At 62.6% G+C, this 57,671-nt stretch carries 53 protein-coding genes and 5 tRNA genes (1 of these 58 only partly in view); 38 read left to right on the top strand and 20 right to left on the bottom strand.

Annotated elements, in window-relative coordinates:
* Positions 1-3,409: the 3' portion of a cell envelope integrity TolA family protein gene (locus NTU39_RS11555; RefSeq protein WP_257959857.1), read on the top strand. It extends 107 nt beyond the left edge of the window; only the last 3,409 of its 3,516 coding nucleotides appear in the window; its start codon lies off the left edge, out of view; the stop codon is at positions 3,407-3,409.
* Between the two features lie 57 nt (positions 3,410-3,466).
* On the opposite strand, the gene rlmB is transcribed toward NTU39_RS11555, so the two are convergent.
* Positions 3,467-4,237 (bottom strand): 23S rRNA (guanosine(2251)-2'-O)-methyltransferase RlmB, encoded by a 771-nt coding sequence (gene rlmB / locus NTU39_RS11550; RefSeq protein ID WP_046291687.1) that lies wholly within the window; start codon positions 4,235-4,237, stop codon positions 3,467-3,469.
* Positions 4,238-4,500: 263 nt separating this feature from the next.
* Positions 4,501-7,080, bottom strand: a complete 2,580-nt coding sequence (rnr, locus tag NTU39_RS11545; RefSeq protein ID WP_257959856.1) for a ribonuclease R — start codon at positions 7,078-7,080, stop codon at positions 4,501-4,503.
* Between the two features lie 279 nt (positions 7,081-7,359).
* On the opposite strand from rnr, the gene NTU39_RS11540 reads away from it, so the two are divergent.
* A tRNA-Leu gene (locus NTU39_RS11540) sits at positions 7,360-7,444 on the top strand.
* Positions 7,445-7,488: 44 nt separating this feature from the next.
* Here NTU39_RS11540 and NTU39_RS11535 read toward each other — a convergent pair.
* Positions 7,489-8,463 (bottom strand): LysR family transcriptional regulator, encoded by a 975-nt coding sequence (locus NTU39_RS11535; RefSeq protein ID WP_257959855.1) that lies wholly within the window; start codon positions 8,461-8,463, stop codon positions 7,489-7,491.
* A 98-nt stretch (positions 8,464-8,561) separates the two neighbouring features.
* On the opposite strand from NTU39_RS11535, the gene NTU39_RS11530 reads away from it, so the two are divergent.
* The 10 genes from NTU39_RS11530 to NTU39_RS11485 all read left to right on the top strand — a co-directional run bounded on the left by NTU39_RS11530 (position 8,562) and on the right by NTU39_RS11485 (position 17,774).
* A complete protein-coding gene (locus tag NTU39_RS11530) occupies positions 8,562-9,170 on the top strand; it encodes a short chain dehydrogenase (protein ID WP_257959854.1) in 609 nt (202 codons plus the stop codon).
* A 301-nt stretch (positions 9,171-9,471) separates the two neighbouring features.
* The gene (locus NTU39_RS11525) at positions 9,472-10,386 is read left to right on the top strand and encodes a LysR substrate-binding domain-containing protein (RefSeq protein WP_150666429.1); all 915 of its coding nucleotides are present in this window, start codon (positions 9,472-9,474) and stop codon (positions 10,384-10,386) included.
* 131 nt (positions 10,387-10,517) lie between these two features.
* Positions 10,518-10,602, top strand: a tRNA-Leu gene (locus NTU39_RS11520).
* 449 nt (positions 10,603-11,051) lie between these two features.
* Positions 11,052-12,071: an AraC family transcriptional regulator gene (locus tag NTU39_RS11515; RefSeq protein WP_257959853.1), complete on the top strand. Its 1,020-nt coding sequence runs from the start codon at positions 11,052-11,054 to the stop codon at positions 12,069-12,071.
* Positions 12,072-12,298: 227 nt separating this feature from the next.
* On the top strand, positions 12,299-12,865 hold the full coding sequence (locus NTU39_RS11510) for a carboxymuconolactone decarboxylase family protein (protein WP_046291682.1): 567 nt from the start codon (positions 12,299-12,301) through the stop codon (positions 12,863-12,865).
* A complete protein-coding gene (locus tag NTU39_RS11505; protein ID WP_257959852.1) occupies positions 12,862-14,013 on the top strand; it encodes an acyl-CoA dehydrogenase family protein in 1,152 nt (383 codons plus the stop codon). Before NTU39_RS11510 ends, NTU39_RS11505 begins: the two co-directional genes overlap by 4 nt.
* Complete coding sequence (locus NTU39_RS11500; RefSeq protein ID WP_257959851.1) at positions 14,010-14,897, top strand: ABC transporter ATP-binding protein; 888 nt, start codon at positions 14,010-14,012, stop codon at positions 14,895-14,897. The genes NTU39_RS11505 and NTU39_RS11500 overlap by 4 nt, the downstream gene beginning before the upstream one ends.
* Positions 14,898-14,924: 27 nt before the next feature.
* A complete protein-coding gene (locus tag NTU39_RS11495) occupies positions 14,925-16,109 on the top strand; it encodes an ABC transporter substrate-binding protein (protein WP_257959850.1) in 1,185 nt (394 codons plus the stop codon).
* Positions 16,102-16,971: an ABC transporter permease gene (locus tag NTU39_RS11490; protein WP_373275376.1), complete on the top strand. Its 870-nt coding sequence runs from the start codon at positions 16,102-16,104 to the stop codon at positions 16,969-16,971. Before NTU39_RS11495 ends, NTU39_RS11490 begins: the two co-directional genes overlap by 8 nt.
* 131 nt (positions 16,972-17,102) lie before the next feature.
* A complete protein-coding gene (locus tag NTU39_RS11485; RefSeq protein WP_257959849.1) occupies positions 17,103-17,774 on the top strand; it encodes a 16S rRNA pseudouridine(516) synthase in 672 nt (223 codons plus the stop codon).
* A gap of 135 nt (positions 17,775-17,909) precedes the next feature.
* Here the strand turns inward: NTU39_RS11485 and NTU39_RS11480 are convergent, their stop codons facing one another.
* From NTU39_RS11480 to NTU39_RS11455, 6 genes are all read right to left on the bottom strand, one after another.
* Entirely contained in the window at positions 17,910-18,782 is an 873-nt protein-coding gene (locus NTU39_RS11480; RefSeq protein WP_150666841.1) for a 23S rRNA (adenine(2030)-N(6))-methyltransferase RlmJ, read from the bottom strand.
* Positions 18,782-19,444 carry a DNA-3-methyladenine glycosylase I gene (locus NTU39_RS11475; RefSeq protein ID WP_257959848.1) on the bottom strand — a complete coding sequence of 221 codons (663 nt, stop codon included), beginning with the start codon at positions 19,442-19,444 and terminating at the stop codon, positions 18,782-18,784. The genes NTU39_RS11480 and NTU39_RS11475 overlap by 1 nt, the downstream gene beginning before the upstream one ends.
* 180 nt (positions 19,445-19,624) lie before the next feature.
* On the bottom strand, positions 19,625-20,386 hold the full coding sequence (locus NTU39_RS11470) for an SDR family NAD(P)-dependent oxidoreductase (protein ID WP_150666839.1): 762 nt from the start codon (positions 20,384-20,386) through the stop codon (positions 19,625-19,627).
* Between the two features lie 49 nt (positions 20,387-20,435).
* Positions 20,436-21,296, bottom strand: coding sequence for a fumarylacetoacetate hydrolase family protein (locus NTU39_RS11465; RefSeq protein ID WP_257959847.1), 861 nt, complete (start codon positions 21,294-21,296; stop codon positions 20,436-20,438).
* 19 nt (positions 21,297-21,315) lie between these two features.
* Complete coding sequence (locus tag NTU39_RS11460; RefSeq protein WP_257959846.1) at positions 21,316-22,071, bottom strand: SDR family oxidoreductase; 756 nt, start codon at positions 22,069-22,071, stop codon at positions 21,316-21,318.
* A 61-nt stretch (positions 22,072-22,132) separates the two neighbouring features.
* A complete protein-coding gene (locus NTU39_RS11455; RefSeq protein WP_257959845.1) occupies positions 22,133-22,906 on the bottom strand; it encodes a FadR/GntR family transcriptional regulator in 774 nt (257 codons plus the stop codon).
* Positions 22,907-23,283: 377 nt separating this feature from the next.
* Here NTU39_RS11455 and NTU39_RS11450 point away from each other — a divergent pair, with 377 nt between their 5' ends.
* The gene (locus tag NTU39_RS11450) at positions 23,284-24,366 is read left to right on the top strand and encodes a calcium:cation antiporter (RefSeq protein WP_150666835.1); all 1,083 of its coding nucleotides are present in this window, start codon (positions 23,284-23,286) and stop codon (positions 24,364-24,366) included.
* A 59-nt stretch (positions 24,367-24,425) separates the two neighbouring features.
* Here NTU39_RS11450 and NTU39_RS11445 read toward each other — a convergent pair whose 3' ends face one another.
* Positions 24,426-24,659: a hypothetical protein gene (locus NTU39_RS11445; RefSeq protein WP_257959844.1), complete on the bottom strand. Its 234-nt coding sequence runs from the start codon at positions 24,657-24,659 to the stop codon at positions 24,426-24,428.
* A gap of 27 nt (positions 24,660-24,686) precedes the next feature.
* Positions 24,687-24,941, bottom strand: coding sequence for a hypothetical protein (locus NTU39_RS11440; RefSeq protein ID WP_039398948.1), 255 nt, complete (start codon positions 24,939-24,941; stop codon positions 24,687-24,689).
* A gap of 124 nt (positions 24,942-25,065) precedes the next feature.
* On the opposite strand from NTU39_RS11440, the gene NTU39_RS11435 reads away from it, so the two are divergent.
* Together NTU39_RS11435 and xth are read left to right on the top strand one after the other, a co-directional pair.
* A complete protein-coding gene (locus NTU39_RS11435; RefSeq protein WP_257959843.1) occupies positions 25,066-25,779 on the top strand; it encodes a riboflavin synthase subunit alpha in 714 nt (237 codons plus the stop codon).
* Positions 25,780-25,831: 52 nt separating this feature from the next.
* Positions 25,832-26,611 carry an exodeoxyribonuclease III gene (gene xth, locus NTU39_RS11430; protein WP_150666832.1) on the top strand — a complete coding sequence of 260 codons (780 nt, stop codon included), beginning with the start codon at positions 25,832-25,834 and terminating at the stop codon, positions 26,609-26,611.
* A gap of 139 nt (positions 26,612-26,750) precedes the next feature.
* On the opposite strand, the gene NTU39_RS11425 is transcribed toward xth, so the two are convergent.
* From NTU39_RS11425 to glnA, 6 genes are all read right to left on the bottom strand, one after another.
* Positions 26,751-27,734, bottom strand: a complete 984-nt coding sequence (locus tag NTU39_RS11425; protein ID WP_150666831.1) for a flagellar brake protein — start codon at positions 27,732-27,734, stop codon at positions 26,751-26,753.
* Positions 27,735-27,934: 200 nt separating this feature from the next.
* Complete coding sequence (locus NTU39_RS11420) at positions 27,935-30,799, bottom strand: pentapeptide repeat-containing protein (RefSeq protein WP_257959842.1); 2,865 nt, start codon at positions 30,797-30,799, stop codon at positions 27,935-27,937.
* A 128-nt stretch (positions 30,800-30,927) separates the two neighbouring features.
* Positions 30,928-31,818, bottom strand: a complete 891-nt coding sequence (rfbD, locus tag NTU39_RS11415) for a dTDP-4-dehydrorhamnose reductase (RefSeq protein ID WP_150666828.1) — start codon at positions 31,816-31,818, stop codon at positions 30,928-30,930.
* Between the two features lie 55 nt (positions 31,819-31,873).
* Entirely contained in the window at positions 31,874-33,442 is a 1,569-nt protein-coding gene (gene ntrC / locus NTU39_RS11410) for a nitrogen regulation protein NR(I) (RefSeq protein ID WP_150666827.1), read from the bottom strand.
* A gap of 62 nt (positions 33,443-33,504) precedes the next feature.
* Complete coding sequence (gene glnL, locus NTU39_RS11405) at positions 33,505-34,725, bottom strand: nitrogen regulation protein NR(II) (protein WP_257959841.1); 1,221 nt, start codon at positions 34,723-34,725, stop codon at positions 33,505-33,507.
* 178 nt (positions 34,726-34,903) lie between these two features.
* Positions 34,904-36,319, bottom strand: coding sequence for a type I glutamate--ammonia ligase (glnA, locus tag NTU39_RS11400; protein ID WP_150666826.1), 1,416 nt, complete (start codon positions 36,317-36,319; stop codon positions 34,904-34,906).
* 471 nt (positions 36,320-36,790) lie between these two features.
* Here glnA and NTU39_RS11395 point away from each other — a divergent pair, with 471 nt between their 5' ends.
* The 10 genes from NTU39_RS11395 (at position 36,791) to NTU39_RS11350 (ending at position 41,233) form a co-directional block, all read left to right on the top strand.
* Complete coding sequence (locus NTU39_RS11395; protein ID WP_150577750.1) at positions 36,791-37,258, top strand: rhodanese-like domain-containing protein; 468 nt, start codon at positions 36,791-36,793, stop codon at positions 37,256-37,258.
* A gap of 141 nt (positions 37,259-37,399) precedes the next feature.
* The gene (locus tag NTU39_RS11390; protein WP_039398964.1) at positions 37,400-38,017 is read left to right on the top strand and encodes a LysE family translocator; all 618 of its coding nucleotides are present in this window, start codon (positions 37,400-37,402) and stop codon (positions 38,015-38,017) included.
* A gap of 285 nt (positions 38,018-38,302) precedes the next feature.
* A complete protein-coding gene (locus tag NTU39_RS11385; protein WP_257959840.1) occupies positions 38,303-38,647 on the top strand; it encodes a DUF4148 domain-containing protein in 345 nt (114 codons plus the stop codon).
* A 397-nt stretch (positions 38,648-39,044) separates the two neighbouring features.
* Positions 39,045-39,284 (top strand): hypothetical protein, encoded by a 240-nt coding sequence (locus NTU39_RS11380; protein WP_039398969.1) that lies wholly within the window; start codon positions 39,045-39,047, stop codon positions 39,282-39,284.
* A 216-nt stretch (positions 39,285-39,500) separates the two neighbouring features.
* The gene (locus NTU39_RS11375) at positions 39,501-39,686 is read left to right on the top strand and encodes a hypothetical protein (protein ID WP_150666825.1); all 186 of its coding nucleotides are present in this window, start codon (positions 39,501-39,503) and stop codon (positions 39,684-39,686) included.
* A 72-nt stretch (positions 39,687-39,758) separates the two neighbouring features.
* Positions 39,759-39,834, top strand: a tRNA-Lys gene (locus tag NTU39_RS11370).
* 58 nt (positions 39,835-39,892) lie between these two features.
* A tRNA-Lys gene (locus NTU39_RS11365) sits at positions 39,893-39,968 on the top strand.
* Between the two features lie 54 nt (positions 39,969-40,022).
* Positions 40,023-40,098: transfer RNA gene (locus tag NTU39_RS11360), tRNA-Lys, on the top strand.
* Between the two features lie 227 nt (positions 40,099-40,325).
* Positions 40,326-40,913, top strand: coding sequence for a 2OG-Fe(II) oxygenase (locus NTU39_RS11355; RefSeq protein ID WP_150664973.1), 588 nt, complete (start codon positions 40,326-40,328; stop codon positions 40,911-40,913).
* Between the two features lie 131 nt (positions 40,914-41,044).
* The gene (locus tag NTU39_RS11350; RefSeq protein WP_044455446.1) at positions 41,045-41,233 is read left to right on the top strand and encodes a glycine zipper 2TM domain-containing protein; all 189 of its coding nucleotides are present in this window, start codon (positions 41,045-41,047) and stop codon (positions 41,231-41,233) included.
* A gap of 70 nt (positions 41,234-41,303) precedes the next feature.
* On the opposite strand, the gene NTU39_RS11345 is transcribed toward NTU39_RS11350, so the two are convergent.
* Positions 41,304-41,702: a hypothetical protein gene (locus NTU39_RS11345; RefSeq protein WP_150664972.1), complete on the bottom strand. Its 399-nt coding sequence runs from the start codon at positions 41,700-41,702 to the stop codon at positions 41,304-41,306.
* 410 nt (positions 41,703-42,112) lie between these two features.
* On the opposite strand from NTU39_RS11345, the gene NTU39_RS11340 reads away from it, so the two are divergent.
* From NTU39_RS11340 to pdxY, 5 genes are all read left to right on the top strand, one after another.
* Positions 42,113-42,382, top strand: a complete 270-nt coding sequence (locus NTU39_RS11340; RefSeq protein WP_150664971.1) for a MoaD/ThiS family protein — start codon at positions 42,113-42,115, stop codon at positions 42,380-42,382.
* A gap of 14 nt (positions 42,383-42,396) precedes the next feature.
* The gene (locus tag NTU39_RS11335) at positions 42,397-43,542 is read left to right on the top strand and encodes a VPS10 domain-containing protein (RefSeq protein WP_373275375.1); all 1,146 of its coding nucleotides are present in this window, start codon (positions 42,397-42,399) and stop codon (positions 43,540-43,542) included.
* Between the two features lie 405 nt (positions 43,543-43,947).
* Positions 43,948-45,594, top strand: a complete 1,647-nt coding sequence (locus tag NTU39_RS11330; protein WP_257959839.1) for a methyl-accepting chemotaxis protein — start codon at positions 43,948-43,950, stop codon at positions 45,592-45,594.
* A gap of 261 nt (positions 45,595-45,855) precedes the next feature.
* Complete coding sequence (gene fusA, locus NTU39_RS11325; protein WP_257959838.1) at positions 45,856-47,952, top strand: elongation factor G; 2,097 nt, start codon at positions 45,856-45,858, stop codon at positions 47,950-47,952.
* Between the two features lie 58 nt (positions 47,953-48,010).
* Positions 48,011-48,868, top strand: a complete 858-nt coding sequence (gene pdxY / locus NTU39_RS11320; protein ID WP_257960072.1) for a pyridoxal kinase PdxY — start codon at positions 48,011-48,013, stop codon at positions 48,866-48,868.
* Positions 48,869-48,896: 28 nt separating this feature from the next.
* Here the strand turns inward: pdxY and fghA are convergent, their stop codons facing one another.
* Positions 48,897-49,751, bottom strand: a complete 855-nt coding sequence (gene fghA, locus NTU39_RS11315; protein ID WP_257959837.1) for an S-formylglutathione hydrolase — start codon at positions 49,749-49,751, stop codon at positions 48,897-48,899.
* 200 nt (positions 49,752-49,951) lie between these two features.
* Between fghA and NTU39_RS11310 the strand changes: the two genes are divergently transcribed.
* From NTU39_RS11310 to NTU39_RS11275, 8 genes are all read left to right on the top strand, one after another.
* Positions 49,952-50,833, top strand: a complete 882-nt coding sequence (locus NTU39_RS11310; RefSeq protein WP_257959836.1) for a winged helix-turn-helix domain-containing protein — start codon at positions 49,952-49,954, stop codon at positions 50,831-50,833.
* A 94-nt stretch (positions 50,834-50,927) separates the two neighbouring features.
* Complete coding sequence (locus NTU39_RS11305) at positions 50,928-52,517, top strand: glycoside hydrolase family 18 protein (protein WP_150664966.1); 1,590 nt, start codon at positions 50,928-50,930, stop codon at positions 52,515-52,517.
* A 2-nt stretch (positions 52,518-52,519) separates the two neighbouring features.
* Complete coding sequence (locus tag NTU39_RS11300; protein ID WP_150664965.1) at positions 52,520-52,720, top strand: hypothetical protein; 201 nt, start codon at positions 52,520-52,522, stop codon at positions 52,718-52,720.
* 412 nt (positions 52,721-53,132) lie between these two features.
* Positions 53,133-53,339: a hypothetical protein gene (locus tag NTU39_RS11295; RefSeq protein ID WP_150664964.1), complete on the top strand. Its 207-nt coding sequence runs from the start codon at positions 53,133-53,135 to the stop codon at positions 53,337-53,339.
* A 93-nt stretch (positions 53,340-53,432) separates the two neighbouring features.
* Positions 53,433-53,621, top strand: coding sequence for a hypothetical protein (locus NTU39_RS11290; RefSeq protein WP_150664963.1), 189 nt, complete (start codon positions 53,433-53,435; stop codon positions 53,619-53,621).
* A 393-nt stretch (positions 53,622-54,014) separates the two neighbouring features.
* Complete coding sequence (locus tag NTU39_RS11285) at positions 54,015-54,308, top strand: hypothetical protein (RefSeq protein WP_039398995.1); 294 nt, start codon at positions 54,015-54,017, stop codon at positions 54,306-54,308.
* 129 nt (positions 54,309-54,437) lie between these two features.
* A complete protein-coding gene (locus tag NTU39_RS11280; RefSeq protein WP_257959835.1) occupies positions 54,438-55,214 on the top strand; it encodes a GntR family transcriptional regulator in 777 nt (258 codons plus the stop codon).
* 19 nt (positions 55,215-55,233) lie between these two features.
* The gene (locus NTU39_RS11275) at positions 55,234-56,181 is read left to right on the top strand and encodes an AEC family transporter (protein WP_039398997.1); all 948 of its coding nucleotides are present in this window, start codon (positions 55,234-55,236) and stop codon (positions 56,179-56,181) included.
* 50 nt (positions 56,182-56,231) lie between these two features.
* Here the strand turns inward: NTU39_RS11275 and NTU39_RS11270 are convergent, their stop codons facing one another.
* A complete protein-coding gene (locus tag NTU39_RS11270; RefSeq protein ID WP_246184614.1) occupies positions 56,232-57,314 on the bottom strand; it encodes a GGDEF domain-containing protein in 1,083 nt (360 codons plus the stop codon).
* Between the last annotated feature and the right edge of the window lie 357 nt (positions 57,315-57,671).

The following is a 57,671-nucleotide window of genomic DNA, read 5'->3' as shown; positions in this document are numbered from 1 at the left end:
CGCGCAGCAAGCGGCTTTCGAGCGAGGTTCGAAGCCAATCTGCCGCAGGGCGCTAAGCGCCAAGCCATTCATGCGCCCAGGTTCGATCGACACCCCCCCTCCAACGCCCTTGCGCGGACCGTCAGATGAACTCGACGCCACCTCGCTCCGGACTCGCCCGAGCAGCGACTTCATCGCCTCCACCGACACGTCGAACAGCGTGCCCGCCTCCGCACGGACCTGGCCGAGTTTGAAGGCAAGCAACTCTCTCACTCGCGTCACCGACCTTATGCACACGTGGGAAACACCCACCGCCCCCGATGTGGCCACCAGCAACGACGACCTTCCCAAGCGACTGTCCCGTACACCATCATCGATCTCGGAAATCAGCGTTGTTCCGGCCTCTTTACCCGAGCGGAGGCGTCATGTCTCGGAGAGCGCAGTACCGACAGACAAAAGGCATGAAGCGCGCGCCTTCTTTGCCATCGGGGGACTGTTCGCCACGGTGTCGAAGAACGACTTACGGCCGAGTGCGTTATCCGCACGCGGTGCGCGATATTTTGGGTTGCCCCCCAAGCCCCAATACCGCCCCTACATCTCTGGCGTGGTCTCGCAGAACAAAGTCGAATCCGGTGAAGGGCAGGCCGATGCGAAGCTCGTTAGCGTAGAACTGTCGAATATCGTCGACGGCGTGCCGTTTGAAAAATCGGTGGTCGGGGTACATCTCATGAACATCGGAAATATCGTCGTTCGTGTCGATGCGGAGGTCTTCTACGCCACGAGTACCCTTTCTCCCGGCGCCACCCAGGTGCGCCTTCGACGACTCGACTCGGACAACCGGAACGATCAGCAAAAAATCGAGAAATACCTGGCGTTTAAGCGTCGGCTCAAAACCGACGCCATGATGAAGAACCCGCCGATCACAGCAGTGAACGTGGCGCGCGGTTTTACGCAACGCGCAGGCTCCCCCGAAATGGAGGCGGTCCGCGCAGCGTTAGAAACACTCACGTCCCCCGTCGATCTGACGAGCTATGTCGAGGACTGCCGTGCGGACTTGCGCAGTCGTCAACGCTTTGACCCCTATTTCCACAAACGCGATCTGGATATCTACAGGACCCTGTTGGGGGACGATCTGGTATTCAAGGAGAACGGCCAATGGAACCTTTCTCACGATGCGGGCGTTGCCGACATACGAACGCATTTAATGAATGGCAACCTCGCGTTTGCGGTGGTCGGCGCCGAGTCCGGCGTCAATGTCTACTTTGCCACTTCGGACAGCGAACGCCTCGAAGGCTTGCGGCTGCACATCCATGAGGCCATAGGCGACGAGGATGCCGTCACTATTGGCGACATCACTTACATCGATGCGAAACGGCGACTCGAGCGGATCACGAAAATCTCCAACGCGCCGGGCCCCTCACGGGCACGAATCAATCTGCCCACCCTAACCACGCCCAGCGCCCGGCAACCCGAGCGATTTCGCGACGCCGAGCAGATTATCGCGGCGGTCATCGAGCACGACATGCGAGATGACCCGATCATCACGAGCATTCATTTCAACAGCCTTCTCGATACTTGCGACTCTTGTGCAGTGGCCCTCCGCTTAATCGGAAAGTTCGCGGGCCAGGACATCAGCTTTGTCTATCACCGCGACTACGGTGTCATGAGTCGGAACAGCGAAGATCGTCGAATTCGTATGCTCAAACAGCTGGCCACCTCCGCCAACCGGATGCGCGATGCGCTCATCAACGACGATTACGCGACGCTGCACGAAGTGTCGAGGACACTACTGGCACCGGAGATGCTCGGCGTGATTGCTAGCACACTTCGCATCTCGTCAATGTCTCCAGCACGCCCGAACATTTACCCCGTTGCCAACGCGCTGTATCTGCACTTACTAGCGTCGCTCATCCGTGAGGAAGCCACATTCGCCCACGATACCGTTGCCATGCTTCGTTCCGACGAAGGCAAGATCTACGTCGCCCTGGTCGGCTATCGAATACGTAACGACCAATACCTGGCACGCGCCTGGTGCACGTTGATGCGAGAACTCACGCTTTCGGGCATCTCGGCCGAAGCGTTGCAATCGATTCTGCTCGCCAGGGCGAACCAACACCTTCGCAGCTTCTGGCAGGAGCTGTTGAGTGCACGCTCGACCACGCGTGGGAATCATTTGGATCAGGTGTATTACCTTTTGAAGCAAGATGACCTGAACCCGTCGCTCACGAATGCGCGTCGCGTGAGCGGCCTTCTGAAGGCAGTGCACCTTCGGGTGCTGCGTTATTTCAAAGTCTCTCGTCACGCTCCCGCCAAAATGGATCGTTCCTATAGGGCACGAAAACCGATCCCCGAAGTGCTCGAGGCGATCCGCAGGGTGATCTCCGAAGAAAGCGTGATCGAGTTGGAACGGGAACGTCTGCGAAGCGCGCTGAGTGAGGCGATGCCGACGATGACAGTCGGCGAACAGCGCAAATTGAGAGACATGGTCACGACGACAGTCAACGAAGCCTGGCGAAAGGAGCTTCCCGGAGAATCGCCACCCTCCGAAATTACGCAAAGCGTGCTTGCGAGCGTTGGGCCGAGACTCGGCAGACATCTGACCGAACTCAGAGGGCCCGCCATTCGTGAAATCATCGATGAGACGATTCGGCGCTACGGAGAGCATTTGTACCGACACCCCAATGCGACGGAAGAACAGATGGCTGCGACGTACCGTGAGCACCTGACATCGGCTAGCACCCGATATGCGGCGTTGCTCGCTGACGACGTGCCTCGCGGGACACCAAGCCCCAGTGGTGAACAGCCTGAAATTGAGTCTAAGCTCAGCACCGAGGCCCGAATCGTCAGCGACAGGGAGGCCCGCAAAGCAGCGCGAGCCGCCGAACATGCTGCCGCCTGGGCGCGTGCAGAGGCGGCCACCAAGGCGCGTACAGAGGCGCAGCAGGCGGTAGCTTCCACATCGAATTACGCCAGAGTACAGGCACAAGATCGCGCCAAAGAGGAAGCTCGCCAAGCCGCAATACGGGCGACGACGCACGCAAATCGCAAAGCGATGGAGGACGCCAAAAAGGCGGCGATCATCAAAAGTCAGCGCGAAGCCCGGGAGGCTGCAGAAAGAATTGCGAGAGACAGGATCCGGGCGGCAACAGACGACGCTAAACGACAAGCCCGCATGCGCGCGGTGGCGATTGTCAAAGAGCGAATCGCCGCAAGGAAGCAGGCTAACACCAGCGCCGGGGGGAGAAGCGGTCGCCCTTCGGACGATGTGTGCACCGAGTCGCATTTTGAAACCAAGCTTTCCATCTTGCGATACGGCGAGATCGGTGCCCTTGAGCGACTCAAAGTCGAATCCGGTCCTATCGGTGACGCGAAAAAGACTGGCGAGGCCTCCGGGTCGCACGCCAAAGTGGCGCTGACGTCAAAACAATGACCTCATCGCAGGATCGCCCTCGGCAGCCTCAATGCCTGCCAGAGGGCGGTGCAATGTTTACTTGCCCTTGACCGCGACCTTGCGCTGACGCACGGCCTCGTAAAGGCACACGGCGCTTGCCACCGACACGTTAAGGCTTTCGCAGCCGCCAGCCATCGGAATACTCATCAGTTCGTCGCACGTCTCGCCCACGAGGCGGCGCATGCCCTCGCCTTCCGCGCCCATGACGATCGCCATCGGGCCGGTGAGCTTCGTGCCGTAGATATCGGCGGGCGCGTCGTCGGAGGTGCCGACCACCCAGATGCCGCGGTCCTTGAGTTCGCGCAACGTGCGCGCGAGGTTCGTCACCATGATGTACGGGACCGTCTCCGCCGCACCGCTGGCGACCTTGGCCACCGTCGCATTCAGACCGACTGCACGGTCCTTCGGGGCGATCACGGCGTGCGCGCCCGCACCATCGGCCACGCGCAGGCAGGCGCCGAGGTTGTGCGGATCGGTCACGCCGTCGAGGATCAGCAGCAGCGGGTCGCCCGAGATGCCGTCGAGCAACTCGTCGAGATTGAGGGCCAGCGAGATTTCCTCTGCCTGCGCCACAACGCCCTGATGGCGCGACGTGCCGGTCATGCCGTCGAGACGCTTGCCATCCGCCTGAACCAGCTTGATCTTGACGCCAGGTGCGTTCTTGTACGACTCCACGGCCTTGAGGAAATCCGTCATACGACGGTCGCGACGGGTCGGGTCGTAGTAGATCTCTTTGACGCTGGTGGCGTCGTGACGCAGGCGTGCGGTCACGGCATGGAAGCCGAACAGCATTTTCAATTTACTCATTTCATTTCCTCAAAATAGCGTGTGCCGTGGCGTCTGTTGCCGTGACGGGGGATGCTGCCGCTTGCCTCACGCACAACTGTCGTCGCCTAAAGCACGACGGCGGCGGGAGCCACATGGGCCGCCGCCGCCGCAATCCATCGCGGGTACCGGATGCCGGTGATTTCCGGCAAAGGCGCCCATCTTACTGCAAACCGCTCACTGCACCGTCGTTCGATGCATCGTGCCATGCGCAGCGCAGGGGCTGTGCACGGCACGCGCATCGATTAGCGACGCGGCTTCTTCGTCTGACCACCGGGGCCGCCCTGACCGCCCTGACCACCTTGTCCACCCTGTCGCTTTGCCGGTGCCTTGCCGCTACCGCTGTGCTTCGCGGGGGCTGCGCCGCGCTCGGCACGCGCGGCTTTCACCTTCGCGGACTTGGGCTTGGCGGGCCGCTTGCCGGCCGGTGCGGGCTGCACGCCGTTGAGCAGTGCGCCGCCCTTGGGCAGTTGACGGATGGTCGGGCCGGCGCTGGCGGAGCCTGCGATGCCGGGCGTGCCGGCGGCGGGCGTCGGCACCGGGGCACCGCCGCGTTCGCTGCGGCCGGACGTCTTCGCGAGCGAGCGGGCGTTCGGTTCGCGCACGAGGCGGAAGTCGATCTTGCGGGCGTCCAGATCCACGCGACTGACTTGCACGCGCACGCGGTCGGTGAGTCGATAGCGGATACCGGTGCGTTCGCCGCGCAGTTCGTGGCGGACTTCGTCGAACTGGAAATAATCGCTGCCCAGTTCCGTGACGTGCACGAGGCCTTCGATAAAGAGATCGTCGAGTTGCACGAAGATGCCGAACGACGTGACGGCGCTGACCGTGCCGCCGTACTCCTCGCCGAGCTTGTCGCGCATGAAGTAGCACTTGAGCCAGGCTTCGACGTCGCGGGACGCTTCGTCTGCGCGGCGTTCGTTGGCGGAACAATGCAGGCCGAGTTCGTCCCAGATGGCGTCGCGCTTCTTCGCGCTCGGCGACTTCTTGTTCTTGTCGTCGTCCTTTTGCAGCTTGCGTGCGTGGGGCGAGAGGCCCGTCGTCAGTTCGACACCGGCGGGGATTTCCGGCTCGTACTTCTTGCCCGCGAGAATGGCCTTGATGGCGCGGTGCGTGAGCAAGTCCGGATAACGACGAATCGGGCTGGTGAAGTGGGTATAAGCCGGGTACGCGAGACCGAAGTGGCCGATGTTGTCCGGGCTGTAGACGGCCTGCTGCATCGAGCGCAGGAGCATCGTCTGGAGCATGGGCGCATCGGGCCGGGACTCGATTTGCGTCATCAGTTCCGAGTAGTCGGACGTGGCCGGTTCGTCCCCACCACCGAGCGAGAGCCCGAGCGTCTTGAGGAAGGTGCGCAGCACCTGGAGGCGTTCGCCCGAGGGGCCTGCGTGAATACGATACAGGCCGGGTTGTTTGTGACGCTTGAGGAAGTCGGCTGCACAGACGTTGGCTGTGAGCATGCATTCCTCGATGAGGCGGTGGGCATCGTTGCGCGTACGCGGGAGGATCTGCTCAATCTTGCCTTGCGCGTTGCAGACGATATACGTCTCCGTCGAATCGAACTCGATCGCGCCGCGCGACTTGCGTGCCTTGGCAAGCACCTTGTAGAGGTCGTACAGGTTTTGCAGGTGCGGCAGCAGCGTTGCGCGGCGTTGTGCTTCGGCGCCCTTCGTGTTGCCGAGGACGGCGGCGACTTCCGTGTAGGTCAGGCGTGCGGCGGAATGGATGACGGCCGGATAGAACTGATAGGCCTTCACTTCGCCGTTCGGTGCGACGAGTGCGTCGCAGACGAGTACGCAGCGGTCGACGTCCGGGTTAAGGGAGCACAGGCCGTTCGAGAGCTTTTCCGGGAGCATCGGGATGACGCGTCGCGGGAAGTAGACGGAGGTGCTACGCGTGAGGGCGTCGGCGTCGAGCGGGCCACCTGCGGCGACGTAATGCGAGACGTCGGCGATGGCGACGAGCAGGCGGAAGCCGTTGGTACGGCCGATCTTCGCGGGTTCGCAGTAGACGGCGTCGTCGAAGTCGCGGGCGTCTTCACCGTCGATGGTGACGAGGGGGACGTCGCGCAGGTCGATGCGGTGGCGCAGATCGGGGGCACGGACTTCGTCGGGGAGTGCACCGGCGGCGGCGAGGGCTTCGGCGGAGAACTGGTGAGGCACGCCGTACTTGCGCACGGCGATTTCGATTTCCATGCCGGGGTCGTCGATATCGCCGAGGACTTCCGAGACGCGGCCGATGGGCTGGCTATAGCGGCTGGGGTAATCGGTGAGTTCGACGGAGACGACCTGTCCGACCTTCGCTTTGCCTTGGGCGCGGGGTGGGATCAGGATGTCATGGCTGATGCGTTTGTCTTCGGGCGCGACGACCATGACGCCGTTCTCATTGAGGAGACGGCCTATGACATGGGTGTTGGCGCGGCTGACGACTTCGACGATATGGCCTTCCGGGCGACCGCGGCGGTCATAGCCGGCGACGCGCAGGAGGACGCGATCGTTGTGCATGACCTTCTTCATTTCCTCGGTGGGGAGGAAGAGGTCGTCGCCGTCATCGTCGCGTACGGCGAAGCCGTAGCCATCGCGGTGGCCGATGACACGGCCTGCGATGAAATTGGACGGGTGGGTCAACTGATAGTAGCCGCGGCGGTCGAGACGAATTTGGTCGTCACGTTCCATGGCGGCGAGGCGCTTGAAGAAGCCTTCGCGTTCTTGCTTCTTGATGGCGAGGGCTTCGGCGATATCGTTGGCGGACAGCGCGGAGTCTGCGGTGCGCAGGACACCGAGGATCTCTTCGCGACTCGGGATCGGATAGGGATATTTGCTCAAAGGTCGGTAGCGTTACTGTGCCGGTTGAGTCCGGCCGAGTGGCGCACCATGCGCCCGACGGTCCGTGGGTTGTAAGGATGCGCGAATAGCGGCGTCTTACAGTCAGGGACAATCATACGGCAAACCTCATGAAAACTGCCACCTGTGCGGAATTTGAGCGTGGGGGTTGAGGTGGGTGAGAGAAACGAAAATTTATTGAGCGAAAGTGTTGACACTCCCGCGTCGCATCCGCATAATCTCACTTCTTCGCAGCGAGCAAGCAGTAAGCGAGCTGACGGGGCCCAGATGGCGGAATTGGTAGACGCACTAGTTTCAGGTACTAGCGGGTAACACCGTGGAGGTTCGAGTCCTCTTCTGGGCACCAAAAAAATACAGAAAAGCCGATGATCGAAAGATCATCGGCTTTTTTCATACTTGCCCAGAAAGCAATGTGCCAGTGCACATTGCGTGGGGACTCGAAAGGCATCGCTTGCAAGCGATGCCGGGGTCGCGGAACGTGACCGAGTCCTCCAAAGCTTCCTTCAGCATTCCCCTCAGCCAGACCCCCAGCGGATTCCCTGAGCGTTTGCGGTGCCATCCAACGGCGGTGGCAAACGTCTCTGGCATCGAATCCAGTTGCAGCTTCGTCAACTGAAATGCATCGGCGATGGCTGAGGGTACGAACGCGACCACGTCATTAAATTCGAGAAACGGTTTAAGTGAGGTATAGCAAGCGAGCGTTGCTACGGGGGGGATGAGTGCGTCATGCGCGGCAAGAAATTGTGAGACTGCGTCATGGGAATAGCTGGCGCTGTCTGTGAAATCGACGCGAGGAAACATCGCGACATCGGAGAGATTACGAAGACCACGGACAATTCCGGACTGTTCCCCCACCACGCAGCAGTACCGTTCCTCAGCGAGAGAAACCCGCGCTAGCGAATCATCAAAAAACTTAGCAAACCCAACTGCAATATCCGCATCCCCGCGCTCAAGTTGTTCCGCGTGGGTCTCCCGATAAAAGTCCATCACCCGCACCGAAACCTTCGGCGCTGCCTCCCGAACCTTCGCAATAAACCTCGGCAATATCGAGAGCTGCGCGTACTCATTCGCAACAATCCCAACACTCCGCTCCAGCGCTGCCGGATCAAAATCCGCGAGCACCACGTCATCCACATCCGAAAGAATCCGCTCGAACTTGCGCGCAATATCCAGCGCGAAGTCCGTCGGCTCAATCCCAGTGCTATGCCGAACGAAGATCTCATGCGGCAGCGCGTCGCGAAGTCTTTTCAAATACCCACTAATTGCCTGCTGCGACATGCCCATTTCCGCAGCAACTCGGGAAGCGCTTCTTTCGCGCACCAGCCGCAAGAAAACGCGCATGTGTTTGAGGTCGATACTGTGCACAACGAGTCCTTGTAACGGATACAACCGGCGCTTGATTTACGCGGGTGTCTGCCATTTTTAAGATGCCACCTCATCTTCAAAAAACGAGGTAAGCAGAAATGAAAACTGTCATCGTCATAGGCGCCAGCGGCAAGATCGGTCAGGCGGCGATGAAGGGGCTCGGGAATCATCGGGTGATCACGGCCAGCCGTTCCGGTGAGGGTTGCGATTATCGCGTCGACACGACGGACAAGGCATCGTTGCGCGCCCTGTTCAAGTCGGTGGGCAAATTCGATGCCGTGGTGAGTGCCGCAGGGCATTGCGAATATGCGCCGTTCGTATCGATGACCGATGAGCAGTGGGAAGCCACCATTCAGGGCAAGTTTGTCGGACAGATGAACATCGTAAAAGTCGGTCTCGACCATATTAAAGACGGCGGTTCGTTCACCTTGATTTCGGGCATTTTGAACGTCAAGCCGATGCCGGAGGGCATTGCGGACGCCACGACGAGCGGCGCGATCGATACGTTCGTGAAATGTGTCGCGTACGAATTACCGCGTGGCATTCGCATTAACGCTGTCAATCCGACGGTCATCGAAGAAGCCTGGTCGGTATATGGCGAGATGATGCCGGGTTATCAGCCGGTGCCTGGTGCGCTGGTTGGCAAGGCATTCGAGCGATGCGTCGACAGCTTCATCACGGGACAGGTCATTTTCGTGGACGCTTGATCCGTCGTCCATTCCGCGTGAAAAAACAAGGGCGATTCCCAGCGGATCGCCCTTTTTGCGTGCCTGACCCCCACTGATCGACGGCGTACGCATCGGCGGTGCTGCAGACCGAAACACCCGAGCCAACGCGTAGTGAGAATGTGTAGCGTTTCCGTCACGACGACTATGGCGTCGTTCCAGAGCATAGGGAAATCTGTAGAATTTACCTCATAAAAAATTGAATATTGTTCAACGGACACTTAATTCGTTGAGCTTGTCGGGTGTTTTTGGTTTTTGTTGCTTGATACTTGTTGGGAAATACATGCCTGCCTTCACTCGCGGCGAGCTTGCCGATTTGAACGTGTTTGTCACTATCTGCCGCCGGCAGAGTTTCCGGGAGGCCGCCACTGAGTTGGGCGTGACGACCTCTGCCTTGAGTCATGCGATGCGCAATCTTGAGGCGCGTCTGGGCGTGAAGTTATTGAATCGCACGAGTCGTTCCGTGTCGCCGACGGCGGCGGGATCGGCATTGGCGAAGGAATTGGAGCAGGGCCTTGAGCAGATCGCATCGGCGATTGGCGCATTGGACCGATATCGTGCGTCGCCGGCGGGCCGGTTGCGTCTGAACGTACCGCGCGATGCGGCGCGATTGTTGCTGGACCCTATCCTGCCCCGCTTTGTCGCGTCTTATCCGGACATCGAGCTAGATGTCACGGTGGATGACCGGATGCTGGACATTGTGGCCGAGGGTTTCGACGCGGGTATGCGTTACGGCGACACGGTGCCTGGCGACATGATTGCGACGCCGTTGACGCCTGCGTTGAAGTGGATCGTGGTGGGTTCACCTGCGTACATTGCGCGTCATGGCCGACCGAAAGTGCCGCAGGATTTGATGTCACACAATTGCATCCGGATGCGGCTGGGTGATAACACGTTGTACAAGTGGGAGTTGGGCAATGGGTCGACGGCAGTGGAGTTGGACGTGCCGGGGGCATTGAGCATCAACGAGAGTGACGGCGTGATTGCGGCGGCGTTGGGTGGTTTGGGTTTGGGATATGTGTTGGAGCGCAACGTGGCGGCCGAGTTGGCGAATGGCACGTTGGAGGCGGTGTTGACGGAGTGGGCCGTGGATGGGCCGCCGTTGTCGATGTATTACCCGAGTCGGCGTCAGACGTTGCCGGGGTTACGGCATCTGATCGACATGATTCGTGCTGAGCATATGGGGCGTGCGGCTTGACGTTTTTGGGTGTGTTGTGGGGATGTGTGAAAGATTTTTGAATTTTTTAGCCCCTTAGTATTGACAGCATGTAACACCCTCGGCATAATCTCACTTCTTCGCAGCGAGCAAGCAGTAAGCGAGCTGACGGGGCCCAGATGGCGGAATTGGTAGACGCACTAGTTTCAGGTACTAGCGGGTAACACCGTGGAGGTTCGAGTCCTCTTCTGGGCACCAAAAAAAATACAAAAAAGCCGATGATCGAAAGATCATCGGCTTTTTTCATACTTGCCCAGAAAGCAATGTGCCAATGCACATTGCGTGGGGACTCGAAAGGCATCGCTTGCAAGCGATGCCGGGGTCGCGGAACGTGACCGAGTCCTCTCGGCGCCGGGGGCGCCGTATGGGAGTAAAGCGGTACCGCTGGGGCAGAGCCGTATCGACGGTTTTAAAAGAGCTTCCGCACCGCTAGAAGCAGAGCCCGACTACCGGTTTGCGTTTTCTCTGGCGCATCCGATCCCCGGCCTTCCGCGCGCCCCACCGCCCCACCGCCCCAGCCCACCATCCCCCATCCCCCATCCCCAACCTCAGTAATAAGCATCCAACGAAAAAATAGTTGTCTGTGGGAATGTCGGTGGGGAGGATGATTGTTTTGCCGTTGAGGGCATGACAGCGTGGAGCGGGTTATGTTGCAAGAGGTGTTGGGTGCGAACGAGGCCGACCGCGTTGCCGACTGGTTGCTGGCGGGGTTGGAATTAAAGAGCACGCTGTTCCACGTGGGCGAATACTGTGGTGTATATCAGGCGTCGACGGGTGGGCATCAGCGGGCGAGTTTCCATGTGGTGTTGGACGGCGGGTGTTATCTGCACGTCGGTACAGATGGGGGCCGCGAGGCGAGCACGACCGAATTGAGCGCCGGGGATGCTGTGTTCTTGCTTTCGGACGTTCCGCACGCGCTGACGCCATCCGCGACACCTCCGGCAGACCTAAGCGTCAGATTGGGCAAGATGACACCGCTGCCGCCGGAGCCTCGCGCAAGCGCGGCGACCACCCAAGCCGCAAAGCCCTCCGTCGCCCTTGCCTGTGGCTTTTTCGAATTCCGCACCGATCTCGACACGCTGGTACTCGGCTTGCTGCCGAACCCGATCATTGCGCGACACGCGAGCGGTCGGCTTGATGGCATGACGCAGGTTTTCGCGTTAATCCAGGCTGAAGCACGCCGCCCTGGCGACACGCCCTCCCCGCTACTCGCCCGCCTCACCGACCTGCTTTTCTACTACGCATTACGCGAAGCGGTACACGCAGAAGACATCGCCCCAGGGATGTGGCGTTTAATGCGTCGCGACGCCTTCGGCCGTCTTGCAGCGGCGATCATCGAGTCTCCGGGCGAGCGTTGGACGACGGATAGCATGGCGGACTTCGTGAACATGTCGCGCGCGCGATTCTGCAAGCAATTTGCGGAGGTTGGCGGACAACCGCCGGCGCACTTCGTGACATTAGTCCGAATGAAGACGGCGGCTGCGTTGTTGCGCGCAGGCGTTTCTCTGCCGGAGGCGGCCGAGCAGGTGGGCTACCAGTCGGAGTCGGCCTTTGCGCAGGCTTTCAAACGTGTGACTGGAATCCAGCCGGGGGCATGGCGTCGTCAAGCGGCCAGCGCGGGCGCTCAGCCTGCTGCAACCCCATTGGCCACGTACCCGGTGCACTAAGACTAGCGAAGTCCATCACCGGCAAACGCTCGCCCACTGTGGCTTTGCGTGCAATGGCCTGCCCACCATCGCATCCGGGACAAGCGTATTCTTCGAGAGCGCTCCCCCTCCTACCTCGGAATTTTCCGTCCCCCGATGAGACGAATCCGCAGAATTTCCAGACGGGCGCGCATTGAGCAAGCGCCCGGCCTTGCGCACAATGGAGGCTCGACTGTAAGGAGCCCGATATGAGCCGACTGCCATTGCACACTGTTGAGACCGCCCCGGAGGCGAGCCGTCCGTTTTTGGAGAAGTCGCTGGCGGCGAATGGTTTCCTGCCGAACCTAGTGGCGTCGCTCGCGAACGCACCGACGGCACTCGAAACGTATCTGACGGTGGGCGCGATCAATGGCCGCGCGAGCCTGACGCTGGCCGAGCGCGAGGTCGTGCAGATCACGGCGGCCGGGATTCATGGCTGTGGCTTTTGCGTTGCCGGTCATACGGCGGTGGCGCTGAAGAAGGCGCAACTTCCCGAAGCCCTCGTGAATGAAATCCGCGATCAGGCCAAACTCTCCGATGCCCGCCTCGACGCAGTCGCCAACTTCACGCGCGCCGTGATCGCAACGCGCGGCGCGGTGTCGGATGCCGAATTCACCGCTTTCAAATCAGCGGGTTTCGACGATGCCGCCGCCCTCGAAGTGGTGCTTGGCGTCTCGCTCGCTACGCTGTGCAACTTCGCGAACAATCTTTCGCAAAACGAACTGAACCCGCAACTGGCGGCTTATCGCTGGGAACCGAAGGCGCAAGCGGCATGAGCACCACCGCCAGCCAGCAGGGTCTCGCCGCCCGCGCACCGGCACTCGCAACGTGGCTCGACGCGCATGCGGAGACGCTCGACACGGACGCCACGCTTTGCGGTGACGTGGTGCCGCAACTCGCCAGCGCTGGATTACTGCGCGTTGGCGTTCCGGTTGAGCTGGGCGGTACTGGCGGCACGATCGGCGATGCGATCGACAGCGTTGCCGACGTTGCCGCGCATTCGTTCGCGGCGGCCTTCGTCCTTTGGGGACAGCGCACGTTCATCGAGTACTTGCTGCAAAGCCCGAATCAGGCGTTGCGCGATCGTCTGCTGCCTGCCTTGCTTTGCGGCGAACTGGCTGGCGCGACCGGCCTGTCGAACGCAATGAAATACTTGTCGGCCATCGAGCCGTTGCAAATCCGGGCGACGGACGTACCCGCCGCATCCTCATCTGGCACGGGTAGCGGCAGCACATCGTCGCGGCGCGTGAACGGTGGCTTGCCGTGGATCACGAACCTGCGCAAGCAAGGCTTCGTTGCCGCTGCCGCCATCGACCACGAGGCTGGGGGTCCGCCGTCGATCTTCGCCATCGCCCACAACGCGCCGGGGGTACATCGCAGCGACGATCTGGATCTGATCGGTCTGCGCGGCACCAATACCGCCGCGCTTCAGATGACCGACACGCCACTGAGCGATGACGACCGCATCGCCGACAACGCGCCGACTTGGCTCGTGCGTGTGCGCCCGGCCTTCCTGGGGCTGCAATGCGGCATGTCGCTGGGCCTTGCGCGACGCAGCCTCGACGCCACGAACGAAGGCGGCCCGGCAGCGCGTGCTGCGGTGGCAGACGACGTGGCCGCGCTGACCGATCAGCTCGCGTCCCTCACGACGCGTCTGAAAGCGGGCGTCCTGCAAGGCGAATTTATCGACACGCCCGCAAGCCTGTTCAAACTGCGCATCTCGCTCGCGGAACTCGTTCACGACGCTGCCACGCTGGAAGTGCAGACTGGAGGCGGACGCGGTTACCTGCGAGGACTCTCGGGTGTCGCGCGACGTCAGCGCGAGGCCGCTTTTGTGCCTATCGTGACGCCGAGTCTCGTGCAACTAAAGAACCAACTGGCGGCGCAACGCGCACAGCAACTCAAGACCGGAACGGTTACATGACCCAACCCACGGCGACGCAACGCGCGCACGCATCCGCACCCGAGCACGCACATTTCGCCGCAGCGCGCGAGGACACATCGCGCGCATCGCCATTCCTGACGCTTCGCAATATCGGCCTGTCCTACGGCGAACGGGCAATCCTTCGCGGCGTCGACCTCTCGGTCGCGCCGGGGGAACTCGTCTCCGTTCTCGGCCCGAGCGGCTCAGGCAAGTCCACGTTGTTGCGCATTGCTGCCGGGCTGCTTGCACCAAGCGACGGCACCATCGATGTGGATGGCACACCGCTTACCGGTCCACGCCCCGACGTGGCTCTCGCCTTTCAGGACCCTTGCCTGCTGCCCTGGCTGTCGGTGGAGCGCAACGTGGCGTTCGGCCTGACGTTCGCGCGCCAGCCCGCACTCTCGCGCGAGACGCGGCGCACGCGCATCGACGCCGCGCTGACCGAAGTCGGCTTATCCCATGCGCATCATCTGCATCCTCGCCAGCTTTCCGGCGGCATGGCGCAGCGGGTGGCACTCGCGCGCTGTCTCGCGCGTCAGCCGCGCGCACTGCTACTCGACGAGCCGTTTGGCGCACTTGACGAAGTCACACGCGCCGACATGCAGCGTCTGCTGGTGACCGTGGTGCGCGACACCGGCGCGGCGACGGTCCTCGTCACACACGATATCGACGAGGCGTTGCTCGTCTCGGACCGGATCGTGCTGCTCGGCAATCAGGGGCGCACGCTTGCACAATGGCAGATCGATGTGCCCTCGCCGCGCGAAGCCCAGGTGCAGGCGCTCGGTGCGTTGCGCATCGAGATTCTGCAAGCGCTGCAACTTGCGATGTCCCGCGATACGACATCCGCTCACGCAGCACTTCACACCACACCTCACACACGTTAAGCACCCACCTTCGGGGATTCTCAGACCATGTGCCAAATTTCCCGCCGCGAATGGCTCAAGCTCGCTTCGATGATGACGGTCGCAGGGGCGGCCCCGTTGCTCGCCTCGGCCGCCGCGCGTGCCGCCGCCGAGCCGGACGCACCGTTGCGCATCGGCTATCTGCCGATTACCGACGCTACGCCGCTGCTCGTCGCGCATAACAACGGCTACTTCGAACAAGCTGGTATCAAGGCGGAAAAGCCGACGTTGTTGCGCAGTTGGGCGCAACTGATCGAAGCGTTTCTATCGGGACAGGTCAACGTCGTTCACCTGCTCTCGCCGATGACGGTCTGGGCTCGATACGGCAGTCAGGCACAGGCCAAGGTCGTCGCATGGAATCACGTCAACGGCAGCGCCATCACGGTGGCCAACGACATCAACAAGATTGGCGATCTGGGCGGCAAGACCTTTGCGGTGCCGTTCTGGTACTCGATTCACAACGTGGTGCTGCAAGGCTTGCTTGCCGCGAACGGCCTGACGCCCGTACTCAAGAAGAGCGGAGCGCCCGCTGCCAACGAGGTCAGCCTGATCGTGATGGCGCCGTCGGACATGCCGCCCGCCCTCGCCGCTAAACAGATCGCGGGCTACATCGTGGCCGAGCCGTTCAATGCAGCGGCCGAGAACCTCAAGGTCGGCAAAATACTGCGATTTACCGGCGACGTCTGGAAGAACCACGCATGCTGTGTCGTGACGATGCACGAGCGTGACCTGACCTCGCGCCCGGAATGGTCGCAGAAGGTCGTCGACGCCATCGTCAAGGCGCAGGCCTGGACGCGCGAGCACCCCGCTGATGCGGCTCGCCTGCTGTCCAAGGAGGGGCAGAACCGCTACACACCGCACCCGTTCCAGGTGTTGCAGCGCGTGCTGGCGCCGGACGCTTCCGAGCAAGGCCGCTATCTCGCCGACAAGGCCATTGTGCATGCCGACTGGCACGAGAAGCGTATCGACTTCCAGCCCTATCCCTATCCGAGCTACACGGAGGCGCTTGTGCGTCACATGCAGAAGACACAGGTCGAAGGGAATGCTCAGTTCCTCGCGAAGCTCGACCCGTCGTTTGTCGCACGCGATCTCGTCGATGACCGCTTCGTGAAAAAGAGCATTGCCGCCGCCGGTGGCATGAAGGCTTTCGGCCTGCCGGAGGGTTTCACCCGTCAGGAGGTGATCGTTGTCTGATCTCGCGTCCAGCCGCGTGCAGCAACCCGTTGGTTCGGTGGAGGCTGCCCCCGGCGCCGCAAACCCCTCCTCGTCAAACGGGGGCACGGCAACGCCACGCCCTGCGCGCCGCGCATGGCTCGGCCTTGCGGGGCTCGCAGGCATCGTGCTGATCTGGTGGCTCGGCATTTCGCTATTCACTACGCCCGGCTCTCTCGCGTCGCAGTTCTCACCGGCGGCCGCACTGAACGCCCTGCCCGACCTGATCCGCGACGAGCAGCTTGGCCTGCACATCCTCGCCAGCTTGCGACGTATCGCGGTCGGGCTGGCGTGGGCCGTTGTGCTGGGCGTACCGCTGGGCTTTCTGATTGGGCGCGTGCGCTGGCTGGACAAGGCACTCACGCCATCGATGCAATTCCTGCGTATGGTGTCGCCGCTGTCGTGGATGCCGATTGCCGTGATGTCGCTCGGCGTGGGCGACCCTGCCGTGTATTTTCTGCTGGCCTTCGCCGCCTTGTGGCCGCTGGTGATGAGCACGGCCGCAGGCGTGACGCACATCGATCGACGCTGGGTGCAACTTGGTGAAAGTCTGGCGGCGACCCGCTGGGAAATGCTCTGGCACGTCTATGTGCCGGGCATCGCAGCGCATGTCCTCACGGGCGTGCGGCTGGCCATCGGCATCTTGTGGATCGTGCTGGTGCCCGCAGAGATGTTGGGTGTGAATGCGGGTCTGGGGTATCTCATCCTCGACACGCGCGACCGGCTGGCGTACTCGGAACTGACCGCTGTGATTCTGGTGATCGGTGTGCTTGGCTTCGCGCTCGACTGGGCGGCACGCTTCATCTACCGGCGCTTCAGTGGCGCGATGCAGGACGACGAGTAAGCACGAACGGGCGCAACGCGGCATATACGCGGACAGGCCGTTACAATAGCGGCCTGAATCCAGATGCCTGACGGAGACGCATCATCGAGCTAGATCGTTTACTGCAATCGCAGGGCTTCGGCAGTCGCAAGATGTGCCGCAAGCTCATCCAATCCGGTGCTTTCGCCATCGACGGCGTCGTGCACGACAACTTCCGAGAGTCGGTCGAACCGAAAGGGCTTCAGTTCACGCTGGACGGCGAGTCCTGGGACTACCGCGAGCATGTCTACATCCTGCTCAACAAACCTGAAGGTTTCGAGTGCTCCACGAGCCCGACACATCACGAGGGCGTGCATTCGCTGTTGCCGCTCCCGCTCGCCGTGCGTGGCGTCCAACCGGCCGGTCGTCTCGATCAGGACACCACCGGCATGCTGCTACTCTCCGACGACGGCCCCTTCCTGCACGCCATGATGTCGCCACGCCGCCACGTACCTAAACGGTATGTCGCGACGACAAAGCACCCGGTGACGGAAGAAATGTTGCAGGCACTGCGCAACGGCGTGCTGTTGCGCGACGAGACCGAGCCGCTCGCTGCAACGGACGTCATGAGCCCGTCATCCCACGAAATTGCACTCACGATCACGCAAGGGAAATACCACCAGGTCAAGCGGATGGTGGCTGCTGCGGGCAATCGCGTGGAAGGTCTGGTAAGAACAGCCATCGGCGGCTTGCCGATGGGCACACTCGAACTCGGCGAATGGCGTTATCTGTCACCGGACGAATTGCTGTCGTTGCCGTACGAGATTCCGCTGACCGCCAAGTAATCGGACTCGGGGGATGCGAACCATCACCCGATCACGTGCAAACGCAAAAAACGCCCAACGCCGGTATTCATGCCAGCGTTGGGCGTTTCCGTTTGGATTCGCCGATACGGGTCAGCCGATATTTGGCAGATCGCCTCAGCTCTGCTTACCTTCCAACAGGAACTGCGCGCCCTTGTCCTGACCGAGCGCCTTGACGAGATACGGCATCGTCGTCTTGAGCGTGTCTTGCAGCATGTACGGCGGGTTCACGATGAACATGCCGCTGCCATGCAGGCCCATGCCACCCGGCACGGGATTGCAGACCGTCAGCGAAACGTGCAGCCAATTCTTGATCGGCTTCTCGTCGATCGTCAGTCGCTTCATGCGCTCCGGCAATTGCGCGGCTTCGCGACGTTGCACGAGCGGATACCACACGGCGTACATGCCGGTCGGGAAGCGGTCGAGCCCTTCCTGCACCGTCTGCGTCGTGCGCGTGTAATCGCGCTTGTCCTCATAGGACGGGTCGATGAGCGTGAACCCCCGGCGCGGTGCCGGCGGCAGAATCGTCTTGAGGCCTGCGAAACCGTCGGCCCCGAAAATCATCGTGCGACGTGCGACCGCGCGCCCCTGCGCTTCGAAGTTCTCGCGCAGCACTTCCTGCTCAGTCGGATGCGCCTCGAACAACCGCAAACGGTCGCGGTCGCCCAGCAGTTGCAGCGCGAAGTACGGCGAGCCGGGGTAGTAGCTCAGCTTGCCGTCCGGGTTGAACTCACGGACCAGCGCAACGTAGTCCGCCAACGCCGGCGGCAAATCGTTACGCGTCCATAGACGGCCGATGCCCGTCTCGTACTCGCCCGTCTTGTCGGCCCACTTGCCGTCGAGCGCGTAGCCGCCCGCGCCGGCGTGCGTGTCGATATACCAGAACGCCGTGTCTTTCTGGCGCATGTAATCGATACATTCAACGGCGATGAAGTGTTTCAGTACGTCGGCATGGTTGCCGGCGTGGAAGGCGTGGCGGTAGCTAAACATTAGGCAGATCCTGATTCGTCAGGCGCGATTGTAGCCGACGACGCCCCTGCCCGGCGTTTCCGGGCCGATGCGCCGCTGTTTTTGGCCTCGTTGACCGCAAGCGTCTTCACCGCTTTATGACGCGGGCACGCGACCAGATGGTCGTTCACCATCCCGGCGGCCTGCATGAACGAATAGCAGATCGTGGAGCCAACGAAGGTGAATCCCGCCTTCTTCAGCGCACGACTCATGGCGTCCGACACGGCGGACGTTGCCGGGACTTCACTGAGGGATGTCCAGCGGTTTTGCAACGTCTCACCGCCCACGAACTGCCAGACGAAGTCGCTGAAACGCGTCCCCGAGGCCTCCATCGCCAGATACGCTCTGGCCCCCTTGATGACGCCATTAACCTTCAGGCGATTGCGCACGATGCCGGGATCGGCCAACAGCCGCGCTTCGTCCTCCGGCCCGTACTTCGCGATGCGCGCCGGGTCGAAATTATCGAAAGCCTCGCGGTAGGTATCGCGCTTCTTGAGGATCGTGGACCACGACAACCCGGCCTGCGCCCCTTCAAGCATCAGCAATTCGAACAACTCGCGCGAGTCGCGCAAAGGCACGCCCCATTCCTGATCGTGATACTGACGATATTGTTCGAAGCCTTCACTCCACGGACAGCGTTCCATTTGCCCCTCGATAGTTGTGCTCGCACCCCGATGTGACCAAGGCATGCGGACGAATGGGGCAAGTGTGCCAGCAATTACCGAAGAAGCGAACCCGCAACCACGTATCCCGCGCGAAATTGGGCCGCAAGGCAATGCCGATGCGGAATTTTCCGAGTCTCCGACATCGGCCGCCCCTGCGTGTTACAGCATCAGTTGTCCGCCGTTGACCTCGATGATCTGGCCGGTCACGTAGCTCGCCAGCGTCTCAGAAGCGAGATACAGGAATGCCCCCGAACACTCGTCGGGTTCGCCAAGGCGTCCCATCGGAATGCTCTGGCGGAAGGCGTCGATCTGAGCCTGCGTGCTGAATTGCTCGTGGAACGGCGTCATGATCACGCCCGGCGAAACGGCATTCACGCGAATGCGGTCGGGCATCAACTCTTTGGCCATACCTCGAGTGAGCGTGCTCACGAAGCCTTTCGCCGCTGCGTAAATCAGCGCGCCGGGGCCACCGCCGTGACGCGCCGCAATCGACGTCACGTTGACGATCGCGCCGCCGCCCTGCTTGCGCATCGCGGGCACCACAGCGCGAGAGAACGCAACGACGGAGCGTGCATTGACGTTGAGGACGTCATCGAAATAGGCGTCCGTCACTTCCGTGAACGGCGTACGTTTGACGAGACTGCCCGCGTTGTTGATCAGTACGTCGATACGGCCAAAGCCGTCGAGCACGTGCGCCACGGCAGCATCGATGGCGCCGGTGTCCTGCACGTCGGCCGCGACAGTCATGGCCTTCACGCCATGCGAGCGCACCGCTTCTGCTACCGCTTCCGCCTTGTCGGCCGAGCGGTTGTAGTGCACCGCTACGTGCGCACCCTGCGCGGCGAACGCCGTCGCCGCTGCTGCACCGATGCCGGTACTCGCGCCCGTGATCAGCACGAACTTGCCCTTCAAATCTTGCATGGTGAATCGCTCCGAAACTGGATGGATGTGAAAAGCATCGGACACGCACTCAGTCGAGCAGGCGTGCGTCGTACGCGTGCACCTGCTGCGCCTGCTCGCCCAGCCCGTCGATGCCCAGTCGCATGACGTCGCCCGGCTTAAGGAAGACCGGCGGCTTCTGACCGAGGCCCACACCCGGGGGCGTGCCGGTGGTCACGAGATCGCCCGGCTTGAGCGTGGTGAACTGGCTGAGGTAGTGCACCAGATAGGCCACGCTGAAAATCATGGTCGACGTGTTGCCCGTCTGGCGGCGAACACCGTTGAGGTCGAGCCACAGGCCGAGTTGTTGCGGGTCGCGGATTTCATCGGTCGTCACCAGCCACGGACCGACCGGACCGAAGGTGTCGAAACCCTTGCCCTTGTCCCACGTGCCGCCGCGCTCGATCTGGTACTCGCGCTCGGAGACATCGTTGACCACGCAATACCCGGCGACGTAATCGAGCGCGCGCTCTAGCGGCACGTAACGCGCCGTCGTGCCGATCACGAAGCCCAGTTCGACTTCCCAGTCGCCTTTGACCGAGTCCTTGGGCAGCACCACGGGGTCGTTCGGCCCCGTCAGGCAGTTGTCCCACTTGGTGAAGAGCACCGGCTCCGACGGCACGGCCAGTCCCGACTCCGCTGCGTGATCGGTGTAGTTCAGGCCGACGGCGAGAAACTTGCCCAGCCCCGAGAACGGCACGCCCAACCGTCCCGGCGACGCCACCACCGGCAACGCCTTAACGTCGAGCGCCCGTAGCGCCGCCAGCCCCTGCGGGCTCAACGTTTGCGGCGTAATGTCGGCCGTCACGCCGGAGAGATCACGCACCTGGCCGTCCGTGTCGAGCAGGCCCGGCTTTTCCTGGCCCTTCGGGCCGTAACGCAGCAGTTTCAAAGCAAATCTCCTTGCGAAATCAGTTGGACCAGCCGCCGTCGATCAGATGGATGGCGCCGGTGGTGAACGAGGATTCGTCCGAACCCAGATAGACGGCGAGTGCCGCAATTTCTTCGGGCGTGCCCACACGCCCCATCGGCTGACGCGCCACGAACTGCTCGCGCACCGCCGTCAGACTCGTGCCCGCAGCATCGGCCTGCGTGGCGATGCGCTGACGCAGCGACGGCGACTCGACAGTGCCCGGGCAGATCGCATTGCAGCGGATGCCACGCGCGACGAAATCGGCCGCCACGGACTTCGTCAGCCCGATCACGGCCGCCTTGCTCGTGCCGTAGACGCAACGATTGGCCACCCCCTTCACACTGGACGCCGCCGACGACATATTGATGATCGCCCCGCCGCCTGCGGCCAGCATCGCGGGCAGGAAAGCCCGCGTGGTGCGGTACATGCTCTTCACGTTCAGGTCGAACGAGAAATCCCAAGCGGCTTCGTCGCACTCGAGAATCGAGCCGTGATGTACGAAACCCGCGCAGTTGAACAGCACATCGAGCGCGCCGAGTTCATTCGCAAGCGCGGCCACGGCCGCGCCGTCGGTCACGTCGAGCGTTCGCCGCGTCAGGTTTGGGTGATCGTCCAGCTGTGCAAGCGCGTCGGCATTCAGATCGGTGGCGATCACGTGCGCGCCTTCGCGCAGATAGGCCTCGACGCACGCGCGTCCGATGCCTTGTGCCGCAGCAGTAATGACGGCGGTTTTGCCCGTCAGTCGGCCAGTCATGAGTGTCTCCTCGTGAGCCTGTGGGTCGTTGGGGATATCGGGAAGTGCCGGGTGAGCCGACTTAGGGGTTCGTGGGGTTCGTGGCAGCGTGCGCGGCTACAGCAGCTGCAGCGACGTCTTCGTCATTCGCAGTCACGGTGGACGTGGCGGACGCGGCATAGGCGTCGCGCACGCGGCACAGATGCTCGCGCATCGCCTGCGCAGCCCGCTCCGGGTCTCGCGACCGCAGCGCTTCGAGAATGTGGCGATGATCCTGCAAGCTGCGTTCGAGCACGCCATCGACTTGCGACGTCACACGGCGGCTCTTCTTGCCCAGCAGATAAAGACTGTTCGCGATGCTTTGCAGGAAAGGGTTCTCGCAGGCGTCGATAATGGTCTCGTGGAAGGCCATATCGGCCGCTGAGAACGTTTCGGGATTGCCCAGCAGCGCCTGTTCGTCATCGACGAGCGCATGCAGACGTGCGATGTCCTCGTCGCTGATGTGCGTGGCCGCCAGCGCGGCGACGCCGGGTTCGATAACCAGACGCGCGTCGAACAGGGATTCCAGCGTGCCAGCGTTAAGCTCGATGACCATCTCCAGCGGTTCGAGCAACTCCCGCATTTCGAGCGAACCGACGAACGTCCCCTCCCCCTGACGGATCCGCAACAATCCGAGCAGCGCCAGACCACGAATCGCCTCGCGTACGGCCGGGCGTCCGACGCCCAGCATGCTGGCGAGGTCGCGCTCAGGCGGCAGTTGCTGGCCGGGCTTGAGCAGCCCGGTGCGGATCATCGTGAGCAAGCGCTGCGCGACCTGCTCCGAGACGGAAACCTGCACGATGGGATCGAATGACATGATGTCGTTCAGTGGTAAGACCAATAAACGAGATGTTGCGCCTGTCACCTATCGGCTGTCAACGCAAAATTTCGCGAGCATCATCGGCGGCACACAGGCTTTAGATTTTTGACAAAGTCATCGGAATTTATCGAGAGCTTCCGACTCGGAGTCAAACACGCGATCTCGCAAGATCGTTTGTTCATGCGGATCTCCGTAAATTTTCATCGCGAGATTGCACTGCGTCGCAAGTCAACGCCTTCTTGTTGTCGGGGTGTCACTTTTCTGCGACCATGATCTGTCGCTCCGAGGTTCTCATCGGGCCAATGTTCCCGCCGTCGCTTGATCTGCCGTACCCCTGGCTGCACCCGTTCCCCGAAATTCTGGAGTCTCCGACGATGTCCTCCTCAAAGACCGCCAAGCTGGGCCACTGGACGATGTACATGCCAATCCTGGCCCTCGTTGCCCTCGGCGTTGCCGCATTTTTGCCGAACGCCGCAGCGCTCGCGTTATGTGCCGCGGCCCTCGCCGGGGCCGTGTTCTCGGCCGTGCATCACGCCGAGACCGTCGCCCACAAGGTCGGCGAGCCGTTCGGCACGCTGGTCCTTGCCGTGGCCGTGACCATCATCGAAGTGGCGCTGATCGTCTCGGTGATGCTCTCCGGCGGACCGGACAAAGCGGGGTTGGCGCGCGACACCGTATTTGCCGCGATCATGATCGTCTCGACGGGGATCGTCGGCTTATGTCTGCTGTTCGGCGGGGTGCGTCACCACACTCAGGGCTTTCACGTGGAAGGCGCGAGCGCCGCGCTCGCCGTGCTGTGCGCGCTGTCCGTGCTCACGCTGGTCCTGCCGAACTACACGAATTCCGTGGTCGGCCCGGGGCTCACGGCGTCACAGCTTGCGTTCGAAGGCGTGATCTCGCTGGTGCTTTATATGGTGTTCGTGTTCGTGCAGACGGTGAGCCATCGCGATTACTTTCTGGCGAAAGCACCGAGCGAAGAAGTCCACGTGCCGCCGCCCTCGCGCCGTACGGCAGTGTTGAGTCTCGGCCTGCTGGTCGTGGCGCTGGTGGCTGTGGTGGGTCTGGCGAAAAAGCTCTCGCCCGCCGTGGAACAGGCGGTGGCGACGGCAGGAGCGCCGAAGGCAGTGGTGGGGATTGTGATTGCTGCGCTGGTGCTGCTGCCCGAAGGGCTGGCCGCGCTGCGCGCCGCGCGTGCCAACAAGCTCCAGACAAGTCTGAATCTGGCGCTCGGTTCGGCGCTGGCCAGTATCGGCCTGACGATTCCGACGGTGGCCGCCGTGTCGCTGTTGCTCGATCAGCAGATCGAACTGGGACTCGCGCCGAAAGAGACGGTGCTGCTCGCCGTCACGCTGCTGGTCAGCGTGCTCACGCTTGGCACCGGACGCACGACCGTGCTGCAAGGGGCCGTCCATCTGGTGCTGTTCGCGGCGTTCCTGTTCCTGGCGATCGTGCCGTGATGCGGTGATGCGTTCGTGCCTGAAGCGTTGGCGCGTTAGCCTGCCAGCGCTTCAGTACTTCAAGCCTTGGACGCTTTCTTATCCGCTGTGGCAGCGTCATCCTTGACGTCATTGACGTCAGCCGATTCCGTTGCGTCCGACGGCGTGCCGAGCAACGCCCCCAGCAGCTTGCTGCCACCGCCGCCGCGCTTGCCCTGTGCGCCCACACCCTTGCCCGTCGGCGGGCCGCGACGCACACCGGCGTCGATCTTCAGGCCGCGACGCTTCTGAATCTCAAATTTAGTCTGTGTCATGGTGTTGTCCGCGTGTTGTCCGTTACTTCAGGGGTCGATGCCCAGGTCGCCCTCGGCCGCCAGCGTCTTGGCCAGCGCGTGCGCGGCTTCCAGCGCGTCGCTTGCCCAGCGGTAGGCGTCAGGTGTGGTGTGGGTGAGCGGCGGATCGAGCGATTCGATGACGTCGTCCACGTCTCGCCATCCGGTAAAGTGCACCACCCCGTAGAACTGTCCTTCCGGCGCGGGCGACGTCTCCGCCCAGTAGTAAAAGTCTTCCGCCAGCAGGCAGCCTTCGAAACCCATAGCGATCTGTCGAGATCCCGTGAAAAGGCGGCATCGTAGCACGACGCATGACGAGCGGCATACCGTCGCTACGCAGTAGAATACTGCGGCATAGCAACCCACGACTCTTTATACCGACATCACGATGTTCACCGGAATTGTTCAAGGCACGGCCACGCTGTCGTCCATCGAAGATCGCGACGGCATGCGCACGCTCGAACTGGCGTTTCCCGAAGGCTTCTGCGAAGACCTGACCCTCGGCGCCAGTGTCTCCGTCGATGGCTGCTGCCTGACGGTCACGCAACTGCTCTCGCCTACCGCCGCGTCGTTCGACGTCATTCTCCAAAGTCTGAACGTGACGACCCTCGGCAGCTTCGGCGCGGGCGCACAGGTCAACGTGGAGCGCGCCGCCAAGGATGGCGCGGAAATCGGCGGCCATCCGCTCTCGGGCCACATCGACTTCTCGACCGAAATCCTCAGCGTGCGCACCTCGGATACGAACCGCGTGCTGCGCATCGCGATTCCCGAAGCGTTCCGCAAGTATGTCTTCGCCAAGGGCTACATCGCCATCAACGGCGCGAGCCTGACGGTCTCGGAAGTGAACCGGCAAGAAGGCTGGTTCGAGGTATGGCTGATTCCGGAAACGCGCCGCATGACGACGTTCGAGGACAAGGGCGCCGGTTCGCGCGTCAATATCGAAATCGAACGTAGCACGCAGGTGGTCGTCGACACGGTCCGCGAAGCGGTGCAGGAAAGCCTCGGCCGCCTGCAACCGGTGCTCGAAGCCTTGCTTAAGGAAAAGGGACTCTCGCTCGACGACTTCGTCGCGGTGCCGAAGCTGCCCACCGACAAGGCATAAGGCGGCACAAGGGTTAAGACCCGAGCCCTGCGTTCACTTTCAAAGGATCTTCATGCAACTCGCCACCTGGAACGTCAACTCGCTCAAGGTTCGTCTCGGACATGTGCAGGATTGGCTGCGCAGCAACCCCGTCGACGTCCTGTGCCTTCAGGAATTGAAGCTCACCGACGAAAACTTCCCGATTACGGAAATTGCCGCGCTCGGCTATACGTCGCACTTCACTGGGCAGAAGACGTATAACGGCGTTGCGCTGCTCGTGAATCACACCAAGGTCGGGGAAGCGACCGACCTCGTCAAGAACCTGCCGAATTTTCCCGATGAACAGCAACGTCTGATCACGGCGACCATCGGCGGCGTGCGCGTCGTCTGCGGCTACTTCCCGAATGGCCAGTCACTCGATTCCGACAAGTTCGTCTACAAACTCAACTGGCTCGACGCCCTCACCCACTGGCTGTCGGACGAATTGCAGCGTCACCCGCAGCTCGCGCTGCTCGGCGATTACAACATCGCGCCGGAAGACCGCGACGTGCACGATCCGGCGAAATGGGAAGGCAGCAATCTGGTGTCGCCTCAGGAGCGTCAGGCATTCGCGCGCCTGCAAGGGCTCGGTTTGCGCGACACCTTCCGTATGTTCGAACAACCGGAAAAGACGTTCAGTTGGTGGGATTACCGCATGGGCGCGTTCCGCCGCAACGCCGGACTGCGCATCGATCACGTGCTCGCCTCCGCCGCACTGGCAGAGCGCTGCACCGGCTGCGAGATCGATCGCGTGCCGCGCACCTGGGAGCAGCCGTCTGACCACACGCCGGTCGTCGCTACATTCAAGGACTGATGCGGCGCTTGCCCGTTATCGGGCAACAGCCGGAAAGCGCCGGCAGCAATGAAAAACGGCACCCGTGGGTGCCGTTTTCTTTGGGACCATGACTTTGCTATGGCGCGCGCTTACCGCGTCACCGTTCGCGGCATGGCGCCTACTGACCCGCACGCGGATCCGTGAGCCGCGACTCATAGACGAAGCAACGAATCGCGGCCTTGTTGCGCGTATCCATCTGCATGAATTCGAGACCGTAAGCCCACGTGCCATCGGCCCTCGGCCCTTCGACGCTGCGCACCGCCCCACGCCCGACGATCGGCACGATATCCGCCCCGATCGGCACACGGAACTGCACCGCGACGTGCAGACATCCCTCCGGCAACGGGGCTTTTGCCACGATACCCGCACCGTCTGCACTGATGTCTCGCACCAGTACGAGCCACTCCGGCGTGTCCTGCGGATCGGCCAGCATGCGCGTAAGCGACGTACGCGACGTCTCGTCGATAGGCGACAGCCGCGCCACGAGCCGGGTGTCGACACGCGGCGTACGACGCACCGGCGTCTCCCGCACTTGCGACGGACGCGAGAGCACCACGTAATCGAATGGGCCGTGGTGCACGCTATGCACGTCGCACGAAAATTCGTACAAGTTGTCGCCCGGGAACGTCCAGAGCGCCAGCCGATCCCCCGCCACCATCGGCATGCGCGCGTCTCCCGCCATGGGAGGCGTGATAATCAGCATGCCGTTGGGTGCCCGACCGATCAGTCGGGCCCGCACGCGCGTCATCTCGGCGTCCGGTGCCACCCGCATCTGAATCCACGCACCGATCGGCAGCGGAACGGGCAAACCGTGCAAATAGACCGTCGAGGCCCCCGCACCGAGCGGCGACGCCGAATTCGCGGCCTCCGTCCGACCGGCGGCCTCACCCGTTGTCGCGCCCTCGGGCAGCGGCCGGTGAGGCGCAAACATCGTGAACAGCCAGTCCAGATCGGCTTCGGACGGCAGACGCTCGCCCGCCGCCAGCAATGGCGTGCCGTCAGCGTCGAACAGTGGCCAGGAGAGTGGGACGTGAGCGTCAAGCTCGCGACGATTGACCGCCACGAACCCCGGATAGCCTGACGCAATACAAGTCGAGTGCATGATGCCTGGAAGGGGTGTGACACCCCAGAAAGTCTCGGATTAAGGAGGCGCGACGTACGTAATGTGGCGTCATGAAGCTCGGTGAGACGTTTCGCGACGTCCTGTGACGCATGTCTGACGTAATGCAACGTAAGGCACGTACGTATTTTTACCACGAAAGTGCCGTCGCGCTGATGGCGGAATATCAGGCAAAACGCCCCTCAATCCGCCGCAACGCTATCCGAGCCTCGCCGGGGTGAAGCGCTGGCGTGGGTCGCTTCCGTGATGACGTGGGCAGGAAGCGGGAATCGGATGGCCCAGAACCACGGGAGCGTCTGACGACAAGCGTCCGCCAGCCCGGGAAGCGCCATGATCTCGGGGCAGGTCAGCCATTGGGTCAATCGCTCGGCCAGATGCCAGGACGCGACGGCGTCGTCAGAAAGACAGGCCTGTAGCGCCATTGCCGGTGGCAACACGCGCCACGTGGCCTCCCCGATCATCGTCTCATTGAGCACCGCGAGCGCGTAGCGGCGGCAGGCAAGGCGCGCGCCGTCCGCGATCGATGTGCTCACATCGATCGACGGCAGCGAGAGATACCACTCCGGCTGGGTCGCCAGCCAGGCCAGACCGGCGGCGACGGAAACCAGCCGGACACGGCGCGACAGGGAGATACCCGATGCCGCGTCGGTGGCGGGCGTCGAGAGGGGATGATCGCGAAACACTTCGTCGATATCGGCGCGGCCCGCAGAGTGCAGTCGGACAAAGGCGAGCGACCGGGACGTGCGAACCGTGGCGTCGAGACGCTCAGGTGGACTCAATTCGGCACGTGGCGACAGCAGCGCCGCCAAAGGCAGTTCACTCACCGCGCTGGCGAGCGTGCTGACAGCGTGCGGCCATCCACTCCCGCATGCGGCACCGGCTCGCACCTCACCCTCATCGCCAAGCCACCGGCGAGTCAGCCGGACAAATGCATCGAGCGGTCGCTCCACCGGCCATAGACCGGCGAGGCACCCGAACTCCCTCAGCAACCCCTGAAGTTGCCGCATGATCCCGGGCACGTAGTCGCCGGGAAGCGCCACGTCGCGCACGACCACCCGTGTGCCCACCCAATGCCAGCCGGGGAGCGGGTGACCCGCGAAGCCCATATCCCCCTCCTTCGGCTGGCTTGCCCCTGCCACGCCCCATACACCCGCCGTCAACGCTTTCGGCAGACGCGCCGCCACCTCGCCGTCGGCCCGAATCCACACAAGGTAGGCTGGGTCCAGCGCGTTGACGCCGTCCGCCGACAGCGCGACGTGCACTTGCGCAGGCAGTGTGTTGACCCACGCCGCGCGCAAGGCCGCCGTGCGCGAATCGCTGACACCGCCCTGTCCCTCTTCAGCCCAGTAAAGCGTCTGGCAGATCGCGCCAGCGCGCGCCCAGACGGTCTCGGGAGGCCCATTCACACACAAGCGGAACAACGTGACCATCAGCGCGTCGGTCGCCCACGAAGCCTCGTCGCGCGTCAGACGCACGTCGTTCAGCATATCGAGCTTGCGCGCCAGCCATTGCGCACGCAGCGTCGCGAAACATTCATGATCCGCCAGGCCGCCCGCCTCCCCCGGCGCAACCAGCAGTCGACCGAGCCAATCGCTGTGTTGAACGTGCTCAGGCAAACGATGCAACAGCGGCGCCATCTCTTCAGGGGCGTCGGTAACGGCCGAAAATGCAGAACGGTGACGCAGCGCATTCAACAATTGCAGGAAGACGCTTGTGCGCATGGCCGGTTGGTCCACGGGAAAGGTCATCCAGGACCGCACCACCGGGTCCAGTTCGGATGGCGTCAAACGGCGCAGCCAATCCGCATCCAGTCGAAGCCGGGCGTCTTGCCATTGCGTCGCGCTCAGATCGCAGTCGCGCCCGATGCGCACCCGCTTGAGACTGGCACCGCAAAAACGCGCGCGGCGCAAATCGCACGACTCGAAGAATGCGCCATTGAGCTGTGCGCCTCGCGCATCCCATGCCACGAGGTCGCACCGACGAAATGCGGCATCTCGTAAGTCTGCACCGGACGCCCGCCCATGGCTCATCGTGACCGATGTCCATCTCGAACGTCGCGCCCGAGTGCCAATGAGCATCGTGCGACGCGCGCTGCCGTTCGTGAAGCACGCCCCGTCCATGCGCGCCAGATGAAAGGACGCGTCATCGAGGCGCACCTTCTCGAACGTCACCCCCTGACAACGCGTCTCACTCAGATCGGCCCCGCTCATCACGGTATGCAGAAATTCTGCGCCACGAAGATTGGCCCCGTTCATGCGGGCACCGCTCAGCACCGCCGCGCGAAAACATGCCTCGCGCAAATCCGTCCGTTCGAATTCGGCGTCCACCTGATTAGCGTACGCGAACCCTGCACGACGCAGCCGCGCACCCGACCAGACCGTTGCGTTGAAATGACCGCCGCAAAACTGCGCGCCCTGTGCGTGAACGCCTCGCAGGTCACCGTTCGACAGCGACAGATCCGGCAGCGCACCGTCCTGTAGATTCGTCAGCGTCAACGCCGCGCTGAGGATGTCCGGTGGCCACTCGCGCAGCGGCCAGTCGGCCATTGCCGCCGGGTCAAAGGCGACGGCATCCCCCGAGGACAGCCAATGCCACTGCGGCGCACGCGCCCTGCCGTCGCGAGACGGCGAACACCACGTCACCATATCTCGCGCGATGTCTGTGGCCCGCGCCCCATGCAACAGATGCGGATAGCGCGTGCTCCACACCCGTGTCAACGCGGCTTTGTCGAAAGGTAAGTCGCCTCGTGCAGCATCGGCGCTCGCACATAAACGTTCGATGCTGCCGCAGCCAGCTCGCCGCGTATCCTGCGCAAGTGCGTGTGTCAGCCACGAGACCAGCAATGCGATCGCACGACGCTCGGCCAGATCGGCCCGCAGAATCGCGCAACGCAGTGCCTCGGCGGGCGCTCCGCTGGAGGATGACGGATAGGAAGACGGCAAGGCACCGTTGCCGTTTGCGCCGCCCCCGACGTGTTCCGAGGGAAGCGAGGCCGTAACACCTGCCTGCGCATGTGCGCCACGAGTGACAGCGGACTGAGACCACATGATGCATCGCTCCTCGGCGCACGCTTGGGCGCGTGCGCAAAAAGCCACCATGTTGCCGAAAGAACTCGGAGCTGCGCGCTAAGGAATTTCCGAATTAATCGCACAGCCCCGAGGGGGACGGTCGTGCCTCAGGCGAGACAGAGTTTGAGGGCGTCGCGCCAGTCGGGCGCACGTACGCCAAAGTTACGCGCGAGCTTGTCGTTGTCGAGCACGGAGAAGGCCGGACGTTTGGCCGGTAACGGATAGGCGGATGTCGGAATCGGCACAACGTTCGGACGCTTGTCCGGTGCCGTCAGATCGAGAATCGCTTCGGTGAATCCGTGCCACGTCGTCTGGCCGGCGGCCGTCAGGTGATAGAGGCCACCGCGCTCGCGCCAAAAGTCTGCGTCAATGCCACCCTCACCTGCATCGCCCAGCCCTTGCACCAGCATCTGCGACGTGAGTTCCGCAATCGTGCGGCACCAGGTCGGCGCGCCATGCTGATCGGCGACGATACGCAGTTCGTCGCGCTCGCGCGCCAGACGCTGAACCGTCAGCAGAAAGTTCGCACCGCGCGAACCGTACACCCAGCTCGTACGCAACACCAGATGGTTGGCGCCGCTGGCGGCAATAGCCGCTTCACCGGCGAGCTTGGTACGTCCGTAAGCGTTTTGCGGATTGGTCGGTTCGTCTTCGCGATACGGCGTGGATGACGTGCCGTCGAATACGTAGTCGGTGGAGTAGTGAACGACGAGCGCACCTAGACGCTTCGCCTCTTCCGCCATGATGCCGGGCACCACGGCGTTCACCTGATAGGCTGCCGCTTCTTCCGTCTCGGCGCGGTCGACGGCCGTGTAAGCGGCCGGATTGATGATCAGGTCGGGTGCGAAGTCGCGCACGGTCCGCACCACGCTGTCGGTGTCCAGCAGATCCATTTCGCTGCGTCCGGGGGCGTGCACGTCTCCCATGCCTTGCAGGCAACGTGCCAATTCCCAGCCCACTTGCCCGGTAGCGCCCGTCAACAGGATGCGTCTTGCCATGATACGGCTCCCTTGTCGCGATATGAGGAAACAAGGGAGCCTACCCGGTTTCGCTTCAGGTTTCCAGCCCGAGCTCCTGGATCTTGCGCGTGATCGTGTTGCGCCCGATACCCAGACGGCTCGCGGCTTCGACCTTGCGCCCGCGCGTGAAGTCCAGCGCTTCATTGATCAGCGCGGTCTCGAAGCGACGCGTGAGTTGGTCCATTACGTCCGGCGAAGCCGAGCGCAGCAATCGCGCGACCTCGCGGCGCAGGATCGGCTCCCAGCTCTCCACGCTCGGTACGCCCGGCATGCCCGCCGCCTCGCCTGCACTCCCGCCCATGCCGCCAACCGGCACCGACGGCACGGCACCCACGCTGCCATATCCCGCCGCGCCCTGTGCCGGGTCAGCGCTACCTGAGGTCACGGCCCCGCCATGCGCCGCACCGTTCGCATACGCAGGCATACCGGCCACCACCGCAGCGGGCGCGGTCGGCGTCTGAAATTCCGGTGGCAGATCCTTGATTTCGACGGTCTGCGCCGGTGCCATCACCGTCAGCCAGTTGCTGAGGTTTTCCAACTGACGCACGTTGCCCGGGAACGGGAAGCGCGTCAGATGCGTGAGCGCCGCCTCGCTGATGCGCTTGGTTTCGACACCCAGTTCGCGTGCGCTCTTCTGCAAGAAGTGACGCACCAGCAGCGGAATGTCTTCGTTACGCTCGCGCAATGACGGCAAGCGCAAGCGGATCACGTTCAGACGGTGATACAAGTCCTCGCGGAACAGGCCCTGACGCACGCGATCTTCCAGATTCTGGTGGGTGGCCGCGATCACACGAACGTTCGCCTTGATCGGGCTGTGGCCGCCGACACGGTAGTAGTTACCGTCGGAGAGCACGCGCAACAGACGCGTCTGCAAATCCAGCGGCATATCGCCGATTTCGTCGAGAAACAGCGTGCCGCTCTCCGCTTGCTCAAAGCGTCCGCGACGCGTTGCCTGCGCCCCGGTGAACGCCCCGCGCTCGTGACCGAACAGCTCGGATTCGAGCAGATCTTTCGGAATGGCCGCCGTGTTGAGTGCAATGAACGGCCCCGAAGCGCGCGGCGAATGTCGGTGCAACGCGCGTGCGACCAGTTCCTTGCCCGAGCCCGATTCACCGGTGATGAGCACCGTCGCGCTCGAATGCGACAGACGCCCGATAGCGCGGAACACGTCCTGCATCGCACTCGCCTGCCCGAGAATCTCAGGCTCTTCGGTAATACGTTCGTCGTCCGTCGCTTCGCGCAGACTTTCTTCGACAGCGCGAAGAATCAGCTCGACCGCGCGATCCACGTCGAACGGCTTGGCCAGATACTCGAACGCACCGCCCTGAAACGCGGCGACGGCGCTATCCAGATCCGAGAACGCCGTCATGATGATGACGGGCAGGCCAGGATGCCGTTGCTTGACCATTTGCAGCAATTCGAGGCCGGAGCCGCCCGCCATGCGGATGTCCGATACCAGCACTTGCGGCGAATCGTGTTCGAGCGCTGCGCTGGCTTCGCGCGGGCCGGTGAAGCTGCGCACCGGCAGGTTGGCTCGCGAGAGTGCTTTCTCCAGCACCCATCGGATGGATTGGTCGTCGTCTACTATCCAGATCGGCTTCATTGTTCACCGTGTAACGTCTATGCCCGGCCGCAGGTGTTACGGCCGACGGCGTGAGGGCCGCATCAGCCCAGGGGCAGCAGGATTCGAAAATCCGTCCGTCCGGGCCGGCTTTCGCATTCGATCAGACCGTCGTGGCGCTGAATAAACGATTGCGCCAGTGTGAGTCCCAGACCGCTTCCGCCCTCTCGCCCGGAGACGAGCGGATAGAAGATGCGATCTCGAATGTCGGCAGGTATGCCTGGCCCGTTGTCGATCACATGCAATTCCAATGCCAGCTTGTGCAATCGCTTGGCAATCGTGATCTTTCGCGCCACTCGCGTGCGCAATACGATGCGTGCGTCGCCGCGCGCGATCTGCTCGCGCAGCGCCTCGGCACCGTTGCGCACGATATTGAGTAGCGCTTGAATGAGTTGCTCTTTGTCGCCGCGAAAATCGGGCAGGCTGACGTCGTAGTCCCGCTCGATCGACAAGCCTTGCGGGAATTCCGCGAGTACCACCGAACGCACGCGCTCACAGACTTCGTGGATGTTCACGTCCGTGGCGATATACGGATGGCGATGCGGCTCCAGCAAGCGATCCACCAGCGTCTGAAGCCTGTCGGATTCCTTAATGATCACCTGCGTGTACTCGCGCAATTCGCGCTGATCCAGCTCGAACTCCAGCAACTGTGCCGCACCGCGAATGCCGCCGAGCGGGTTCTTGATTTCGTGCGCGAGGTTGCGGATAAGCTGCTTGTTCATCAACGCCTGATCGATGATCCGCTCTTCGCGCTCGTTCTTGAGCTTCTGCTCGTTCTCGATCAGCTCGACGATCACGAAATCGGGCGCTGCCTCGGGGGCCGCCACAATCGCGTGTGTGTGCAACGGCTCCTGCGCGGTGCGTTCCAGCACCAGATCGAGGCGTGTGGTCTGGAAGTGATTCGCGATGAGCTCCGTCATCGTCGACGACAGCACCTCGCCGTTCGTGAACACATCGTTCCACGTCATCTGCGAGAGCGAACGACGCGATAAGGCCAATAACGCTTCGGCGGCCGGGTTTGCGAAGACCACGCGCAAGGTGTGCTTTTCCAGCACGAGTAGCACGGTCGGCAACGCTTCCAGCCCCGGCAGAATGCCGGTCGCGGCAAGCTTCGCTTCCCACGGGTCGACCAGGGCATGCACCGCAGACAGGGGCGCGGGGATGCCTGCGGCGTCAGCCGTCAATTCGGCAGCAACATCGGCGGCATCAGCGGAATGCGAGGCCCGCTTCGTCTGCCCTTTCTCACCAGCGCGGACACTTTTCATCAAGGATCTAGGCGTTAGGTTCGTGGCAGGCCGCTGGCACGATGCACGTTGGCGATGCATGGCGCGCGCTGCGGATAAAAAAGGGGGACGGCCGCGGCCATCCCCCCCGTGCTTGTCGAGCATGACGGTCGGCCGCAGGCGTTCCGTCATGCCGGCGCATTGCTGCGCAGCGACCCGATTACAGCGAGTAGTACAGTTCGAACTCGAGCGGGTGCGTGGTCATGGCCACACGGCGAGCTTCGTCCGTCTTCAGCGCGATGTACGAATCGAGCATGCCGTCGGTGAACACACCGCCACGCGTCAGGAACTCGCGGTCTTCGTTCAGGTATTCCAGCGCCTGTTCGAGGCTCGAGCACACGGTCGGGATCTTTGCATCCTCTTCCGGCGGCAGGTCGTACAGGTTCTTGTCGGCAGCTTCGCCCGGGTGGATCTTGTTCTGCACGCCATCCAGACCGGCCATCAGCATGGCCGAGAAGGCCAGATACGGGTTGGCCATCGGATCCGGGAAGCGCGCTTCGATGCGGCGGCCCTTCGGGTTGGCAACGTACGGAATACGGATCGATGCCGAACGGTTACGGGCCGAGTAAGCCAGCTTCACCGGGGCTTCGAAGTGCGGCACGAGACGCTTGTACGAGTTCGTCGACGGGTTCGTGATCGCGTTCAGGGCACGGGCGTGCTTGATGATGCCGCCGATGTAGTACAGCGCGAATTCCGACAGACCGCCGTAGCCGTTGCCTGCGAACAGGTTCTGACCGTCCTTCCAGATCGACTGGTGGATGTGCATGCCCGAACCGTTGTCGCCAACGATCGGCTTCGGCATGAACGTGGCCGTCTTGCCGTAGCTATGTGCCACGTTGTGCACGACGTACTTCAGGATCTGCGTCCAGTCGGCGCGCTCGACCAGCGTCGAGAACTTCGTACCGATTTCGTTCTGGCCCTGGCCAGCGACTTCGTGGTGGTGCACTTCAACCGGCACGCCGAGTTGTTCGAGCAGCAGGCACATTTCCGAGCGCATGTCCTGGAACGTGTCGACCGGTGCGACCGGGAAGTAGCCGCCCTTCGTGCCCGGACGGTGGCCGGTGTTGCCGCCATCGAAGTCCTTCGACGAGGACCACGGGGCTTCTTCGGAGTTGATCTTCACGAAGGTGCCCGACATGTCCGTGTTCCACTGGACCGAGTCGAAAATGAAGAATTCCGGCTCCGGACCGAAGAAGGCGGTGTCGCCCAGGCCCGTGCTCTTCAGGTAGGCTTCAGCGCGCTTGGCGATGGAGCGCGGATCGCGGTCGTAGCCCTTGCCGTCGGCCGGCTCGATCACGTCGCAGGTCAGGACCAGCGTGTTTTCTTCGTAGAACGGGTCGATGTAAGCGGTGTCGGCGTCCGGCACCAGCAGCATGTCCGAGGCTTCGATGCCCTTCCAGCCAGCGATCGACGAACCGTCGAAAGCGTGGCCGCTCTCGAACTTGTCGGCGTCGAAGTGCGACACGGGCACCGAGACGTGCTGCTCTTTGCCGCGCGTGTCCGTAAAGCGGAAGTCGACGAACTTGACGTCTTCTTCCTTAACCAGGTTCATCACATCTGCCACAGATTTGCTCATGCTATCTCCCGAAAGATTCAATCTGGCGCTGCTGGCGCTCATCGCCCGCGTCGCCGCACCCTCTTAACGAACTCCGTGTTCGGATTCGCCAGTGATAAGCAGGAAGCGTGCCAGCGTATCGCTTCACTGTCGTGCCTCACCCTCGCCCACTGATTTCTAAGGAAATATTCGATGCTGGTGCGTCCAGCGCCGAATTCCCGCTCGCGGGCTTCAATTCTCCATTTCGGTGCGTGTCGCACCAAAATATCACTAAATTGGTGCATTTTCCGATTATGCACCTTTTCGGTGCCAACATGCCGCGTCACTGACCCGAAGTTGTGCGCCATATTGCACCGTCGTCGGGCGCGGTGGATTCGGTCCACAAAATATCCAGACGACTCCCAATGCTGCTCGATGTCACTTAAAGCGCATCTTTGCATGTGCTGCACGCTAGAATGAAGGACAACCATCGACTAACGAGATCACAGCAATATGACAAGCGCAAAAGCCATTCTCGACCAAGCAACGCAGCGTCGCGCCACGGGTCAGCTCGCCTACGCAGGCGCAGTCACGCCGGAAGAAGCGCTGGCATTGCTCAACGCTGACGCCAACGTTCGTCTGATCGACGTGCGCACGCGCGCTGAACTCGATTGGGTCGGCCGCCCGCAGGTGCCGGACGGGCAGTACGCCAACGTCGAATGGGTGCGCTATCCCGGTGGCGTGCCCAACGAACACTTCCTCGAACAACTGACGTCGCAGACGACGGACAAGACGACGCCGTTGCTGTTCCTGTGCCGCAGCGCCGCACGCTCGAAGGCCGCCGCGAAAGTCGCATACGAAGCCGGCTTCACGCAATCGTTCGACATCCTCGAAGGCTTCGAAGGCGACAAGGACGGCAACGGTCACCGCAAGAATGTAAGCGGCTGGTGCTTCCGCGGCCTGCCCTGGCTCGGCGCATGACATCCGCGACACCGGATTGCCGGTCACGGCCGCAGGGCTGCGATGGCGATGGCGATGGCGACAGATGACAGGACGACAACGACTGCGCACCGACGACGTATCGACACACACCGAACCACATCAACGCGAGGAGACGCCGAGATGGACTGGACTCACTTGCTGACTTTCGCGCTCGCCCTGTTCGTGGGCGCGGGCACACCGGGCCCCGGCATTGCGGCCATCGTCGCGCGCGTCCTCGGTCGCGGCACGCAAGGCGCGATTGCCTTTACCGCAGGCGTCGCGATTGGCGATGTCGTCTGGCTCACGCTCGCCGTGCTCGGCGTGGCGGCACTGGCGCATACGTTCTCCGGCGTGTTCCTCGCGATCAAGTACGCCGGTGCGGCTTACCTTCTGTATCTCGCCTGGAAGATGTGGCACGCTCCGGCCATCGCGCCGACGGAGCCATTGGCCGCCGCACCGCGCGAGAAGTCCTGGCGTCTGTTTCTGGGCGGTCTGTCGGTCACCATGGGCAACCCGAAGGTCGTTGTGTTCTATTTCGCACTGCTGCCCAACTTGCTCGATCTGCAACGCGTGACGGCACTCGGTTACATCGAAGTCGTCGGCGTCACACTGACGGTGCTCGCCATTGTGTTCGGAAGCTACATCGCGCTGGCGTCCCGCGCACGGCGACTGCTCAGCTCGGCACGTGCCGTGAAACGTCTGAATCGCGCGACGGGCACGGTAATGGCCGGTGCGGCCGTTGCCATCGCGACACGCTGAACGCAGCCGAAACATCTCCGCATCGTCGCCACATGAGAAACGCCACCTTCGGGTGGCGTTTTCATTAATGCCGTTCCAACAACCATCTCTCATCGGGCGAGAACGCACATCGGATTGTTGCGGTTCGCGTAATGATTCATTCGCTTAATTGCCGTTTTTCCTTGATAGCCGGAGGCTTAGACTGGCTTCACCGGTCGCGCACAACGCATACCGCGTCCTACCAAAAGACGCTCGGTACCGATGCATTGCGCGCCCCCGCAACACAGAAGAACAGGAATTAACGTCATGAATCGCATCCTCAATCGCAAGCTCATTGCATCGGCACTGATCTCGGCCACGATGGCCACTGCAACAGGTTCCGTTTTCGCACAATCGCATCTGTCGAGCGACGCTTACCCCGACGGCTCGCCGTTCGGTTGGGTGCCCCAAACGTCTCAGCTCACCCGCGCACAGGTGCGTGAGGAACTGATCGACGCGCGCGCCAAGGGCCTGATTCCGCAGAACGACTACGACTACCCGGCGTTCAACACGATGAACAACGCCAACGTGCCGGGCAAGACGCGCGCACAGGTGTACGACGAACTCGTGCGTGCACGCCAGAACGGCGAGATGAAGTACTCGAATCCGTAAGCGACGAACCGGCCCTCGTCAGTCACGCCTCCCTCGGGCGGCGTGACTGACGCACGCAGGCCGGACGGCATCTTCAGCCTGCGTTGCGTCACCTTATTGCATCACCTGATTAGGTCTTAGTCCCGCCGACAGGCGCGCGCCCCCGCCCAACGACGTTTTGCCGGGCTATCCGTGGTGCGTCGGTCCAGTGCTTCCCCTCTGGCCCGGCAGTCACACACGGCTTCCCACGGGCGCATCTCCTGTCGCCATGCGTTCCCCGTAATCGCATGGGACTTTCGCCCGCGCTCCCGCCCTGGAGCGTGGGCTTTTTTAATGGACGCGTTGGTGGACGGCAGTGGACTGCGCAGGCTGCGTGCTACCATGCAGCCGTTTCAATTTGCATAGACAGGATCATCCGGTGAGTGACATCCAACTAGATATCGAGTGGACCGAGCGCGCAGCGAAGAAGGCCGAACGACTCGTTCCCAAGGACACCCCGCTCGGGTTGCCGCCGCTCGAATGCCTGCCGCAGGAAGGTGACGTGATGTTCCTCGGCAAGGGCGACAAGAAGCAACCGTTCGTTGTGGTGGAACGTCAGTACCACCACGAAGGCGAAGACGCCTGGACGATCATCCTGATCCTGGATCTTCCGGAATAACGACGACGTCCCCTGAGGGGCATGCATGACGTTCGAAGCATCGGCAGCCGAAACGCCTGCCGCTGATTTGGACGGATCGCAGACCTGTCCGGAAAGCTCGGCGCGGCCACTGGGGAAACCCCGGTTGTCGCGCCGCTTTGCTTGAGGGAAGCCGTTTTCTATACTTGAGACGCGACTTACCTCGTGCATCGCCTGGTGGCGACAGGGAGATCCAATATGATCGCGCCCCACCTTTCCAATGCCCAACTGGTCTGCATGTTTGCGATCGCGGTATTCGGCGCGATCGTTGTCGGCGCAATGCCGTGCAAAGGGACCATTCGAATGTGCTGGCGATCGCTGCTCGTGGTCGTGGGCGCGGTGCTCGCGGTACTGGCGTTCGAGATGGTTCCGCTTCTCGCCTGAGACCTTTTTTGCGGATTTTCACCATTAAGGGTTGACCCCATGCGGAAGAGCCGATATTATCTCGGTCTCGTTGGGGCGTTAGCTCAGTTGGTAGAGCAGCGGACTCTTAATCCGTAGGTCGAGTGTTCGAGTCACTCACGCCCCACCAAACGAATTTTTAAGAAAGGCTGCGATGCCGTGCAGCCTTTTTTATTCCCGGTAGCATCGGGGCGTTAGCTCAGTTGGTAGAGCAGCGGACTCTTAATCCGTAGGTCGAGTGTTCGAGTCACTCACGCCCCACCAAAGCATTACAGGAAGGCTGCGACGCTTGCAGCCTTTTTTGTTCCCGGTAGTACCGGGGCGTTAGCTCAGTTGGTAGAGCAGCGGACTCTTAATCCGTAGGTCGAGTGTTCGAGTCACTCACGCCCCACCAAGTCTTGATGTAACGAAAAGGGTCTGCGCTTGCAGGCCCTTTTTCGTTTCCACGCGAAACTTCGCCGGGCTTGAACCAGCTCTTGGGAAGGGTCCATCGGATTCCCCCTAACATCCTCCCGAAAAATGCGTGCGCGTGCGTCGTTGCGCCGGGCGTCCTCATACACTGCGTGGCACGCCTGAGCCCCGTACCGTAGGGTCGCCACCGCACGCTCTCGAGGACCTGGGATGACACCCTCTCCACTCCCCCCCGCGCTCTACCGGGTATGGCCATCGCACCTGCCCGACGAATTCTGTGACCTTTTGTACGACACCGGGCGAACGATCACCCTATCGGACGCCGCTGTCGTATCCGCTACCGCCGGCGTCGTGCACAACGAGAAGGCCAGAAAATCGAAAGTCGGATTCTTCGACAATGCACACTGGATTTCCCGGCTCTGCCTTCATTACGGATGTCTCGCCAACCGTGAACTCTGGCAGTACGACATCGCCGAAATGCAGGGCACACAATTCAGCACTTACGAAGCGGGCGACTTCTTCAACTGGCATCGCGACAGCGCGCCGGACGCCCATCCAATACCCGACCATCCGACGCCATTGCGAAGAGTTGTGACGGTGATCATCATGCTTTCTGATGGGGGAAGTTACGAAGGGGGCGACTTCATGCTCCGGGATGCGAGCCACGCCGAGCTAAAGGATCCAGCGTTTCGGGAAAAAGGGAGCGTCGTGGTTTTTCCTGGCTATGTTCTGCATCAAGTCACTCGCATGGTGTCTGGCCATCGGGCGTCGATCGTCGGTTGGCTTATGGGTCCGTAGCCCGAATCCCATGTCGTCCAATTCCTACAGCCAATTCAGTCGCTGCCGATAGTGCCCAAAACACCCGCGCACTAAGCTGAGGTCATGCTGCCGCGCAATGCGCGCCCGGCAATTGCTACAGGAGACGCATCATGAAAATGGCCAAGTCGATTCTCGTTGTCATCACCGCGCTTGCGATGGGTTCGTCCATCATCGGGTGCACGCTGGGTGGCGCAGCGGCAGGCGGCGTCATCGGTCACGAAGCCACCGGCGGCAGCACCGCCGGGACCATCGGCGGTGCCGTCGTCGGCGGCGTGATCGGCCACGAACTCGGCAAGTAATCCGAAGTAACCGGCCGAATCAATCCGCCACCCCATCCGCCCCGGCCCGAGCACCGGATCGGCTACACCGTCATCGCCCCACGATGTATAGCGGGCCGTTGGCGGCGTAGCCGTACATGATCAGCACGTCGCCCACCAGCGTATCTCCCGCCGCCCTCGCCTGCGCCACGCTTTCGTAGCGCTTCGCGTGCGCCGTACAGGGCGCATAGTGACGCACGCCGCCTTTGAGCAGACCCCGCGAATCGCGCGGTTCACGCGTGTCACGCGCGTCGTCGTCGCGACCAATGAAGGCCGCCTGTCGCACGCTCCAGACGAAATGCCCCTCGCACTTCGCCAGCTCGGGCGGACGCCGTACCGTCGGATCTTCCTTGGCCGACGGCTCACCCTCCTTGTGCAAGCGCCATTGACGCTTGGCCGCGTTATCAGACCAACGTCCTATCCCGATGTCCTTGCCTTTCGCTCTCGCCATTGTGTCCTCCTGGTTTCGGTTACGGCACCGCGCTCGCGGGCACTCCGATAATGGTGAAACATAACGGGGTGAATGGGGTTGGGGAGTGTCCGATATGCGAGGCCGCACCCTAGGATCACGCTTCACACGCCCCCGAAACTCGTCAGCCGTCATGCAAAGGACACCAAATCGCGCCCCGCACGTAGCGCTCGTCCGCAACATGCGTTATTTCCCGGCATACATAGCGCGGCGCACACGCAACACTCGCGCGACGAATCCGGGAGGCTCCCGCCGCAGATGATCCTCATTGTCTACACTGAAAGTCTCACTGCCGACGATGGACGGCCTTGCACGCAAGCCTTTCGAACGCTCTGCGGCAGCAGGACAACGCACAAGCGAGCCACGACTCACACAACACCCACAAGCTCAACATGGCGACCGTCACTTTTGCGCCTGCAATACAGCGTCATGTGCCCGTCGACGAGCAACACGTCGACGGCGCGAGCGTGCAAGAAGCGCTGGCGCAATGCGTGGCGCAAACCCCCGCCCTGCGCGGCTATTTGTTCAACGATCAGGGACGTTTGCGCCCGCACGTCGCCGTCTTTGTGGACGGTCGGCTCATACGCGATCGTCGCACCCTGGGCGATACACTGACCGGCGCGAGCAGCGTCTACGTCGCGCAGGCGCTTTCGGGCGGATGAGGAGGAGACACAACATGGAACACGTCATTGGCGCGACCCTCCTGGTCGCCACTCGCAAGGGATTGTTCACATGGCAGCGTGAAGGCACCGAATGGCGATTGACGTCGAGCACACCGGACTTTCCCGGCGAGCCGGTCAGCATGGTATTGCACGACGCCCGCGACGGCACCGACTACGCGGCGCTCAACCTTGGCCACTTCGGCGTGAAGCTGTGGAGCCGCGCGCGTGACGCGAGCACATGGACGGAACTTGCACCGCCCGCGTTTGCGCAAGCGTCCGATACTGCCGACACGTCCGACACGGAAGCCCCGCCGTCAGAGTCCGCCACATCAACGGCGCAAGCGCCTTCGGTCGAGCTTCTCTGGTCCCTCGAAGCGGCAGGCCCCGACGCGCCCGGCGTGCTGTGGGCGGGCACCATTCCCGGCGGCCTGTTTCGCTCCGGCGATCACGGGCAAAGCTGGCAACTGATCGGGAGTTTGTGGGATCGACCGGAACGTGCCGAATGGATGGGCGGCGGCTACGATCACGCGGGTATCCATTCGATCTGCATCGATCCGCACGACAGCCGACAGGTCATGGTTGCAGTGTCGACCGGCGGCGTCTGGCGCACGCGCGATGATGGCAAGACATGGGCGCTCGCCGCGTCGGGCATGGAGGCCGACTACATGCCGCCCGAGCGACGACTCGATCCGAACGCGCAGGACGTTCACCGTCTCGTGCAGTGTCGCGACGCCCCTAACGCGTTATGGGCCCAGCATCACAACGGCATCTTCCGCACCCTCGACTACGGAGCGACGTGGCGACGCATTCAGGCCGCACCGTCGAGTTTCGGCTTCGCGGTGGTGGTCGATCCGCATGACCCCGATGTCGCGTGGTTTGCCCCGGCGCAGCGCGACGCGTGTCGCATCCCCGTCGACGCGCGTCTCGTCGTCACGCGCACGCGCGATGGCGGCGAGTCGTTCACCGCGCTCTCGCACGGTTTGCCCGAGACGCCCTCCTACGATCTCATCTACCGGCACGGACTCGACATCGACGCCACCGGCCGCACCCTCGCGATGGGGTCGACCACCGGCGCGCTATGGATCAGCGACAACGCGGGCGAGCAATGGCAATCGCTGTCGGCGCACTTGCCGCCGATCTATGCCGTACGTTTTGTCTGATTGCTCTAATACGCACACAGGTGCGCCGAAGCGCGCGAATTAGGCGGCCACATCGCATCAAACCGCCTGAATCGCTGGGCTCGACAACGTCGCGTGCGTCGCGCGCCGCGCGTCCCGATTTATTGCTCAACTCGTCGTTTACCCCCTCGCGCTAAAAGTGGCCTTCAGTTCGCATATTTCCGGTCGTATACGAAATCAGACGGACTGGCTTCATCGAATCCCCCCGTCACGCGTCGCCGGACATGTCACACGTGTCGCTTCCGGCGCGTGAGCTGCGTCGCGTCGCGCCTGATCCGGGTACCGATGCTTATACGCAGCAGACCGGCGACCACTCCTCGAAAACGCCGACAGTTACACGTCACCCGTGTTGTCCTGGCATCCAATCACTACAAGGAGTCACTCCCTATGCGAATCGCCGACCTCAAGATCCGAACCCGACTGGCCATTGGCTTCGGCACCCTGCTGTTGCTGCTGCTGACCATGCTGGTCATTGCGCTGGTGCGCTTCATCGCCATCGAACGCTCCAACGAAGAGTTGCTCACCCGCGCGTGGGCGAAAGCCGACGCAGCACACAGTATCGACGCCATGGTGCGCGGCAACGCCCGGCGCATGCTCGAAGTCGCCACCGCGCAGGATCCTGCGCAACGCAAAGCCTTCAACGAACGCATCGACGCCAATCTCGGGCGCATTGCTGCGGCGCAGGAAGTGCTCGACAAATATGTGACGTCCGGACGCGGCAAGGAGTTGATCGCGAGTCTGCGTAAGCACAACGATGCATTCCAGACGTCGCGCAACAAGATCATCGCAGACCTGAATGCCGACCAGCGCGCAGACGCCATCGGCCTCGTGGAACGCGAAGCGCTGCCCGCGCTCGACACCATGCAGGCCGAAGCCGCCGATCTCGTCAAGTTGCAACAGAAGATCGTGGACGACACAGGTGCCGCCACGGCCGCCGACATCGCCTTCGCCAAATGGCTGCTGGTTGCGCTCGGCGCGGTCGCCGCAGTCGTCGGCATCGGCGCAGCGTACTCGGTCACGCGCAGCATCACGCGTCCGATCGCACGCGCCGTCGAAGTGGCCGAGCGCGTCGCGCAAGGCGATTTGACGAGCCGCATCGAAGTCACCAGCCGCGACGAAACCGGTCAACTGATGGCAGCCCTCAAACACATGAACGAAAGCCTCGATCAGATCGTGCGACGTGTGCGCAGCGGCACCGCCGCCATCGCCTCGGCCTCGGGCGAACTGCTCGCCGGCAACACCGACCTTTCGTCGCGAACGGAGGAGCAAGCCGCGTCGCTCGAAGAAACGGCGTCGTCCATGGAGCAGTTGACGGCCACCGTCAAACAGAATGCCGACAATGCGCGTCAGGCGAGCCAACTCGCCGCGAATGCCTCGGAGATCGCCGGTGAAGGTGGCCGCGTGGTCGAACGCGCCGTCAGCTCGATGCAGGAAATCGCGGCCAGTTCGACAAAGATCAACGACATCATCGGCGTAATCGACGGCATCGCTTTCCAGACCAACATCCTCGCGCTGAATGCGGCCGTCGAAGCAGCGCGCGCCGGTGAACAGGGACGCGGTTTCGCCGTCGTCGCCGGTGAAGTCCGCACGCTCGCCCAGCGCAGCGCTGCGGCGGCCAAGGAGATCAAGTCGCTCATCGAGACGTCCGTGGGCAAGGTCGAGGACGGCTCGTCGCAAGTGCGCGATGCAGGCCGCACGATGACGGAAATCGTGCAAGCGGTGCAGCGCGTGACGGATATCATGGGCGAAATCTCGGCCGCATCGAGCGAACAATCGGGCGGTATCGAGCAGGTCAACACGGCCGTGATGCAGATGGATCAGGTCACGCAGCAAAATGCCGCACTGGTCGAAGAAGCGACGGCGGCCGCTGGCTCGCTCGAAGATCAGGCGCGCAATCTGCGCGAGGCCGTGGCGGTCTTCCGTCTGCCGGGTGGCGACACGGCAAACGCCGGTTACGACGACGATGCTGGCATCGCGTCCAATAGCCCGCGCGGTGCCGTGCTGGCATTCTCGCGTGAACGCCAGGTCGCCTGATGTCGCGTTCTGTGTGACACGTCTTGCCGTATTAGTGGTCACCTAGACGTCAACCGGGCGATCACTACCAAAGCCCCGGCCCTCCCGCCGGGGCTTAGCTTTTTTGTGTTCGCACACAATGCGACGCATGGCCGCGCCCTCGCCGCAAAGCCCCGTCTACGCTGGACTTGCGGACGATGTGACCGTCAGCGAGGTATCGGGACATTGGAGTATGATGGCTGCTCCCGTTCCTTTTCCTCACCGTCTGAAAAGAGGTGTACTGTGGCCCGAAAGACCCCCATCGAGCGCTACCGAAATATCGGCATCAGCGCTCACATCGACGCTGGCAAGACAACGACGACCGAGCGGATCCTGTTCTACACGGGCGTCAATCACAAGCTGGGCGAAGTCCACGAAGGCGCTGCCACGATGGACTGGATGGAGCAGGAACAAGAGCGCGGCATCACGATCACGTCCGCCGCGACGACCTGCTTCTGGCGCGGCATGGCCGGCAACTTCCCCGAACACCGCATCAACATCATCGACACGCCGGGACACGTCGACTTCACCATTGAAGTCGAGCGCTCGATGCGTGTGCTCGATGGCGCCTGTATGGTCTACGACTCGGTCGGCGGCGTGCAGCCGCAGTCGGAAACCGTCTGGCGTCAGGCCAACAAGTACAAGGTGCCGCGCATCGCGTTCGTCAACAAGATGGACCGCGTGGGCGCCGACTTCTTCCGCGTGCACAAGCAGATTCACGAACGTCTGCGCGGCAATGCCGTGCCGCTTCAGATTCCCATCGGCGCCGAAGACCATTTCCAGGGCGTCGTCGATCTCGTGAAGATGAAAGGCATCGTCTGGGACGAAGAATCCAAGGGTGTGAAGTTCGAGTACATCGATATTCCCGACAACCTCAAGGACCTCGCGCAAGAGTGGCACGAGAAGATGGTCGAGGCTGCCGCCGAAGCCGATGAGACGTTGCTCGAAAAGTATCTGGGCGGCGAAACACTGACCGAGGACGAGATCAAAGCCGGGCTGCGCAAGCGCACGGTCGCCGGTGAGATCGTGCCCATGCTGTGCGGCACGGCCTTCAAGAACAAGGGCGTGCAAGCCATGCTCGACGCCGTGATCGAGTACTTGCCCTCGCCCGTCGACGTGCCCGCCATCGCCGGTCACGACGAGGACGACAAAGAGATCGAGCGTCATCCGTCGGACGACGAGCCGTTCTCGGCACTCGCCTTCAAGATCATGACGGACCCGTTCGTCGGTCAGTTGATCTTCTTCCGCGTGTATTCCGGCGTGATCGAGTCGGGCAGCACCGTGCTTAACGCGGTGAAGGGCAAAAAGGAGCGTCTGGGCCGCATCTTGCAGATGCATGCGAACACGCGCCAGGAACTCAAGGAAGTGCGCGCGGGCGACATCGCCGCCGCCGTGGGCCTGAAAGAAGCGACAACCGGCGATACGCTGTGCGATCCGAACCACTTCATCATTCTGGAAAAGATGGAGTTTCCGGAGCCGGTGATCTCGCAAGCGGTCGAGCCGAAGACTAAGGCCGATCAGGAAAAGATGGGCCTCGCGCTCAACCGTCTGGCGCAGGAAGATCCGTCGTTCCGCGTGCAGACCGACGAAGAATCGGGCCAGACGATCATCTCCGGCATGGGCGAGCTGCACCTGGAAATTCTGGTCGACCGCATGCGCCGCGAGTTCGGTGTGGAGGCGACCGTCGGTAAGCCGCAGGTCGCGTATCGCGAAACCGTCCGCAAGAAAGTCGAGGACGTGCAGGGCAAGTTCGTCAAGCAGTCGGGCGGACGCGGCCAGTACGGCGACGTGGTCATCACGCTCGAACCGGACAAGGAAAAGCCGTACGAATTCGTCGACGCCATCAAGGGCGGCGTGGTGCCGCGCGAGTACATCCCGGCGGTGGATAAGGGCATTCGCGATACGCTCAACAACGGTGTCGTCGCGGGCTATCCGGTCGTGAATGTGAAGGTCACGCTGACGTTCGGTTCGTACCACGACGTCGACTCGAACGAAAACGCGTTCCGCATGGCCGGTTCGATGGCCTTCAAGGAAGCCATGCGCCGCGCCGAGCCGGTGCTGCTCGAACCGATGATGGCGGTGGAAGTCGAGACCCCCGAGGAATTCATGGGCAACGTGATGGGCGACCTCTCCGGGCGTCGCGGCATCATGCAGGGCATGGACGACATCGTGGGCGGCGGTAAGATCGTGCGCGCGGAAGTGCCGCTCTCCGAGATGTTCGGCTACTCGACGTCGCTGCGCTCGCTCACGCAGGGTCGCGCCACGTACACCATGGAGTTCAAGCACTACGCCGAAGCCCCGAAGAACGTGGCCGAGGCCGTCATGACGTCGAAGAAGTAATCGACTAACGGCAAGGGCGATGGCCTCGCGCCATGCCCTTGCCGCCCTCCCCGTCTACATGAAAAACGTCCTCAGTATCCAGTCCCACGTCGTGTTCGGCCACGCAGGCAACAGCGCCGCCGAGTTTCCGATGCGACGTCTCGGCGTGAACGTCTGGCCGATCAACACCGTTCAATTCTCGAACCACACGCAGTACGGCAAATGGACGGGACAGGCATTGCCGAGCGACGAGATCCTGCGACTCGTCGACGGCATCGCGGACATCGGCGAGCTGGGCAACTGCGACGCCGTGCTCTCCGGCTACCTCGGTGCGCCGGAACAGGCGGGCTTCGTACGCGCGGCCGTGCAACGCGTCAAGCAGGCCAATCCGGCCGCGATTTATCTCTGCGACCCGGTGATGGGCCATCCGGAGAAAGGCTGTCAGGTCAAGCCGGGCATCGAACAATATCTGGTCGAGCACATGCCCGAGATGGCGGACATCATGACGCCCAACCATCTCGAACTCGAAAAGCTCTCGCAACATCCGATCGATTCGTTTGACGACGCCGTCGCGGCCTGCCGCGCCCTGCTCGCGCGCGGACCGAAGATGGTGCTCGTCAAGCACCTGGATTACACCGACAAGCCTGCGGATCGCTTCGACATGCTGGTGGTCACGCGCGACGAAGCGTGGCACGGTTCGCGTCCGCTCTACCCTTTCTCGCGTCACCCGGTCGGGGTCGGTGATCTGACGTCCGGCGTATTTCTGGCCCGCTTGCTCAAGGGCGATACGGTGCGGGCGGCGTTCGAACATACGCTCGCGGCCGTCGATGCGGTGCTCTGCGTCACGCACCTCGCGGGACGCTACGAACTGGAGATCGTGCGCGCGCAGGACGAGATCGTCACGCCGCCGCGCCATTACGAAGCGCGGGCGGTGTGACGTCGCAATAAGAAAGGAAAAAGGCGGATCAGTACGCGCGAAGATGCTCGGCGTGATGCGACAGATGATCTGCCATGAACGTCTGAATGAAGTAGTAACCGTGATCGTAGCCGTTGTGACGGCGCAGATTCAACGGCTGCCCCGCCTTCTGGCAGGCGCGCTCGAAGATGTCCGGATGCAACTGCGCTTCGAGGAACTGGTCGTTCAAACCCTGATCGATCAGAATGCCGCCCGGAAACACCACTGTTCCCGCCTTCGCGATCAGTTCGCTGGCATCGTACTGACGCCACGTCTCGCGGTCCGTCCCCAGATAGCCAGTGAACGCTTTTTCGCCCCACGGGCAATGCATCGGCGCGGCGATCGGTGCGAAAGCCGACACTGAACGGAATTTGTCCGGGTTGCGTAGCGCCAGCGTCAGCGCGCCATGACCGCCCATCGAGTGACCGAAGATGCCGATACGTTCGGCATCGATGGGGAGCGACTGCGTGACGAGGCCGTACAGTTCGTCGACGATGTAGCTGTACATGCGGTAGTGCTTCGACCACGGGTCTTGCGTAGCGTCGAGATAGAAGCCTGCGCCGACGCCGAAATCCCACGAGTCGGTCTCGCCAGGCAACCCCGCGCCTCGCGGGCTGGTGTCAGGGGTGATGAGGGCCACCCCGTGTTCTGCGGCCAGCCACTGCGCCCCGCCCTTGATCATGAACGTTTCTTCCGTACACGTGAGGCCCGCGAGATAGAACAGCGCGGGCACGGCGCGTCCGTCACGCGCCTGCGGCGGCACAAACACCGAAAAACGCATCGGCAGACCGATCACGGACGAAGTGTGGCGATAGAAGCGCTGCACGCCACCAAAGCAGCGGTGTTCGGAAATGAGTTCGAGCATGGCGAAATCCAGGAAATATGGCCGCTATCTTACCTCGCGATGTGACGCGTGACATTGGCTAGGCACTCGACGAACACATCTCGCCGATCAATGGACTTAACGACGGTGGCTATGTCGCGCTTGTCGTCGCTTGTTGTCTTGCGACAGGTGAACCCGCGTCGCTACGGTGGGCCTCCCGTATTCGATACCAGGAGCGCCCCATGCCGATGTCACCGTTCGATCTGGACGACGTCACCAATCTCGTACAACGCGACGGCATCGCCGCTCGCCTGTCGGAGCAGGAAAAGCGTTTGTTGGTCCTGCTCGCCGCCCGTGCAGGCACCGCGCTCGACAAGCACGCGCTGATGTCGGCCCTGTGGGGCAAGCGCGCGCAGTGGATGGAAGACGCCGCGCTCGTGCAACTCGTCTCCCGTCTGCGACGCTCACTGGCCCCGCTCGGCCTGCAACGCGCCATCGTGACGGTGGCGCGCGTCGGCTATCGCTTCGACGCTCCGTCGTCAGTCGCCGTGACCATTTCGGATACGAATTCGGCGGATGACGTAGCGCGCGAGACCTCGCCGGTGTCCGCAGACAGCAGTCATGACGGTGTGACCGTGGTCGATGCCACAACCTCCGCATCGTGCGCACCGCCGCTCTCACACGGTGTCGCGTGCGACGGGCACGGCGAGGTACGGCGACACGGTGTGATCGTCCGGATTCCGCAAATCGAGTACCGCCTGCTGTGTGCATTGCGCTCGCCCGCCAACGTCGCGCATGACAAACGTACGCTGATCGCGACGCTGTGGCCAACGCGTCCCGATCAGGACGACACCAATCTGATGCAGGTGGTCTCGCGCCTTCGCCGCAAGCTGATTCCACTCGGGTTGCATCGCCATATCGTGACGGTGCCGCGCATTGGCTATCGCTTCGAGCCTTGCATCGAGGCTGACACTGCGCCCATGTCCGAGGCACCGGGTACGTCATCAACGTCATCGCCCCCCTCGTCGACAGGCAGGCCCGACCGCCTTCGGGACTGGCTGCCGACGACGCTCCCGCGCGCCCTTCGCACGCTGACACGTCATTTGCGCTGGCGAAGCCGCTGAGCGAACGCGACGCTGGTCACGCCGATGTCGCCGCGAGTTTCCTGCTTCATCGCCCGGCAACGGCACCTGTCCATTCACTCTCAGGAGCCACATCATGACTGCACCGCGCAATTCGTCTTCCACTTCCGCTGCGTCCGCCACCGTCGCCACCGGCACCACCGACGCCGCCAGCGAACTCGTCTATCCCACAGATCCGCTCGACGGCGCAACGGAAACCACCTACGCCCAGAACGGATTCGATCCGGCGACGAGCACGACGCAGCTGTCGTACACGTCGGCGCGTGTCGCCAAGCGCGTCTACAACCGTTATGCGAAAGGCGCGCTCGAAGTCTCCGGCTATTACACCGACTGGTCGCAATACGATGGACGTCTCGACGGCGACTTCAGCAATGACGCGGCCGGACGCGGCGTCGATCTGATGTTGCTCGATCCGTTTGCTTACGACAGGCTGATCATCGGTTTCGCGGGCATCGTGGGCGATCAGGGCGAGAAGGCGCAAACCATCGCCCGTGCGGCCACCGACTTCGTGCGCAAGCCAGATCAGGCCACCTTCGTCGACAGTTGGGGGGACGTGCTCTCCTATCGCAATTGCGGCTTTCCCGGCTGGGTGAGCAACGACGTGATGCCGATGTTCCAGCAGTCGCGGGCACAGGGCGTACTCGGCGGTTTGCGCCTGCTGCACGCGAAGAACCCGGCACTGAAACTCGCCATCGCCATCGGCGGCTGGACGATGAGTCAAGCGTTTCACGGGCTGGCGGGTAGCAGCGCGCGACGCAAGACGTTCTGCGCGAGCGTCGTCGATCTGCTGCGCCGCTTCCCGATGTTTACCGAGATCAACATCGACTGGGAGTATCCCGGCTCGCCGGGTGACGACGGCAACGTCTACGACGACTCGGACGGACCGAATTACGCAGCGCTCGTGAGCGATCTGAAGAAGGCGCTCGTGGCTGCCGGACGCCGCGATGTCGAAATCTCGATTGCGGCGTCGGCCAACGTGGCCGACATGCAGAAGGCCAACCTGCCGGGTCTGATCGCTGCGGGTGTGTCACGTCTGAATCTGATGACGTACGACTTCTTCGGCACGCCGTGGGCACCCACGCTCGCCCATCACACGAATCTTCACGACACGGACCCGGCCGCGCCCGACGGCTTCTCGATCGATCGCGCCGTCAACTGGCTGCGTCAGGCAGGCGTGCCGCTCGCCAAGGTGCACATCGGTTATGCGGCGTACTCGCGCAACGCGCTTCAGGCGCAGATTGCACAGGTCGCGGCCCTTTCCGGCACTTACTCTCCCGGCGACGACATCACCACCGGCACGTTCGAATCAGGGACGACGGAGTATTACGACGTGCTGCGCAATTACCTCGATCTGGAGCACGGTGCAGCGCGCAACGGCTTCGTTCTGTACACCGATACGGTGGCCGACGCCGACTTCCTGTACCAGCCGTCGACGGGCATGTTCATGTCGCTCGACACGCCACGCACCGTGCGTGCCAAGGGCGACTACGTCAGGCGCAACGGGCTTGGCGGCCTATTCACCTGGACGATCGACCAGGACAACGGCGTGCTGGCGAATGCAGCGCGTGAGGGGCTTGGGCAGAAGGCGACGGCCTCGCATATCGACATGACGCCGTTCTACTTCAGCGGGAAGACGTCGCTGGACGATTCGTCGACGGGAGACTGACCATGCGCTTTCTCTTGTCCCGGCTGCTGGAACCGTCGACGTGGGCGGGCCTCACGGGCCTTGCGGTCTCGCTCGGCACCTCGCCCGACGTCATGCATGAGCTGGCGCAGGCGGGGGCGGCACTGGCGTCGCTCGCGGCCATGGCGTTACCGGAGAATGCGGTGCGAGGCCGCCTGAACGACGGCATTTCCCGACAGCCGTAAGCCTTACCATCCCCGTGCATGACGGGTCTGGCACGGGACGGGGGCGCATCGGTATGCCGCCGAGGCGCCTTCGGCCCGTGTCGACAAAAAAATGTCACGATTTCTAAACTTTTCGCCGCGCGTGTCGCTATACGTTTCAAGGCGTGCTGCGCCGCTGCACGCCCTGAGTTTGGGAAGTCCGGGAAAGTTGTCACATTGGCAGACTATGATGCCGTCGATGCGAGACGTCCCGAGGCCCCCGCCCCATCAGGCAGTTGCGGCACCGAAGTCCCTCAGCAGTGCACGACAGAAGCGTCGCGGCATCATCAATGGCACGGCTCCCCTTTGAGGCGAGCCGGTCGGGACGATGGCAACGGCGTACTACGACAAACAAAAGACAGACCAGATTCACCAGAGATTGACCGGGGGCCATATGAAACTGATCCTGCTGGCGCTTGCCGCCTCGTTGTTTACGCTCGTCATGATGGTACAGGCGCGCAGCGAAGCCAACGAGGTTGCCGCCTCTTCTTCGCGTTCGCAGCCTGCGGGCATCAACATCGGCGAACGCATGCGCACCCGTAAGGACATGGCGATGTGGAACGCACGCCGCAAGATGCACGCCGTTCGTCAGGAAGACTGAATAAGCGCAGCAACATGCTGCGTCGCACCAAATTTGGGCATCCTCGAAGACCGTCCTATAGTGGAAAGGCACATAGGAGAGGAGATAAGAAAGATGCCCGCAATCCACTTCAATCTCTACGACCTGACCTTGTTCCTGCCGATGGCAGTGGCCGGTGCGCTGCTCGTTGGCGGCATCCCCGTCGCTACGCGCTCGACACGCTACGGTCTGCGTGCCGCCGGTGCGGTGGTTGGGGCGCTCGTTGCGTTCCTTGTGGTGGAGGCGTTACCTGTGCTCGTGTAGTCGGCACACGCTTCAGTCACCATCGAATTCCCCCTTCGCAGGCCATCCGTGGTTTGCGATGTGAAACGCGCGTGCTGTCGACGCTCGCGTGCGCTCGGGTGATCGCACACGTCCAGCGGTCATGGCACTGTCATCGCCACGAATTAATCTGAATAACGGCAACTTCGGTTGCGCTGTCACCCTCTCTGTTGCGCCGCCGATCCGCTCGGCGGCTTTTTTTATGGGAATGTCTTAACGAACCGACGGTCTGTTTCCTCAGTGTTTCCACCGTCATCGTTTTGCCCCGACACGCGCCGCCCCATCGCCTACAATCACCGGAAGTGCAACGCCATGCGCGTGCCTCCGACGTGCGACGCCGGGGTATCGCGCCACGCAGACAGAGGAGGTTTCCGAATGTCCGACGCGTTCTCCCGCGCCTTCGCCGTTGTCGTCAATCAGTACCGTTCGCCGCGTCAGTACACTGTCTCGGTCGAGCGGGCGAGTGAGATGATCGCCAAGAACATCGGCCTGTTTTCAGATGGCTTCGCTGCCGAACCGCATCTGATCGTGGGCCTGTTCGAGACCGAAGCCGAAGCCTGGGCACTGGCCCGGCGTCTCCAGCGTACCCGTATCACCATGCAGACGCTGCTTCAGACGCCCGCGCGCGCCACGTCCGTCTCGCCGCCGGAGCTTGATCCGAGCGAGTGATTCCGCCCCGCTCTCCTCCAACGCCCGCCCCAAACCGACGTCCACGGAAATAAACCGTGTCGACATCCGTCATCGAGCGTAGAATTCGGAATTCCAGATATCACGGATACCGGCCAAGGTCGGAATGCCATGCCACACCCCGCTTCAGCGCCTGCCTTGTCCGCCACGGATACCCTCGACGCCCCGACGACCGACGCGATGCCTTCGCCGATGGCCCCGCTTGCTCCGCTCGCCAGCACGCCGGTGCTCATCGATCAGGTGTACTCGCGGCTGCGCGACGCCATCGCCGACCTCACGCTCCCGCCCGGCGAGCGCATCCGGCAGGCCGAACTGGCCGACTCTCTGGGCGTATCGCGTCAACCTGTGAGCCACGCATTGCAGTTGCTCAAGCGCGACGGACTGGTGTGCGACAGCGGACGTCAGGGGCTCGAAGTGGCTCCGATCGATGCGGACCATCTGCGTCAGCTCTATCAGGTGCGCACGGCACTGGACAGTCTCGCCGCTCGACTAGCCGCTATGCGCCGCGCCGAAGGAACACTGCCGGACGATGTCCTGCGCCGCCTGGAAGACGCCGTCGCCGCTGGCATGACGATGACGAAAGGGACGCCGGTGGTACGACAGGTCCGTATCGAAGTCGCCTTCCACACAGCGTTGCACGACGCCTCGGGCAATCCGCTGATTGCACAGACGGTGGCGCCGCAGTGGCCGCACATCATGCGCGCGATGGCCGCCACGCTCGGCGCGATGCCGATGCAGGAAGTCGTCTGGCATGAGCATGGGGAAATCGTGGCGCGCATCGCGGCCGGTGACGCCATCGGTGCCGAAACCGCCGCCCGCGAACACACGGAAGCCGACGGCGGCAATGCGCGTCGCGAATGGTTGATCCGTCTCGCGCAATCGAACTGATGAACTGACGAAGCAACCCATGCAAGCTGTTATCTCTGCCGCCCTGCCCGTCTTCGGGCTGATCTTTCTGGGGTATCTCTGCGCCCGCCGGGCCTGGCTCGGCGATGCTGCGCTCGATGCGCTCAATCGCTTCGTCGTCTATCTTGCGTTGCCCGCCGTCCTGTTTCAGTCGATGGCGCAGATCACGTGGGCCGAACTCGTCAATCCCGGCTTCCTGGGCGCGTTCGGTGGCGGGATGGCCGCGACGTTCGCGCTGTCCTTCCTGCTCGACCGGACGGTGCGCGGACGTCTGACGGACGCGAGCATCGAGGGCATGGGCGCGGCGTACCCGAACGCAGGCTTCATGGGGCTACCGCTGTGCCTCGTAGCGTTCGGTCCGGCGAGCGTGCCCGCTGTCGTCGTCGCCATGCTGCTTACGGCGACGGTGCTCTTCGCGATCTCCATCGGCATCATCGAAACGGATCTGCAAGCGACACCGAACTGGCGTCGCACGGCGGGTTTCGTTGCGCGTGCGCTCATTCGCAATCCGCTGGTCGTCTCGCCGTTCGCCGGTATGGCGTTCGCGGCGTTCGGCATCACACTGCCCGCCCCCGTCCTTCACTTCACGACGTTGCTCGGCGGTGCGGCCAGCCCGTGCGCGCTGGTGGCCATCGGTATGTTCCTCGCACAAAGCTCGGGCGCGGCGAAAGAGCCTCGGATCGCGCGTGCCGTGGGACGTCTCGTCGGTCTCAAGCTGATTTTTCAGCCCGCCATTACCGCGTTTCTGGCGTTTCGCGTGTTCGATCTGCCGACGATCTGGGCGCACAGCGCGTTGCTGCTGTCGGCACTGCCCATCGGCACCGGGCCGTTCATGCTGGCGCAGTTGTACGGACGCGAGGCGGCCGTAGCTTCGCGCGCCATTCTGATTTCGACGGTGCTGTCGGTGGTGACGGTGTCGTTGCTGATCGGCTGGTTCAGCGTTCGATAACACGCCCGGCCTGAAACGCCCCGCATCGGGTCGGTGCAGGCTTCGGTCGGCTAACGCAGGTTCGCCGTCGGGGCGACGACCACGCGGTCGCGTCCCGAGCGCTTCGCGGCGTAGAGCGCGGCGTCGGCTGCGCCCAACAGGCGCAGAGGCAGCGATTCCGGATCGGCGATGTCACGCGGATCGACGCTGGCCAAGCCAATGGAAATGGTGAGCGGCACGAGAATCCCGTCGTCGTCGGGTACCTCCAGTCGCGCCACCGCACGACGCACCCGCTCAGCGACCGTCCCCGCCCAGTTCTGCTCGGTCTGCACCAGGAGTGCGGCGAACTCTTCCCCGCCGTATCGCGCGAGGGTATCCGTCACGCGCAATTGCGCACGCATGCAGACACTTGCGGCACGCAATGCGCGATCGCCGGTCGCATGACCGTGACTGTCGTTGACACGCTTGAAATGGTCGATGTCGATGAGCAGGCATGCGAGCGGCGCACCATAGCGTGCGCCCCGAATCACTTCTTCTCGCAGACGCTGATCGAAGTAGCGACGGTTCGACAAGCCCGTGAGCGGGTCCGTCAGACCGATACGCTTTAAGCGCTCGCGGTTCCACATGTTCTCGAGACACACGGCGACGACTGCGCCGAACCGTTCTAGGAAGTCGGTGGCCATGTCGGGGGCGAAGCGGCGTGCGTCGCGACTGCCCAGTGCGATCACACCGATGTAACGTCCATTACGCGCGAGCGGCATTACGACGGCGCTCGCCGGGGCACGCGCACCGAACAGTGCCGCGTGACGCTCGCGTGGCGCGCCGATCCAGAGCTGGCCGTTACCGCAGACGGCGGAAAACGTCCCGGTGTCCTGCGCGATGCACAGACCGCCGTCGAGGGCGCGGATGCCCTCGGCCGTGTCGATCAGATCGCGAAGGGTATCGTCGACCTCAGCGAGCATCAGACGCACACCCGACAGGTCGAAGTCGTGGCGCAGACGATTGAGCACCACTTCCAGGAATTGACCGAAGTCCGGCGCGCCCATGAGCGCCAGCTCGATGTCCTGAAAACGTTTTAGCGAGCGCTCGTTGCGCTGGACGGTCGCCAGCAGCGATTGCAAAGAGTCGAGCGTCGGTGCCTGATTGGTTGCCACGTAAGGTCTCGAAAGACACGCGGCACTGCGCGGCCGCCTAGCGTGTTTGCCCCACGATGATGGCCTCGCAAATGCGCGTGTTGCAACGCCGTCTTGAGGCGACCATGAGGCCGTTAACGGCAGGCATTTACCAAAACTGAGGGTAATGAGAATCTATTTTGATGTCTCGAAAGCGAGCACTGGCGCGCGGTTTCTGTCTGACTAGGGAAAATACCTACTTTCTATGACGACCGTGTCGCGACGCACAAAACCCTCATTCGACCTACATGGGATTTCCGGGCGGTCGGCCGACCGCGTTGCGTTCGAGACCTCTCTGATCGTCACTTATCGGTCCGCTGCGCTGGGACATAGCACGGT

The organism is Pandoraea commovens (genome assembly GCF_024704525.1).
GTDB lineage: Bacteria > Pseudomonadota > Gammaproteobacteria > Burkholderiales > Burkholderiaceae > Pandoraea > Pandoraea commovens.
The sequence above is the reverse complement of the archived record's forward strand: the minus strand, read 5'-3'. Positions and strand labels throughout refer to the sequence as shown.

Coding starts and splice junctions, on each gene's coding strand:
- rlmB (WP_046291687.1), bottom strand. CDS start 4,237: ATGAGTAAATTGAAAATGCTGTTCGGCTTCCATGCCGTGACCGCACGC.
- NTU39_RS11530 (WP_257959854.1), top strand. CDS start 8,562: ATGAAAACTGTCATCGTCATAGGCGCCAGCGGCAAGATCGGTCAGGCG.
- NTU39_RS11525 (WP_150666429.1), top strand. CDS start 9,472: ATGCCTGCCTTCACTCGCGGCGAGCTTGCCGATTTGAACGTGTTTGTC.
- NTU39_RS11515 (WP_257959853.1), top strand. CDS start 11,052: ATGTTGCAAGAGGTGTTGGGTGCGAACGAGGCCGACCGCGTTGCCGAC.
- NTU39_RS11510 (WP_046291682.1), top strand. CDS start 12,299: ATGAGCCGACTGCCATTGCACACTGTTGAGACCGCCCCGGAGGCGAGC.
- NTU39_RS11505 (WP_257959852.1), top strand. CDS start 12,862: ATGAGCACCACCGCCAGCCAGCAGGGTCTCGCCGCCCGCGCACCGGCA.
- NTU39_RS11500 (WP_257959851.1), top strand. CDS start 14,010: ATGACCCAACCCACGGCGACGCAACGCGCGCACGCATCCGCACCCGAG.
- NTU39_RS11495 (WP_257959850.1), top strand. CDS start 14,925: ATGTGCCAAATTTCCCGCCGCGAATGGCTCAAGCTCGCTTCGATGATG.
- NTU39_RS11485 (WP_257959849.1), top strand. CDS start 17,103: ATGTGCCGCAAGCTCATCCAATCCGGTGCTTTCGCCATCGACGGCGTC.
- NTU39_RS11480 (WP_150666841.1), bottom strand. CDS start 18,782: ATGTTTAGCTACCGCCACGCCTTCCACGCCGGCAACCATGCCGACGTA.
- NTU39_RS11475 (WP_257959848.1), bottom strand. CDS start 19,444: ATGGAACGCTGTCCGTGGAGTGAAGGCTTCGAACAATATCGTCAGTAT.
- NTU39_RS11470 (WP_150666839.1), bottom strand. CDS start 20,386: ATGCAAGATTTGAAGGGCAAGTTCGTGCTGATCACGGGCGCGAGTACC.
- NTU39_RS11460 (WP_257959846.1), bottom strand. CDS start 22,071: ATGACTGGCCGACTGACGGGCAAAACCGCCGTCATTACTGCTGCGGCA.
- NTU39_RS11455 (WP_257959845.1), bottom strand. CDS start 22,906: ATGTCATTCGATCCCATCGTGCAGGTTTCCGTCTCGGAGCAGGTCGCG.
- NTU39_RS11450 (WP_150666835.1), top strand. CDS start 23,284: ATGTCCTCCTCAAAGACCGCCAAGCTGGGCCACTGGACGATGTACATG.
- NTU39_RS11445 (WP_257959844.1), bottom strand. CDS start 24,659: ATGACACAGACTAAATTTGAGATTCAGAAGCGTCGCGGCCTGAAGATC.
- NTU39_RS11440 (WP_039398948.1), bottom strand. CDS start 24,941: ATGGGTTTCGAAGGCTGCCTGCTGGCGGAAGACTTTTACTACTGGGCG.
- NTU39_RS11435 (WP_257959843.1), top strand. CDS start 25,066: ATGTTCACCGGAATTGTTCAAGGCACGGCCACGCTGTCGTCCATCGAA.
- xth (WP_150666832.1), top strand. CDS start 25,832: ATGCAACTCGCCACCTGGAACGTCAACTCGCTCAAGGTTCGTCTCGGA.
- NTU39_RS11425 (WP_150666831.1), bottom strand. CDS start 27,734: ATGCACTCGACTTGTATTGCGTCAGGCTATCCGGGGTTCGTGGCGGTC.
- NTU39_RS11420 (WP_257959842.1), bottom strand. CDS start 30,799: ATGTGGTCTCAGTCCGCTGTCACTCGTGGCGCACATGCGCAGGCAGGT.
- rfbD (WP_150666828.1), bottom strand. CDS start 31,818: ATGGCAAGACGCATCCTGTTGACGGGCGCTACCGGGCAAGTGGGCTGG.
- ntrC (WP_150666827.1), bottom strand. CDS start 33,442: ATGAAGCCGATCTGGATAGTAGACGACGACCAATCCATCCGATGGGTG.
- glnL (WP_257959841.1), bottom strand. CDS start 34,725: ATGAAAAGTGTCCGCGCTGGTGAGAAAGGGCAGACGAAGCGGGCCTCG.
- glnA (WP_150666826.1), bottom strand. CDS start 36,319: ATGAGCAAATCTGTGGCAGATGTGATGAACCTGGTTAAGGAAGAAGAC.
- NTU39_RS11395 (WP_150577750.1), top strand. CDS start 36,791: ATGACAAGCGCAAAAGCCATTCTCGACCAAGCAACGCAGCGTCGCGCC.
- NTU39_RS11390 (WP_039398964.1), top strand. CDS start 37,400: ATGGACTGGACTCACTTGCTGACTTTCGCGCTCGCCCTGTTCGTGGGC.
- NTU39_RS11385 (WP_257959840.1), top strand. CDS start 38,303: ATGAATCGCATCCTCAATCGCAAGCTCATTGCATCGGCACTGATCTCG.
- NTU39_RS11375 (WP_150666825.1), top strand. CDS start 39,501: ATGATCGCGCCCCACCTTTCCAATGCCCAACTGGTCTGCATGTTTGCG.
- NTU39_RS11355 (WP_150664973.1), top strand. CDS start 40,326: ATGACACCCTCTCCACTCCCCCCCGCGCTCTACCGGGTATGGCCATCG.
- NTU39_RS11350 (WP_044455446.1), top strand. CDS start 41,045: ATGAAAATGGCCAAGTCGATTCTCGTTGTCATCACCGCGCTTGCGATG.
- NTU39_RS11345 (WP_150664972.1), bottom strand. CDS start 41,702: ATGGCGAGAGCGAAAGGCAAGGACATCGGGATAGGACGTTGGTCTGAT.
- NTU39_RS11340 (WP_150664971.1), top strand. CDS start 42,113: ATGGCGACCGTCACTTTTGCGCCTGCAATACAGCGTCATGTGCCCGTC.
- NTU39_RS11335 (WP_373275375.1), top strand. CDS start 42,397: ATGGAACACGTCATTGGCGCGACCCTCCTGGTCGCCACTCGCAAGGGA.
- NTU39_RS11330 (WP_257959839.1), top strand. CDS start 43,948: ATGCGAATCGCCGACCTCAAGATCCGAACCCGACTGGCCATTGGCTTC.
- pdxY (WP_257960072.1), top strand. CDS start 48,011: ATGAAAAACGTCCTCAGTATCCAGTCCCACGTCGTGTTCGGCCACGCA.
- fghA (WP_257959837.1), bottom strand. CDS start 49,751: ATGCTCGAACTCATTTCCGAACACCGCTGCTTTGGTGGCGTGCAGCGC.
- NTU39_RS11310 (WP_257959836.1), top strand. CDS start 49,952: ATGCCGATGTCACCGTTCGATCTGGACGACGTCACCAATCTCGTACAA.
- NTU39_RS11305 (WP_150664966.1), top strand. CDS start 50,928: ATGACTGCACCGCGCAATTCGTCTTCCACTTCCGCTGCGTCCGCCACC.
- NTU39_RS11300 (WP_150664965.1), top strand. CDS start 52,520: ATGCGCTTTCTCTTGTCCCGGCTGCTGGAACCGTCGACGTGGGCGGGC.
- NTU39_RS11295 (WP_150664964.1), top strand. CDS start 53,133: ATGAAACTGATCCTGCTGGCGCTTGCCGCCTCGTTGTTTACGCTCGTC.
- NTU39_RS11290 (WP_150664963.1), top strand. CDS start 53,433: ATGCCCGCAATCCACTTCAATCTCTACGACCTGACCTTGTTCCTGCCG.
- NTU39_RS11285 (WP_039398995.1), top strand. CDS start 54,015: ATGTCCGACGCGTTCTCCCGCGCCTTCGCCGTTGTCGTCAATCAGTAC.
- NTU39_RS11280 (WP_257959835.1), top strand. CDS start 54,438: ATGCCACACCCCGCTTCAGCGCCTGCCTTGTCCGCCACGGATACCCTC.
- NTU39_RS11275 (WP_039398997.1), top strand. CDS start 55,234: ATGCAAGCTGTTATCTCTGCCGCCCTGCCCGTCTTCGGGCTGATCTTT.